The 46,594-nt window shown below is 51.6% G+C and carries 46 protein-coding genes, 3 pseudogenes and 1 riboswitch; of the genes and pseudogenes, 18 read left to right on the top strand and 31 right to left on the bottom strand.

Going from position 1 to position 46,594, the window contains the following annotated elements; all coding sequences use genetic code 11:
* Window positions 1-280 precede the first annotated feature (280 nt).
* The 5 genes from ahpC to B2R29_RS02460 form a co-directional block, all read right to left on the bottom strand.
* The gene (gene ahpC / locus B2R29_RS02480) at window positions 281-838 is read right to left on the bottom strand and encodes an alkyl hydroperoxide reductase subunit C (protein ID WP_068435382.1); all 558 of its coding nucleotides are present in this window, start codon (window positions 836-838) and stop codon (window positions 281-283) included.
* Between the two features lie 121 nt (window positions 839-959).
* Window positions 960-2,069 (bottom strand): mechanosensitive ion channel family protein, encoded by a 1,110-nt coding sequence (locus tag B2R29_RS02475; RefSeq protein WP_301179634.1) that lies wholly within the window; start codon window positions 2,067-2,069, stop codon window positions 960-962.
* Between the two features lie 30 nt (window positions 2,070-2,099).
* Complete coding sequence (gene rlmB / locus B2R29_RS02470; RefSeq protein ID WP_301179633.1) at window positions 2,100-2,834, bottom strand: 23S rRNA (guanosine(2251)-2'-O)-methyltransferase RlmB; 735 nt, start codon at window positions 2,832-2,834, stop codon at window positions 2,100-2,102.
* Complete coding sequence (gene rnr, locus B2R29_RS02465; protein WP_301179632.1) at window positions 2,835-5,390, bottom strand: ribonuclease R; 2,556 nt, start codon at window positions 5,388-5,390, stop codon at window positions 2,835-2,837.
* 93 nt (window positions 5,391-5,483) lie between these two features.
* The gene (locus tag B2R29_RS02460; protein ID WP_301179631.1) at window positions 5,484-5,855 is read right to left on the bottom strand and encodes a DUF971 domain-containing protein; all 372 of its coding nucleotides are present in this window, start codon (window positions 5,853-5,855) and stop codon (window positions 5,484-5,486) included.
* A 93-nt stretch (window positions 5,856-5,948) separates the two neighbouring features.
* On the opposite strand from B2R29_RS02460, the gene B2R29_RS02455 reads away from it, so the two are divergent.
* Window positions 5,949-7,595: a methyl-accepting chemotaxis protein gene (locus tag B2R29_RS02455; RefSeq protein ID WP_301179630.1), complete on the top strand. Its 1,647-nt coding sequence runs from the start codon at window positions 5,949-5,951 to the stop codon at window positions 7,593-7,595.
* Between the two features lie 78 nt (window positions 7,596-7,673).
* On the opposite strand, the gene hslU is transcribed toward B2R29_RS02455, so the two are convergent.
* The 10 genes from hslU to B2R29_RS02405 all read right to left on the bottom strand — a co-directional run bounded on the left by hslU (window position 7,674) and on the right by B2R29_RS02405 (window position 16,928).
* Complete coding sequence (gene hslU, locus B2R29_RS02450) at window positions 7,674-9,017, bottom strand: HslU--HslV peptidase ATPase subunit (protein WP_301179629.1); 1,344 nt, start codon at window positions 9,015-9,017, stop codon at window positions 7,674-7,676.
* The gene (hslV, locus tag B2R29_RS02445; protein ID WP_301179628.1) at window positions 9,014-9,574 is read right to left on the bottom strand and encodes an ATP-dependent protease subunit HslV; all 561 of its coding nucleotides are present in this window, start codon (window positions 9,572-9,574) and stop codon (window positions 9,014-9,016) included. The genes hslU and hslV overlap by 4 nt, the downstream gene beginning before the upstream one ends.
* Before the next feature lie 107 nt (window positions 9,575-9,681).
* Window positions 9,682-10,506 (bottom strand): cobalamin-binding protein, encoded by an 825-nt coding sequence (locus B2R29_RS02440; protein WP_301179627.1) that lies wholly within the window; start codon window positions 10,504-10,506, stop codon window positions 9,682-9,684.
* Complete coding sequence (gene cobO / locus B2R29_RS02435; RefSeq protein ID WP_301179626.1) at window positions 10,503-11,114, bottom strand: cob(I)yrinic acid a,c-diamide adenosyltransferase; 612 nt, start codon at window positions 11,112-11,114, stop codon at window positions 10,503-10,505. Before cobO ends, B2R29_RS02440 begins: the two co-directional genes overlap by 4 nt.
* Before the next feature lie 60 nt (window positions 11,115-11,174).
* Window positions 11,175-12,680, bottom strand: coding sequence for a cobyric acid synthase (locus tag B2R29_RS02430; protein ID WP_301179625.1), 1,506 nt, complete (start codon window positions 12,678-12,680; stop codon window positions 11,175-11,177).
* Window positions 12,673-13,209, bottom strand: a complete 537-nt coding sequence (gene cobU / locus B2R29_RS02425; protein WP_301179624.1) for a bifunctional adenosylcobinamide kinase/adenosylcobinamide-phosphate guanylyltransferase — start codon at window positions 13,207-13,209, stop codon at window positions 12,673-12,675. The genes B2R29_RS02430 and cobU overlap by 8 nt, the downstream gene beginning before the upstream one ends.
* Entirely contained in the window at window positions 13,206-13,976 is a 771-nt protein-coding gene (locus tag B2R29_RS02420; RefSeq protein WP_301179623.1) for an adenosylcobinamide-GDP ribazoletransferase, read from the bottom strand. The genes cobU and B2R29_RS02420 overlap by 4 nt, the downstream gene beginning before the upstream one ends.
* A complete protein-coding gene (cobT, locus tag B2R29_RS02415; RefSeq protein ID WP_301179622.1) occupies window positions 13,973-15,019 on the bottom strand; it encodes a nicotinate-nucleotide--dimethylbenzimidazole phosphoribosyltransferase in 1,047 nt (348 codons plus the stop codon). The genes B2R29_RS02420 and cobT overlap by 4 nt, the downstream gene beginning before the upstream one ends.
* On the bottom strand, window positions 15,019-16,047 hold the full coding sequence (locus B2R29_RS02410; RefSeq protein WP_301179621.1) for a FecCD family ABC transporter permease: 1,029 nt from the start codon (window positions 16,045-16,047) through the stop codon (window positions 15,019-15,021). Before B2R29_RS02410 ends, cobT begins: the two co-directional genes overlap by 1 nt.
* Window positions 16,044-16,928: an ABC transporter ATP-binding protein gene (locus B2R29_RS02405; RefSeq protein WP_301179620.1), complete on the bottom strand. Its 885-nt coding sequence runs from the start codon at window positions 16,926-16,928 to the stop codon at window positions 16,044-16,046. Before B2R29_RS02405 ends, B2R29_RS02410 begins: the two co-directional genes overlap by 4 nt.
* Window positions 16,929-17,057: 129 nt before the next feature.
* Window positions 17,058-17,210, bottom strand: a riboswitch (cobalamin riboswitch).
* A 100-nt stretch (window positions 17,211-17,310) separates the two neighbouring features.
* Here B2R29_RS02405 and B2R29_RS02400 point away from each other — a divergent pair.
* The 4 genes from B2R29_RS02400 (at window position 17,311) to B2R29_RS02385 (ending at window position 20,709) form a co-directional block, all read left to right on the top strand.
* On the top strand, window positions 17,311-17,793 hold the full coding sequence (locus B2R29_RS02400) for an FKBP-type peptidyl-prolyl cis-trans isomerase (protein WP_301179619.1): 483 nt from the start codon (window positions 17,311-17,313) through the stop codon (window positions 17,791-17,793).
* Between the two features lie 111 nt (window positions 17,794-17,904).
* Window positions 17,905-18,480, top strand: coding sequence for an LPP20 family lipoprotein (locus B2R29_RS02395; protein WP_301179618.1), 576 nt, complete (start codon window positions 17,905-17,907; stop codon window positions 18,478-18,480).
* 74 nt (window positions 18,481-18,554) lie between these two features.
* Window positions 18,555-20,051, top strand: coding sequence for a hypothetical protein (locus B2R29_RS02390; RefSeq protein WP_301179617.1), 1,497 nt, complete (start codon window positions 18,555-18,557; stop codon window positions 20,049-20,051).
* A gap of 10 nt (window positions 20,052-20,061) precedes the next feature.
* Window positions 20,062-20,709, top strand: coding sequence for an MBL fold metallo-hydrolase (locus B2R29_RS02385; RefSeq protein ID WP_301179616.1), 648 nt, complete (start codon window positions 20,062-20,064; stop codon window positions 20,707-20,709).
* A gap of 14 nt (window positions 20,710-20,723) precedes the next feature.
* On the opposite strand, the gene B2R29_RS02380 is transcribed toward B2R29_RS02385, so the two are convergent.
* From B2R29_RS02380 to rpmE, 4 genes are all read right to left on the bottom strand, one after another.
* Window positions 20,724-21,248 (bottom strand): hypothetical protein, encoded by a 525-nt coding sequence (locus tag B2R29_RS02380; protein ID WP_301179615.1) that lies wholly within the window; start codon window positions 21,246-21,248, stop codon window positions 20,724-20,726.
* Between the two features lie 95 nt (window positions 21,249-21,343).
* Window positions 21,344-22,201, bottom strand: coding sequence for a hypothetical protein (locus B2R29_RS02375; RefSeq protein WP_301179614.1), 858 nt, complete (start codon window positions 22,199-22,201; stop codon window positions 21,344-21,346).
* Window positions 22,198-23,265 (bottom strand): isopenicillin N synthase family dioxygenase, encoded by a 1,068-nt coding sequence (locus B2R29_RS02370; RefSeq protein ID WP_301179613.1) that lies wholly within the window; start codon window positions 23,263-23,265, stop codon window positions 22,198-22,200. The genes B2R29_RS02375 and B2R29_RS02370 overlap by 4 nt, the downstream gene beginning before the upstream one ends.
* A gap of 214 nt (window positions 23,266-23,479) precedes the next feature.
* Entirely contained in the window at window positions 23,480-23,695 is a 216-nt protein-coding gene (rpmE, locus tag B2R29_RS02365; protein ID WP_068435180.1) for a 50S ribosomal protein L31, read from the bottom strand.
* Window positions 23,696-23,876: 181 nt separating this feature from the next.
* On the opposite strand from rpmE, the gene B2R29_RS02360 reads away from it, so the two are divergent.
* Window positions 23,877-26,084, top strand: coding sequence for a primosomal protein N' (locus tag B2R29_RS02360; protein WP_301179612.1), 2,208 nt, complete (start codon window positions 23,877-23,879; stop codon window positions 26,082-26,084).
* 43 nt (window positions 26,085-26,127) lie between these two features.
* Window positions 26,128-26,292 (top strand): annotated as a pseudogene (locus B2R29_RS02355) (Txe/YoeB family addiction module toxin); the annotation flags it as partial.
* A 62-nt stretch (window positions 26,293-26,354) separates the two neighbouring features.
* Here B2R29_RS02355 and B2R29_RS02350 read toward each other — a convergent pair.
* Complete coding sequence (locus tag B2R29_RS02350; RefSeq protein WP_301179611.1) at window positions 26,355-26,696, bottom strand: winged helix-turn-helix transcriptional regulator; 342 nt, start codon at window positions 26,694-26,696, stop codon at window positions 26,355-26,357.
* Window positions 26,697-26,802: 106 nt separating this feature from the next.
* On the opposite strand from B2R29_RS02350, the gene B2R29_RS02345 reads away from it, so the two are divergent.
* From B2R29_RS02345 to B2R29_RS02325, 6 genes and pseudogenes are all read left to right on the top strand, one after another.
* Window positions 26,803-27,576 carry an SDR family NAD(P)-dependent oxidoreductase gene (locus B2R29_RS02345; protein ID WP_301179610.1) on the top strand — a complete coding sequence of 258 codons (774 nt, stop codon included), beginning with the start codon at window positions 26,803-26,805 and terminating at the stop codon, window positions 27,574-27,576.
* Between the two features lie 25 nt (window positions 27,577-27,601).
* Window positions 27,602-28,264 carry a cupin domain-containing protein gene (locus B2R29_RS02340; RefSeq protein ID WP_301179609.1) on the top strand — a complete coding sequence of 221 codons (663 nt, stop codon included), beginning with the start codon at window positions 27,602-27,604 and terminating at the stop codon, window positions 28,262-28,264.
* Between the two features lie 782 nt (window positions 28,265-29,046).
* Window positions 29,047-29,301, top strand: a pseudogene (locus B2R29_RS16915) (site-specific integrase); the annotation flags it as partial.
* A 144-nt stretch (window positions 29,302-29,445) separates the two neighbouring features.
* Window positions 29,446-29,580: pseudogene (locus B2R29_RS16910) on the top strand (tyrosine-type recombinase/integrase); the annotation flags it as partial.
* 83 nt (window positions 29,581-29,663) lie between these two features.
* Window positions 29,664-30,149: a phosphatidylglycerophosphatase A family protein gene (locus B2R29_RS02330; protein ID WP_287027206.1), complete on the top strand. Its 486-nt coding sequence runs from the start codon at window positions 29,664-29,666 to the stop codon at window positions 30,147-30,149.
* Window positions 30,150-30,283: 134 nt separating this feature from the next.
* Window positions 30,284-30,913: a hypothetical protein gene (locus tag B2R29_RS02325; protein WP_287027204.1), complete on the top strand. Its 630-nt coding sequence runs from the start codon at window positions 30,284-30,286 to the stop codon at window positions 30,911-30,913.
* Window positions 30,914-30,926: 13 nt separating this feature from the next.
* Here the strand turns inward: B2R29_RS02325 and B2R29_RS02320 are convergent, their stop codons facing one another.
* From B2R29_RS02320 to B2R29_RS02300, 5 genes are all read right to left on the bottom strand, one after another.
* Window positions 30,927-31,799, bottom strand: a complete 873-nt coding sequence (locus B2R29_RS02320; protein WP_301179607.1) for an ATP-grasp domain-containing protein — start codon at window positions 31,797-31,799, stop codon at window positions 30,927-30,929.
* A 2-nt stretch (window positions 31,800-31,801) separates the two neighbouring features.
* Window positions 31,802-32,404: a hypothetical protein gene (locus tag B2R29_RS02315; protein WP_301179606.1), complete on the bottom strand. Its 603-nt coding sequence runs from the start codon at window positions 32,402-32,404 to the stop codon at window positions 31,802-31,804.
* Window positions 32,405-32,479: 75 nt separating this feature from the next.
* Complete coding sequence (locus B2R29_RS02310) at window positions 32,480-33,157, bottom strand: zinc metallopeptidase (RefSeq protein WP_301179605.1); 678 nt, start codon at window positions 33,155-33,157, stop codon at window positions 32,480-32,482.
* Window positions 33,157-33,981 (bottom strand): mechanosensitive ion channel family protein, encoded by an 825-nt coding sequence (locus tag B2R29_RS02305; RefSeq protein WP_287027197.1) that lies wholly within the window; start codon window positions 33,979-33,981, stop codon window positions 33,157-33,159. The genes B2R29_RS02310 and B2R29_RS02305 overlap by 1 nt, the downstream gene beginning before the upstream one ends.
* Window positions 33,974-36,022: a hypothetical protein gene (locus B2R29_RS02300; protein ID WP_301179604.1), complete on the bottom strand. Its 2,049-nt coding sequence runs from the start codon at window positions 36,020-36,022 to the stop codon at window positions 33,974-33,976. Before B2R29_RS02300 ends, B2R29_RS02305 begins: the two co-directional genes overlap by 8 nt.
* A 177-nt stretch (window positions 36,023-36,199) precedes the next feature.
* Between B2R29_RS02300 and ribA the strand changes: the two genes are divergently transcribed.
* Window positions 36,200-36,814, top strand: a complete 615-nt coding sequence (gene ribA / locus B2R29_RS02295) for a GTP cyclohydrolase II (RefSeq protein ID WP_301179603.1) — start codon at window positions 36,200-36,202, stop codon at window positions 36,812-36,814.
* 17 nt (window positions 36,815-36,831) lie between these two features.
* Here ribA and B2R29_RS02290 read toward each other — a convergent pair whose 3' ends face one another.
* The 5 genes from B2R29_RS02290 to B2R29_RS02270 all read right to left on the bottom strand — a co-directional run bounded on the left by B2R29_RS02290 (window position 36,832) and on the right by B2R29_RS02270 (window position 42,423).
* Window positions 36,832-38,163, bottom strand: coding sequence for an HD domain-containing phosphohydrolase (locus B2R29_RS02290; RefSeq protein ID WP_301179602.1), 1,332 nt, complete (start codon window positions 38,161-38,163; stop codon window positions 36,832-36,834).
* Window positions 38,153-39,151 (bottom strand): sensor histidine kinase, encoded by a 999-nt coding sequence (locus B2R29_RS02285; protein ID WP_301179601.1) that lies wholly within the window; start codon window positions 39,149-39,151, stop codon window positions 38,153-38,155. The genes B2R29_RS02290 and B2R29_RS02285 overlap by 11 nt, the downstream gene beginning before the upstream one ends.
* A 119-nt stretch (window positions 39,152-39,270) precedes the next feature.
* Entirely contained in the window at window positions 39,271-41,142 is a 1,872-nt protein-coding gene (gene dxs / locus B2R29_RS02280) for a 1-deoxy-D-xylulose-5-phosphate synthase (protein WP_301179600.1), read from the bottom strand.
* Between the two features lie 163 nt (window positions 41,143-41,305).
* A complete protein-coding gene (gene ispA / locus B2R29_RS02275) occupies window positions 41,306-42,181 on the bottom strand; it encodes a (2E,6E)-farnesyl diphosphate synthase (RefSeq protein WP_301179599.1) in 876 nt (291 codons plus the stop codon).
* Window positions 42,178-42,423 (bottom strand): exodeoxyribonuclease VII small subunit, encoded by a 246-nt coding sequence (locus tag B2R29_RS02270; RefSeq protein WP_301179598.1) that lies wholly within the window; start codon window positions 42,421-42,423, stop codon window positions 42,178-42,180. Before B2R29_RS02270 ends, ispA begins: the two co-directional genes overlap by 4 nt.
* A gap of 143 nt (window positions 42,424-42,566) precedes the next feature.
* Here B2R29_RS02270 and pomA point away from each other — a divergent pair, with 143 nt between their 5' ends.
* The 4 genes from pomA to B2R29_RS02250 all read left to right on the top strand — a co-directional run bounded on the left by pomA (window position 42,567) and on the right by B2R29_RS02250 (window position 45,751).
* A complete protein-coding gene (gene pomA / locus B2R29_RS02265) occupies window positions 42,567-43,325 on the top strand; it encodes a flagellar motor protein PomA (RefSeq protein ID WP_301179597.1) in 759 nt (252 codons plus the stop codon).
* 6 nt (window positions 43,326-43,331) lie between these two features.
* Entirely contained in the window at window positions 43,332-44,309 is a 978-nt protein-coding gene (locus B2R29_RS02260; RefSeq protein ID WP_297533104.1) for a flagellar motor protein MotB, read from the top strand.
* Window positions 44,310-44,323: 14 nt separating this feature from the next.
* The gene (locus B2R29_RS02255; protein WP_301179596.1) at window positions 44,324-44,911 is read left to right on the top strand and encodes a PilZ domain-containing protein; all 588 of its coding nucleotides are present in this window, start codon (window positions 44,324-44,326) and stop codon (window positions 44,909-44,911) included.
* A gap of 96 nt (window positions 44,912-45,007) precedes the next feature.
* On the top strand, window positions 45,008-45,751 hold the full coding sequence (locus B2R29_RS02250; RefSeq protein ID WP_349677979.1) for a 16S rRNA (uracil(1498)-N(3))-methyltransferase: 744 nt from the start codon (window positions 45,008-45,010) through the stop codon (window positions 45,749-45,751).
* On the opposite strand, the gene B2R29_RS02245 is transcribed toward B2R29_RS02250, so the two are convergent.
* Window positions 45,714-46,394, bottom strand: coding sequence for a hypothetical protein (locus B2R29_RS02245; protein ID WP_301179595.1), 681 nt, complete (start codon window positions 46,392-46,394; stop codon window positions 45,714-45,716). The genes B2R29_RS02250 and B2R29_RS02245 overlap by 38 nt on opposite strands.
* Window positions 46,395-46,594 lie beyond the last annotated feature (200 nt).

Here is a 46,594-nt window from a genome sequence, read left to right as displayed (position 1 = left end):
AATGCCCACCCTACAATTCAGATCGTCATCACACGTAGGGTGCGCACTGCGCACCAAAATGTATTCGCCAGAAAAATAAAAACCCCAGCCGAAGCCGGGGTTTCAATCTTTTATCTGAGCGTTTGCGAGCCAGGCTGCGCGGCTAGCTCAGATCATCTGGCACAGCTGAGACGATGAGCTGCAAGGCATTTTTGAGCGAGTACCCAAGACATACCAGATTGGTAGGCGCAGGGACGAGCGAAAAAATAACACAGCAGATCGCGTCTCAGCGAAGTCAGATTTAGATCTTGCCAACCAGATCCAGAGAAGGAGCCAGCGTCTCGTCGCCTTCTTTCCACTTAGCCGGGCAAACCTGGCCTGGGTTGTTGCGAACGTACTGAGCGGCTTTCACTTTGCGCATCAGGTCGTCAGCGTCACGGCCGATACCTTCAGCAGTGATTTCCATTGCCTGGATCACACCGTCTGGATCGATCAGGAAAGTAGCACGGTCTGCCAGACCCTGGCCTGGACGCATTACACCGAAGTTATTGGTGATAGTGCCGTTCTGGTCGCCCAGCATGTAGTACTTGATCTTACCGATGGTTTCAGAAGCATCGTGCCATGCTTTGTGTACGAAGTGAGTATCGGTAGAAACAGAGAACACTTCTACGCCCAGCTTCTGCAGTTCTTCGTATTTGTCAGCCACGTCACCCAGTTCAGTTGGGCAAACGAAAGTGAAGTCAGCTGGGTAGAAGAAGAAGATAGCCCACTTACCTTTTACGTCAGCGTCAGTTACGTCAACGAATTCGCCATCTTTGAATGCAGTTGCGCTAAACGGCTTAATTTCTGTATCGATCATGGTGTTTCTCCATTAGGTTTATGTTTGAACGGGTTCCATACTAGAAGCATGGAGCTTATACGTTAAATTGATCTTTTCAAACCATCTGATAGCAATTGCCTATCAAGCTACCAACACAGGATTACCCTTGTGTGACACCCTGTGCGGCAGTCTCTCTGCCTGAGAGTTCCGCTGGCATACTTTCGAGGTGCAGTGTCCGGGTCGGGAAAGCACAGTCGGCGCCACTGTCATGGATAATATCCATCACTTTGAGCAGCACGTCTTGCTTCACGTCATGGTAGTGCACCCAGTCAGTAGTCTTAGTGAAGGTGTAAATAAAGAAATCAAGGCTCGACGCACCGAATGCATTGAAATTTACAATCATGGTCTGGCTCTGATCAATTTCAGGATGCTGGCGCAGCATGTCGCGTACTTTTTCCATAATGCCCCGTACGGCTTGTGCATCCTGATAGCGCACGCCGATGGTTTCATAAATCCGGCGGTTCAACATACGGGACGGATTTTCCACCGAAATACTGGTGAACACAGAGTTCGGTACGTACAAAGGGCGTTTATCAAAGGTGCGGATACGCGTCACACGAAAGCCTATGCTCTCGACTGTGCCTTCGATTGAACGGTCCGGTGAACGCACCCAGTCACCTACCTTGAATGGCTTATCCAGATAAATAATCAGAGAACCAAAGAAGTTCGCCAGAAGATCTTTCGCTGCCAGACCTACGATCAGACCACCCATACCACCAAACGCCAGTATCCCCGAGATAGATATACCAAGCAGCTGAAACACGGGCAGAATAATAAGAATCGTCACCGCCAGCTTGGCGAGCTTACCGACCAACTGAACCGTGGTCGGGTCCATGCCGCCTTCCAACTGTTTTTCTTCAACGCGATTAATCAGGCGCCACATGGCCCAGGCAGCAAGAATAATCATTGACAGCTGACGCACGACTGAGATGCTGCCCTGCACTTCTCTATCGTAGTAGGCTGCGGTAATGTCACCGGCCCAGGTCAGGCCAACCGCGACAATCATCCAGTTGACTGGTACGGCAATGGCGTTGATGACCACGTCGTCCCAATGGTTTTCCGTGCTGGCAACGAGACGCACCAGGCGCTTACGTATCATGCGCCAGAAAAGACCCGCGACCAGCGTCAGAGTCAGGGCAATACCGACATTCCAGAACCACTCGTAATCCTGACTTACGAGCTCATTCCACCAGCCCATGTATATTTCCATGATATTTTCTTCCTGAACTGACCGCCGGGATTATCGTCTCTGACGCACGGCCTCAAACAAACATACGCCGGTCGCTACCGACACGTTCAGTGAGCTGACTTCGCCCGCCATAGGGATATTCACAAGATGGTCGCAATGCTCACGCGTCAGACGACGCATCCCCGGCCCTTCGGCACCCATAACCAGTGCCAGCGGGCCTTTGCAGTCCTGCTGGTAAATCGTGGTGGTTGCTTCGCCCGCCGTACCGATAATCCAGATGCCACGCTCTTGCAGATCTTTCATGGTACGCGCCAGGTTCGTCACCTGAATATAGGGAATCGCCTCCGCAGCACCGCAAGCGACTTTGGCTGCCACTGCCGTCAAAGGGGCGGATTTATCTTTGGGGGCGATAACCAGATGAACGCCCGCCGCATCCGCGGTGCGCAGTACCGCGCCAAGGTTGTGCGGGTCGGTGACGCCATCCAGAATGAGCACGAAAGGATCACCGCTGATATTGTCGAGAATCTCGGGCAGGTGCTTTTCTGATTTGCCCTGAACAGGTTTTCTCAGGGCAACAATACCCTGATGGTTGCCGTCAGCCTTCTGATTAAGGAGTCCTTTGTCGGCCTCCATAACAGATAGCCCTTCGGCGTTCGCCAGGTCGAGAATTTTCTGCATTTTTGCATCAACCCGACCTTTCTGTACCCATACTTCTACTACCTGATCCGGTGATCGTTGCAGCAACGTTGTGACGGCATGGATACCGTAAACAGATTCAAGCTTCATTTATTTTTTCTTACGCGTGTTTTTCTTGGCCGTCGACTTTGCCGGTGCTGAACTATTTTTCTTGGCATTCAGTTTCTGGCGTTTACTCGGCTTTTTCTTCGAGGTTTTTTTACTGTCAGCTTTCGCCGCAGTACTGCCTGCACCTTTTGCCGAGCCCGGTTTTTTACGACCCGGATTCATCAGCTCTTCTTTGGTCATGCCCTTTTTCTCGCCCGCTTTTCCAGAGGCGCTACGCTTGCGTGGCAGACGCGCAGGTTTCGGCATATCTAAGGGTTGTGAGCGACCAGAGTTCTGTCCGGCATTAACAGGCGCAGTGGTTAATTCAAAGTCGACCTTACGATCATCCAGATCCACACCAACCACTTTCACCCAGATGTTGTCACCGAGGCGGAAGCTGCGACGGGTACGCTCGCCAATAAGACGATGTTTGACCGCATCAAACTGGTAAAAATCATTCTGCAGAGTGCTGACATGCACCAGACCTTCGACGTAGACGTTTTTAAGCTCGACGAATAAGCCGAACCCGGTCACGGCAGAGATTACACCTTCAAAATCTTCACCCACTTTGTCGCGGATGTACTCACACTTAAGGAAGTCAGTCACATCACGCGTGGCATCGTCTGCGCGTCGTTCGGCCATTGAGCAGTGCTCACCCATATTGACCATGGCCTGTAGGTCGTACGGATAAATCGTACGTTTAGCCATGTTCTTGGTGCCGTCAGCGCGCAGTACGTGCTTACATTCCTGCTCACTGCGAATAACACTGCGGATACCGCGATGAACCAGAAGGTCAGGGTAACGACGAATTGGTGACGTGAAGTGCGTGTACGCCTTGTACGCCAGTCCAAAGTGACCTTCGTTCTCAGGTTCGTACTTCGCCTGACTGAGTGAGCGCAGCAACACGGTCTGAATTAAGTGCGAATCCGGGCGTTTCTCAATCTGGCTGAGCAGCGTCTGGTAATCCTTGGGCGCAGGATCTTTGCCGTTCGGCATCGTCAGACCCATTTCCCCCAGGAACGCCCCCAGGTTTTCGAGCTTTTCTGCACTCGGCCCTTTGTGCACACGGTACAGCGCCGGAATCTCGTAACGCGTAAAGAAATCTGCCGCACAAACATTCGCCGCCAGCATGCACTCTTCAATTAACATATGCGCATGGTGACGCTCAGTCGGCACGATTTCCTGAATTTTACGCTCGGCATCAAACACAATGCGCGTTTCGACTGAATCAAAGTCCATGGCGCCACGAACTTCGCGTTGCTCACGTAAAATATGGAACAGACGATACAGCTCATCGACATGCGGTACGACGTCAGCATAGTGCTCGCGCCACTGGGCCTGCGTTTCTTTGTCACCATCCGGATTAATCATGTCCCAGACTTTGTTGTACGTCAGGCGCGCATGGGAGTGAATAATCCCTTCCATGAACTTATAGCCAGAAATACGTCCGGCCTTCGAGATCGTCATCTCACAAACCATGGTCAGGCGATCCACGTGTGGATTCAGTGAGCACAGCCCGTTAGACAGTTTCTCTGGCAGCATAGGCACAACGAACCCCGGGAAATACACCGACGTCGCACGTTGATACGCTTCATTATCGAGAGGAGATTTCACTTTCACATAATGCGAGACATCGGCAATCGCGACCCATAAGCGCCAGCCACCGGTATTTTTGTTGCGTTCACAGTAGACGGCATCGTCGAAGTCGCGGGCGTCTTCACCGTCAATAGTGACGAATGGCAGATGACGCAGATCGATGCGGTTTTTCTTGTCTGCTGCTTTGACCTGATCCGGAATTTTTTTGGTTTCAGCCTCGACATCTTCAGGCCATTCGTGCGGAATATTATGGCTGCGAATAGCGACGTCGATCTCCATACCCGGCGCAAGATGCTCACCCAGGACTTCGGTCACTTCACCCACAGGCAGGCCTTTCGGCGACGGCTGACGGGTAATCTGAGCGACCACAAACTGACCGTGCTCTGCACCATTTCGCCCTTCCGCAGGAATCAGCACTTCCATTGGAATACGCTTGTTGTCTGGTTGCAGAATACCGACACCGGATTCTTCAAAGTAGCGACCAACGATCAGCTGTGTATTGCGCTGCAGAACTTCAACGATCTTACCTTCCGGGCGTCCTCGACGATCCAGGCCAAGAATCTGTACAGCGACCTTGTCACCATGAAAGACCTTACGCATCTGTCGGTTCGACAGATACACATCATCACCATCATCACGTAGCACGAAACCAAACCCGTCACGGTGACCCATCACAGTACCCTGCACCAGATCGACCTTCTTCATCGGCATGAACTGATTACGGCGATTACTGATCAGCTGACCATCACGACACATAGCAATCAAGCGGCGGCGCACCGCTTCAACGCGGTCTTCGTCGGTTTCACCCAGGACCTCACACACTTCAGGGTGTGTTAGCGGGCTGGGCGCGCTTTCGAGCACCATTAGCAGTGCATCACGGCTTGCCACCGGGTTGTCGTATTTTTCAGCCTCAGCGGCAGCGTTCGGATCTTTGAAGGTTTTTGTCTTCTTGGTATCGCTCAAGCGATCACTCCTGGAAGGAAAAGTTTGAATCAGTATACAGCACGGGCTCAGGGTTCAAAGGCCCCACACAGGCACAAAGCGTTTCCGTCGAGCTTATAACGCCTTAAAATTAATCTGAGATGACTCCCGGCTCTTGCCGGCAGCTTCCAGTCGGTCCAGGTAATCCTGCCAGAGAGCATCCTGATTGACGGACAAATGATGCAGATACTTCCAGTCATACAGGCCTGAATCGTGCCCATCATCGAACGTCAGTTTGAGCGCATAGTTGCCTGCGGGCTCCATACTCAGCAACCCCACATCTTTCTTACCATACTGCAGCACCTCATTCCCGACACCATGCCCCCGCACTTCGGCGGACGGGGATAACACACGCAGCAGTTCAAAGCTCAGTTGGTATTCAACACCCGCGTACGTCAGTGCAACGCAGCGGCTGGATTTCTTTACTTTAATGGCTTCTGGGATCACAGAGACTCCGGATTAAAATTAAACCAGCAGGCCTGGTTTCAGCTTCTATACTCATTTCCACCCCTAAGTTTACTATCCCGGAGATGCTAAGCCATGACATTTCTGCGAAACCTATCCATTCGCGCCCGCTTGTGGCTCATAATGGCCGCGGCCCTGATATGTATCGTCCTGCTTGAAGCAAAGGCGCTAAGTAGTCAGTACGACGTTATGTTTGCTGCTGAATACACCGCCAAAGAAAACATAGCCAGATCGCTTGTTAACAGTGCTCACAGTCTCCTTGAACGCTATCAGCGCATGGTTCAGGAGGGTGTACTCAGTGAAGAGGAGGCTAAAAAAAGCGCTCTTGATGGACTGCGCTCTCTACGAGATGGCGATTCCTATTTCTGGGTTCACGACCGCTCACCGGTCATGCTACTCAACCCTGCGGTTAACTCACTCGAAGGCACAAACGTTGGAAACTTCGAAGACAAAGCAGGTAAAAAAGTCTTTCTAGAGGTGATGCAGATCGCAGATGCCTCTGCCGAAGGTGGAACTATCACGTATAGCTGGCCACGTCCGGGACAGAACGAGGCCAGCACAAAAGTCAGCTATGTCAGAAAATTTGATCACTGGGGATGGTACATAGGCTCAGGAACCTACCCGAACGATATTGCGAGTACCTTCTGGTCATCAGCGGCTTCTACCGCAGTCATGACTCTGATCTTTGTAGGACTTATGGCCATCATAATCCGCTTAATCAGCACCAGTATAGAAGCACCACTCACACAGCTGAGCCACACGATGAGTAATATCGCGAAAGAAGACGGTGACCTTACTCAGCGCATTCCTGTTAATGGCGAAGATGAAATTACCCGTCTTAGCCGTTCGTTTAATCAGTTTATCAGTCAGATTCACGACATTATCCGCGAAAGCGTCAATGCCTCCAATGAGGTCGCTTCTTTGGGCCGCGAACTCGCAGGTATGGGAGCTGCCACACGCAAGCTGACTGACGAACAGATGCAGGAAAGCGACCACGTTGCCACAGGGGCAACCGAAATGAGTCAGACCATTCAGGAGATTGCCGATAACGCTGACAAGGCTGCTGATGCGGTGAAAGTGGTCGAAGGTAATTCTAAAGCTGGCTTAACAACCATGCAGAATACCCAGGCTCACATTGCAGACCTTGCCGACCAGATTCAGTCATCACGCGCGTCTATTCAGAGTCTTCGGTCTGAAACGGAGAGTATCGGGACTGTACTTGAAGTGATTCGGGGTATTGCGGAACAAACCAATTTGTTGGCCCTGAATGCCGCTATTGAGGCCGCCCGGGCGGGGGAACAGGGGCGGGGGTTCGCCGTGGTTGCAGATGAAGTCCGCACTCTGGCATCACGCACCCAAGAATCTACCGAAGAAATTCACCGAACAATTTCTCGCTTACAGGAACAGGCAGAAGCAACCGTCCAGTCGATGGAGAATAGCGCCAACCACTCCGAAGAAACCAGCGAGATGTCTCAATCAGCCTGTGAGGCTATTGCACGCATCAGTGACGCAGTGGTGACACTTACAGAGATGAATTTGAGTGTGGCCAGTGCGGTAGAGCAACAAAGCGTTGCGGCCAACGAAATCAGTCAAAGCATAAACCGGATAGCAGAGTCTTCCAACGACATCAGTAATAACATGTCGCGCTCTGATGCCAGTGGCCAAAAACTCGCAAAGTGTAGTGAGCGTCTATCTCAGCAGGTTTCCCGCTTTCGTATCTGATCGACCTCGTATTTATAGCAACGAAAAGCCCCCGATGAACGGGGGCTTTTTTATGGCTGATCGATTAGTGCTGCACAATCAGAGAATAAACTTACTTAAATCCTGATCCTGAGCCAGAGCACCCAGCTTCTGGTCGACGTAGGCGCCATCAATGATCACTTGTTCGGTCAGGTCGGTCGCATCAAACGACACACTCTCAAGCAAGCGTTCCATCAGAGTATGCAAACGACGGGCGCCGATGTTTTCGGTGCTTTCATTCACCTGATAGGCGATCTCCGCCAGGCGCTTGATACCGTCTGCTGTAAAGTCGATATCCAACCCTTCCGTCTTCATCAGCGCTTTGTACTGCACTGTCAGAGACGCATTTGGCTCAGTCAGAATACGTTCAAAATCATGCGGAGTGAGAGCCGCAAGCTCAACACGAATCGGCAGACGACCCTGAAGCTCCGGAATAAGATCTGACGGACGCGCAAGATGGAACGCACCTGAAGCAACAAACAGAATATGGTCTGTTTTAACCATACCGTGCTTAGTGCTGACAGTGCAGCCTTCGATTAATGGCAGTAAGTCGCGCTGTACACCCTCGCGGGAGACATCACCACCAGAACCACTGTCCTGACGCTTAGCGACTTTATCAATTTCATCGATAAATACGATGCCATTCTGTTCGACTAACTCCAGCGCGCGCACTTTCAGTTCTTCCATGTTCAGCAGATTGCCGGCTTCTTCATCACAGATCTGCTTGAACGCATCGGCAATTTTCATCTTACGCTTGGCTTTTTTATCACCGCCCAGATTGGCAAACATGTTCTGCAGCTGGCTGGTCATTTCTTCCATGCCCGGTGGCGTCATAATTTCTACGCCAGCGGTATTTACCTGTGCGACATCAATTTCAATTTCTTTATCATCAAGGTCACCGTTGCGCAGCTTGCGACGGAACACCTGGCGCGCGGAGCTGTCTTCCTGTTTCGGCTCTTCGGTGGTATCCCAGCTGGTCGTTGATCGGGCTGGAGGCAGCAATACGTCAAGAATGCGCTCTTCAGCGAGTTCCTCGGCGCGCGTACGAACCTTCTTCATCTCCTGCTCACGCAGCAGCTTTATACCCGTTTCAACCAGATCTCGAATAATGGATTCAACGTCCTTACCGACATAACCTACTTCGGTGAACTTAGTGGCTTCTACTTTAATAAAAGGCGCGTTCGCAAGCTTAGCCAGACGGCGGGCAATCTCAGTTTTACCCACACCGGTCGGGCCAATCATCAGAATATTCTTTGGCGTGACCTCATCACGCAGCTCTGGCTCAAGCTGCATACGGCGCCAGCGATTGCGAAGCGCGATAGCCACAGAGCGCTTAGCATCATTCTGACCAATAATGTGTTGATCCAGTGCGTGGACGATTTCGCGTGGTGTCATCTGGCTCATGCATTTGCTCCTGAATTGTCGCCGGTAACGTCACTCTCTTTCAGCGACTCTATGGTCAGGTTGGTATTGGTGAAGACACAGATTTCACCTGCGATATTCAAGCTTTTTTCGACGATATCGCGAGCGCCCAGCTCTGTGTTTTCCAACAAGGCACGAGCCGAAGCCAGTGCATAATTGCCACCGGAGCCCACACCAATCAGGTCTTCTTCCGGCTGCAGGACATCACCGTTACCGGTGATGATCAGCGACGCAGTGTGATCCGCCACGGCCAGAATCGCTTCCAGCTTGCGCAGTGCACGGTCTGAGCGCCATTCTTTTGCCAGCTCAACGGCCGCACGGGTCAACTGACCACCATGCTGCTGCAACTGAGCTTCAAACTTCTCGAAAAGAGTGAAGGCATCGGCCGTGCCACCAGCAAAACCCGCGAGAACTTTACCGTCGTATAAGCGGCGGACTTTGCGGGCATTGCCTTTCATTACGGTGTTGCCCAGTGAAACCTGACCGTCGCCTCCAATGACGACTTCGTCGCCTCGGCGCACGGATACAATCGTTGTCATGACTCTGTACCTTGTGTCTCAGATGTAAATGATGTGTCGCTTTCGATACAGATGGGGGCAGTTACCGGCATTTCAAGCGGAAGATACGCCGGTAACAGTCAGACAGGTTAACGCGCCTGGTCGATAGCGTCACAAAGTAATGCCAGGCCGTCCGTTGCTCTGGGGCCTGAACGCAGCAGAGCCGAGCTGTTCACTGGAATGAGATGACCGCTTTTAACGGCCGCAACCGATGGCCACTCGCTCCACAGGGCTTCTTTTGAGTTCACCACATTCGTATGGCTCGACATAATGATGACCTCAGGGTCGCGAGCAATCACACTCTCAAAAGCCACAACAGGGTAGTGTGCCGGTGCTTTTCCAAACACGTTATCACCGCCGCAATCTTTAATGAGAGCATCAACCCAGCTACCCTTGCCAACAGTACGCAGGGGATCATAAGACAACTGGTAGAAGACGCGCACCGGGTTTGCGTCTGCATACTTGCCCTTTAAGGCCTGATAGCGCTCTCTGAAACGTTGAGCCGCGGCTTTCCCCGCCTCCGGAACGCCTGCCGCGGCCCCCAGTTCCTCCATGCTGCCAGCGACCGAGTCCATGGTTTTAGGGTCAACGTATATCAGGTTCAAACCGAGCGCTTCGAGCTTTTGCAGATCGGCTTCTTTATTTCCACTTTTCCATGCCACGACTAAGTCAGGGCGCAAAGCGACCAGCGCCTCAATGTTAATACCGGCGTAGCTGCCGATACGCGGGATAGCTTTTGCAGCCTCAGGAAAATCAGCCCATTCAACCGTCCCCACGACACGTGTACCCACACCCATTTCAAACAACATCTCAGTCGACGACGGGGATAAAGCAACAATACGCTCAACCGGCTGTGATGCTGCAGCACAGAGCGAACTTAATATCAGAGCAAAAACACAAAGGCTGCGGATCACCAGTCCACACCTTTACGTGCTTTTATGCCCGCCCGGTAGGCATGCTTCTCATCTTTTATTTCACTGACAGTATCTGCCAGATCACGCAATTCTTTAATGGCGCCACGCCCAGTAACAACAACGCTCTGGTTTTCAGGGCGGTTACGAATGGCATTCAATACTTCGTCTTTATCTAGATAATCGTAGCCGAGCATATATGTCAGCTCATCAAGCAGAACAACATGATACTGAGGGTCAGCCAGATACTCCTTTGCGTGTGCCCAGACCTCTTCTGCCGCAGCAATATCCGCTGTGCGGTCCTGGGTTTCCCAGGTAAAGCCTGTGCCCATTACGGCGAAAGGTACGCCATTCTGCTCAAGCAGATTGCGCTCACCGCAATCCCACTGACCTTTGATAAACTGAACAACGGCGGCTTTGTACCCGTGCCCCACCGCTCGCGCGACTGTTCCAAAGCCTGAGGTCGACTTCCCTTTACCGTTGCCGGTGATCACAATGACAATGCCTCGCTCTTCCGTCGCCTTAGCAATACTGGCATCGACTTTCTCTTTTTGTTTCTGAGCCTTCTTTTTGTGTCGTTCCTGCTTTAGCTCTTCTTCGGTTTTCGACATGACTTAACCTCGTATACGTTCTGAATTTCTATGCTTTAAAATGTTGCCTGACTAAAAACGCTATTGGATAATATTAAGTAGCGCTTCCATGTCGATATGTTGTTCGTAGATATCAGCAATGCGCTCGATCTCGCGTTCGCGCAATACTTGCCAATCCTCAGCGGTTACTGGTGAGCCACTGACCCATTCCAGAATAAATGCACACGCCTCTGGGTGATCGAATACTCCATGAAGATATGTTCCCATCACCTGGCCGTCATCAGATACGGCACCGTCAGTGTAAGCACAATCATTCTGATCACTCACATGGCAAAAAGGCGACTGTAGGCCCACACCCTCGCTGATCCCGCAATGAATCTCATAACCTTTAATTTTATTTCCGGAGTTGACCAGTACACCGTCTACATTTTTCAGCTGCTTTTCTGCGGTAAGCCGAGTACTGATATCAAGCAAACCAAGGCCTTCAGACTCGGCAATCGAGCCTTCGACCTGCTCCGGATCAGAAATTTTCTGACCCAACATCTGAAAACCACCACAAATACCAAGCACCTTGCCACCGTAACGCAGATGCTTGAAAACCTGACGGTCGAACCCTTGCTCCCGAAGATAAGCCAGATCAGCCTGAACACTCTTACTGCCCGGAAGAATAATGAGATCAGCTCCCGAAAAATCACCTCCCGTCGTCACATATTCAAGTACGACGCCCGAATGCTGCAGCAAGGGTTCAAAGTCCGTATGGTTACTGATTCTGGGCAGGACAGGGACTTTGATCACAATACGTTGCTGGTCTGAGTGACTCAGGTTTTCTTCATGAAGTGTGCGATTGATTCCGTCTTCCGCATCAAGACGCAGATCCATAATATAAGGAAGCACGCCCAGTACGGGTTTCTGGCTGTAGTCCTCAAGCCAGTCGAGACCATCCTGGAGTAACTCGATCCGACCGCGAAATTTATTGATCAGAAAGCCTTTGATTCTTTCCTGCTCAGAGGCAGAAAGAATATTTACTGTGCCAGTAAGGTGCGCAAATACACCGCCGCGATCAATGTCCGAAATCAGGATAACCGGGCAATCTACCGCTTCGGCAAATCCCATATTGGCGATATCGTTTTTGCGTAGATTCACTTCAGCAGGGCTGCCTGCACCCTCAACGATCACCACATCGTACTGCTCTTTGAGACGCTGAAACGCCGCTAATACATGGTCAAACGCTAACTCTTTGATATTGCCAAAACGTCGTGCGTCGAGCTCGCTGACGGCCTTTCCATTAATAATGACCTGAGAACGCATATCAGAGTTCGGTTTCAGAAGAACCGGATTGAAATCCGTGGATAACTCTAAACCACATGCCTCCGCCTGCAGGGCCTGGGCTCGCCCAATCTCACCACCGTCAGCAGTAACCGCGCTGTTCAATGCCATGTTCTGAGGCTTGAACGGTGCAACCGAAATGCCTTTACGCTTGAGTATTCTGCAAAGTGCAGTCACACAGAGACTTTTACCAGCATCAGACGTCGTGCCCTGAATCATCAGGCAGCCTTTTACCGGTAACGAAGTATTAGTATCAGCCATGAAGCAGCACTCCGTTGCGTTTCACGGCAAGCGGACAGCCAGCAACAACCAGGGTAACGTCATCCGCGATGGCAGCTACGGCCTGATTCAGCCAGCCCGCTTCATCAGCAAAGCGACGACTTAATTCTCCGACCGGCACAATCCCGCTACCCACTTCATTGGTGACAATAAAAATATGTCGTTGACACACCTCAGACGTATTTCTTAACGCTGCCAGAAATTTAGACTTTTCCTGCTCATAATCAGGCCAACGCGACTCGCTGCAAAGCCAGTTGGTAAGATATAACGTCAGGCAATCAATCAGGAGCGTTGACGATGAATCATTCACAACCGAGGACAATTCAAAAGGCTGCTCTACCAACGCCCAATGCGCCGGTCGATCCTTCTTATGACGCTGAATGCGCGTCGCCATTTCGTCATCACATGCAGTCGCAGTTGCTACGTATGTGACCTGAGCCCGCATACTTGCGAGTTGTTCGGCGTAACTGCTTTTACCCGATCGTGCACCGCCCGTTATAAGGTGAATCATAGCGCCACTCCGCTTAACGCCAACAAGGACAGATAAATAGATAACTCTCCGACTTGCTGAACAGCACCCAACGCATCGCCAGTAAAACCACCAAGCTGACGCTGTAAAAAAACATACGCGGCGAACCCTAAAACAATAAGCACAACAAGAAGAGTCAGGACAGCCAGAGCATCTGCTACGACCAACAACGCAAGACCGCCTGTTAGCACTGCAATAGCTGTGTCACTTCTGGAGCCCGTTTCTGCCAATGGCTTGGCTTTCGACGTATCTGCGTCTGAGACATAGGTCATCACAGTGATAAATACCGTCGGTATTACGCGACTTAACGGATGTGCGATCAGTAATGCAAAAACAGGATTAATCAGCTGGGATAAAACAACAAACTTGAGCGTTAAAGAGACCCAGAGAGCCGCAGCGCCATAGGTACCGATGCGAGAGTCTTTCATGATGCTGAGCTTTTGCTCGCGGGTCCAGCCGCCCCCCATACCGTCGCTGCTATCTGCAAGGCCGTCTTCATGAAAGCAGCCGGTAAGCAGCAGGCTCACTGCGATGGATAATACGACGGCAACATCCTGAGGAAATACCTGCATAAACAGCCAGAGAGCGGCAGCACAAAGCACACCGGTCAACCAGCCTACCGCGGGGAAATAACGGCTGGCTCGATTGAGGCTCGCCTGACTGAATTCGACCGACGCGGGTACCGGTATCCGTGTGAAAAACGCCACAGCAATCCAAAACAGGTTCAATTGCTCACGTATCTGACTCATACCGCAGTAATACCTGCGTCATCGAAGCTGGCCATGTAGTTATAGAAAGACTGCGCCGACTGCAACAAAGGATACGCCAATGCAGCGCCAGTTCCTTCTCCCAGTCGCAGGCCGAGGTCAAGCAAGGGTTCAGCGTCCAACGCCTCTAAAATCAGAGAATGGGCCTGTTCTTCTGAATGATGACAAAAGACCATATAATCCCGAGCCTCTGGGGCTATTCTGACCGCAGCCAGAGCCGCTACAGAAGCGATAAAGCCATCCACCATAATGACGCACTGCTGCTCTGCCGCAGCTAACATTGCCCCTGTCATCTGGACGATTTCAAAGCCGCCAAGCGAGGCAAGAATATTGATCGTATCATCAGGCGACTGAGTCGCTTGATGACGTTCGAACGCCGCTGCAATCAAAGACTTTTTACGCTCAAATGCATCATCATCGATGCCAGTTCCACGACCACAAGTCTCCTCGACTGAGCGCCCGAGAATAACTGCCAGCACAGCAGATGCCGCTGAGGTATTACCAATTCCCATCTCGCCGAAGGCAAATACATTGCTGCTTTCCGCAACACGCTGACGCACGACGTCAGCTCCAAGGGTCAACCCTGACTCCGCGGTTTCGCGCGACATCGCTGGGGCTTTAGCGATATTGTCAGTGCCAGCGCCCAAACGCTGATTAATAACCCGCCCACTTTCTATTGCATTAAGAATACCGGCATCCACCACGTACAAAGACATACTGGCAACCTGACAGAAGCAATTCACTGCCGCCCCGCCATCAATAAAATTCTTAACCATCTGCTGAGTGACCGCTGCAGGCGCAATACTAACGCCTTCTTCGGCAATGCCATGATCAGCCGCAAATACGATCATGACAGGTTTATGTAGTCGAATTTTTTCAACGCCGGTGATCGCTGCCAACTGAGCCGCCAATGATTCCAACCGCCCCAGACTTCCTGGGGGTTTGGTTTTCATATCAATGCGTTGCTGGATGACAGCATCCCGAGAGTGGGACACCGGAGAAACCGAAAACATAACACCTGCCATCAACGACTCTGTCGTTGTTTAAGAATAATAAAAAAGAAAAGGCTGCCCAGCGCGGATGTAACAATACCAACGGGCAAAACCTGATCCTGAAGTAAAGAATGGGCCAATACGTCGACCCAGATCATAAAGGTCGCACCGATCAACAGAGACATAAGCAATACCCGGTGCAGCTGACCACCAACGAGCAAACGAACAATATGAGGAATCATAAGCCCGACGAAACCTATGCCACCGACCTCAGCAACCAGAATCGCAGTGATTGCGGAGCACACAAGCAACATACCTAAACGTAATTTATGCACGGGCACACCGAGTGTGGCGGCACTCTCCTCGCCTAGCTGCATTACCACCAGCCAGCGCGAGAATATAAAAAACAGACCACTGCCAAGCGTAACCGCCAGAAATGGCAGCATAAGGTCAGCCCAGTTACTGCCCGAAAAACTCCCCATCAGCCAGAACAACAAGGTCGCTGCGGTTTCGGGCGTCGAGTAATAAATAACGAGACTGGTAAATGCGCTGAGCATAAAAGAAACCGCCACCCCGGAAAGAAGTAGTTTTTCAACCTGAATTGCGGATTTCCCCGCAAGCGTCAGCATCAGAAATACAGATAACGCCCCACCGGCCAAGGCCCCGGTCGTCACGTTTAGCACGACACTCAGCCCCGTTGCGGCAAGCATTCCTGAGAAAGCCGACATCGCTAACACGGCACCTAATGCCGCACCCGATGAAATACCAAAAAGGTAAGGATCAGCGAGCGGGTTGCGTGTCACGGACTGAAGGATGGCGCCAGTGACCGACAGGCCCGCACCGGCCAGTAGTGCCATTAAAATACGCGGTAAACGAATGTCGGTAAGAATTTGTTGTTCAATCAGAGACAGCTGACATTGGTCGGCCCAGGGACAGATGAACATTCCATGCAAAACATTCAGGAACGATAAATCAAACGAACCTTGTGCCGCTGCCCCCATCACAGACAGGCAAAGAACAGAGAACGCCAGTACGACCGCGAATGCGTACGGTATTTTCATTTTCTGAACTCCCTGGAAGGTTGGGCAGCCACGGGCACGCGGGAGGGCATATCGTAAGCGATACGAATACGGCGCTCCTGAGTATGCGTATTCCGGACGATGGCAACGTCCGCAGAGACCCGAAATACATCCTGAATCAGTTCGCGATTAAGTACTTGATCGGGTTTACCATTAGCGACCAACTGACCTTTATTCAGCACCAATAATTGGTCGCAGTATGCACCAGCCATATTCAGGTCGTGAATGGTAAGAAGAACGGTTACGCCCAATGAGCGGACCAGACTGAGTGTCTCAATCTGATGCTGAATATCCAGATGGTTGGTGGGTTCATCCAGGAGAAGTATCTGAGGTTGTTGCACCAGCGCACGGGCAATCAATACTCGCTGCTTTTCGCCGCCCGACAGGGAGCCAAAGTCACGATCAATAAAACGCATCACATCGAGATCTGCGGCAATACGCTCAATCAGCTGGGTGTCGTCTCTGCTGGTAAAGGATAACAATGGCTTGCGAGGCGTCAGGCCGGTGGCAAGTACTTCGCGCACGGAGACCTCAAAAGGCAGCGCAGATTCCTGCAGCACGACGGCAATTTTGCAGGCCCGCTCACGCCTGTTCATCTTATGCACGGGATGCCCGGCAATCATCACCTGACCCGACAGCGAGGCCGGTTGATCGTAGCGGTGGCAGTAAATTGCTCTCAGTAACGACGACTTGCCCGCACCATTAGGCCCAACAATACCGGTTAGGCTGCCGCATTCTACAGTGAACGAAATATCCCGCAGAATAGCGTTAACCCCCAAGGTCAGAGACAAGCGCTCAACATTAATATGCGCCAGATCTGCATCGCCAGGGCCGTGACTGTTGTTTTGAGGCTGATTTACCATCGACATCCGTACATAAGTTCAATATCGGCACGTTAAGGGCAGAATACGGATGATGGACGCACTTCGGGGACGCAGTAGAAACCTGCCCGAACAGAGAGTTCATCATCGAGTAACCCGCTCGATCATAGAAATAGGGTTGCACGTCCGGGAGGCAATCTGGCTGACAGTCGACTGGTTAAAAGCCACTGTTTACAGTTGCGGGCACAGCCCCGGATTTCCACCGGGTTCCCCTCCTGAGACTGACAATCTGAAGACTATCAATCCGGACAGGCGGGGATTATCGCACAGAGGCGTCAGCGTTGCAGTAAACACACGGATACCGGATACTTCACGCCCTATAGATTGTCCCTGATCACACTATTTACGAATTACGGAAACGCCCATGATTGTCGCCAAAGATACGGTTGTTCAGCTTCACTACACTCTTAAAGATGCCGATGGCAAACAGATTGAGTCTACAGCGGGTCACGATCCGATTGTTTACCTGCAAGGGCACAACAACATGATTCCGGGGTTCGAGAAGGCTGTTGAGGGCAAACAGGCCGGAGATAAACTCGAAATCACCGTCACACCTGAGAACGGCTATGGCCATCGCGTAGAGGGCTCGGTTCAGCGTGTGCCGGTAAAGCACCTGCAAGGCTCAAAGAAGTGGAGCAAAGGTATGGTCGCCTCGGTGCATACCGATCAGGGCGAACGTCAGGTCACTATCGTCAAGGTCGGACGCTTTATGGCCGACGTAGACACGAACCACCCGTTTGCCGGAAAAACCTTACATTTCGACGTCGAAATTCTGGACGTTCGTGCAGCGACTGCAGAAGAACTTGATCACGGCCACGCCCACGGTGTTGGCGGCCACCAGCACTGAGCCTGACGCAGATCAGACCTGCCGGGAATAGCCGCCTGAGTGCGGTGGTATTTTAATATTGCTTCGGCTATTCTCGAATGAATCGTTTAAAACACCTGTAGGAGATTAAGGATGAACATCCGTCACCTGTTTACTGCCGCTGCCGCCACTCTGCTGGTTGCGTGTTCTTCTAACGAACCGGCACCTCAAGTTGCTGAATGTGTATTCGCCGATGGCAGCATGCAACCTGCTCCTGCATGGGTGTGCGGTGCACCTGTTGATGGCGTCGACCTGACCGCCGTTGGTTATGCCGACAAGTCTGCGGCTGGCGCAAACTTCATGAAGCAGATGGCAGCCACTGCTGCTCGTGTTGAACTTGCTCAGACGATGCAGGTTGAAGTTCAGAACATGATCAAGCAGTACGCCGAAACCACGGGCACCGCGGACGACGAAACGGTTGATCAGGTTAACTCTGTGACAACAAAACAGATTACCAAGCAGACACTGACTGGCAGCAAGATCTTCCGTCAGATGCCCACGCCGAGCGGCGGCATGGTGGTTCTCGTTGGTCTCGACGCCGACACCGTGAACCAGCTGGCAGAAGAGGCCCTGAAAACCTCGATGAATAACGAGAAAGCGCTGTGGCAGAAATTCCAGTCACAGAAGTCTTTCGACGAAATGCGCGAAGAAATGCTGAACATGAACTGAGTCAGCTCATCGCATGATATCCAGACCGGTACCGGGGCAACTCTGTACCGGTTTTTTGTTTTGAGGGAGCTCCAATGAAACATATTTTCCGCCTCACGCTAATAACCACTGGCCTGGCAGCGTGCACAGCCGCACTATCCGTCATCGCAAACCCGGGGATGAGCGATTACGAGCGCTGGCGCGCGGCAACTCAGCAAGAGTTTCAAAGCTACCTCGACGAGAATGATAAAGCCTTTATCGGGTTTCTGAAGCAGCGCTGGGAGCCAGTCGACACAGAATCAGGCGAAGAAGAAGATAAAGCCCCAAAACCGACAGAGATCCCCGAAGCACCACCAGCAGACACGCCGACCGATGCACCCGATACGACGGCTAAAGAACCTACACCCGTCGTGACCGTTCCAGTGCCAACGCCAACACGATTGCCAGAAAATACAACGCCTGAGACTGCCCCCAGAAAAGTCAGGCCTGCACCTCAGATCACAGGCCCGGCTGCCAATCTTGACTTTTATGGCCACGCTTTACGTCTACCCTACAACAAGGCCATGCCGCGCGCCTTTTCATCAAAGCCGTCATCCGACGCCATTGCCACCGCATGGGAGGCTCTGGCTCGCAGCGACTTCAAACCTGCGCTAGAGCAACTTAAGGCGACGAAAACCTCTCTGTTGCTCAGTGACTGGGCGACTGCCCGGCTCGTATCAGATTACGCTCAGGCCGTTACTCGCAACGCAGACAGCCGCATTATGTTGAGCTGGTTCATGCTCGTAAAACTCGGCTACGATGCCCGCCTCGCCTACAACGACCGCCTGTACCTGCTTATGCCCGCTGACGACGATGTCTATGGCGTTACTTACTTCACACTCGGCGGTGAGCGCTACTATGCCTTGCCACTCAATGGCGATGTCAGAATTGCAGGTAAGGTGTATACCTACGGCAAACAGCACGAAACTGCATCTCGTCCGGTCGCCTTCAAAATGCCAGAACGCTTTAACGGCGAGGGTGCTATCCGCAAAAGAACGCTCAGTTATCAGGAGGGTGACAAGGTCGTCGATATCGTTGTCACATATCCGGTTGAACAGATTAATTATCTGAACTCAATGCCTCAGCTTAATCTGCCACGCTACCCTATTCTGGATCTGCCCGCAGCGACACGAGCAGAGCTCACTATGCAGCTAAAGCCATTACTCCAGGGGCACTCTGAAGAAGTCGCGGTTAACCGCCTGCTTAACTTTGTCCAGAACGCGTTCGAGTATCAGACCGACGAACAGCAATTCAACGCCGAAAACTACCTGTTCCCGCTCGAAACCCTGCATTATTCTGCCTCAGACTGCGAAGACAGAGCCGCACTTTTCTCTCTGCTGGTGCATGACCTTCTCCGCCTGCCCGTTGTCTTACTGGATTACCCAGGACACGTTGCCGCTGCCGTCGAATTTACCGGGCGGGTGAACGGTGACTCAATCGTTTACAATGGCCGCCAGTACACAGTCACTGATCCGACCTATATTAACGCGCGTGCAGGCATGACTATGCCGCAGTTCGCGGGTCAGTCACCCGACGTTGTTGAAGTATTTTAAGGAGGCCGTCATGGCATTAAAGATCGCCATTGTTCCTGTCACTGCCTTTGAGCAGAACTGCACTGTTCTCATGTGTGACAACACCAACGAGGCCGCGGTCGTCGATCCGGGCGGTGAGACGAACAAGATCAAAGCGCAGCTTGAGCGCATGGGCGCTAAACCCACTAAAATTCTGTTAACTCACGCGCATATCGATCATGCCGGGGGCACAGCGGGCCTTGCCCGTGATCTGAATGTTCCTGTCATTGGTCCACACAAAGAAGATGACTTCTGGATTCAGTCTCTGCCGCAGCAATCCATGATGTTCGGTTTTCCACAGGCTGAAGCCTTCACCCCCGATCAATGGCTGAACGATGGCGACACCGTCACGGTGGGAGACATTACCCTGGAAGTCATCCATACCCCCGGACATACACCGGGCCACGTGGTGTTTTTCGATAAAGAGGGTAAAAAAGCACTGGTCGGCGACGTTATCTTTAATGGTTCGATTGGCCGTACGGATTTTCCGAAAGGGAATTTTGATGAACTGGTATCGTCGATCCGCGAGAAGCTGTTTCCGCTGGGCGACGATATTGAATTTATTTGTGGGCACGGCCCGAATTCAACCTTCGGCCACGAACGTCAGCACAATCCTTTTGTCTCTGACCATCGCGGCTAAGTACTTATCTTTATTCAGGGCGACGTTGCTGCAGGTTTCTTCCTGAGCTCCGAAGTCTGAATAGCCGCCAGTTTCTGAACTCGCTGGCGGCTTTCTTCCAATGCGATATCCATTTGTTCGTCATACATCTCCAACCAGGTACGCGAGCCCGGCATCATTTTCGCGAGATCACGCATCCCCTGTTTTAACGCACTGAGATGCGTCTGATAGCTCTGCTCCTGATCGAGAAGAATTTCTTTAAAGCCAGACGCCTGACTGGTGTCCATAATCATACGGTATTGCACCAGTGATTTTTCAAACGCCGCCATCTGAATGCGCAACGCTTCATTTTCTTTTTTCACCAGTTCCAGTTCTGCGGCTTTCGCGTAGGCAACGTCTTCTTTCAATAAAGAAACAATACCCAGGGTTGATAACGCTGACAGTCCAACGACAGAGAGCACGACAAGTACAATCACAACCTTACGATTAAAAGACACCGTTCGTTCAAGCAGAGAAATGCGCTGCCCTTCACTGAGATCAAACTCTTTTTCGTCTTCCATTGGAGGCTCCAGAACCCAACTGCTTTACCTGACTTTTAAGCATAGCAGGCACTGGAGGAATTGCTCGCCATGGGCTATGTGAACTCACTCCCCGCTCACATCACTCGTCTCAGATACCGGCCCAGCGTCGCCCGAAATTGTTGAAACCAGCGCTCTGCACTCTCAGGCTGAGATGTGTTTGGGGCGAACTGAAAGTCATGAACAAGAGTATCAATACGAAACAGCCAGGCTTTCTGACCAGCCAGCAGCGTCAGGTAATCCGGTTGCCGGGCATCAAAAATGAACTCGCCGTCGTCGGCCTCGAACAGCCGACTGAACATGGCCTGCCCTACCCTGTGAATATCGCGGGAGTGCCGGACAATGAAATCATCCTGCACACACTCACCGACATCGGTAATAACGTCATTTTCAGAAGTTTTGAGAACGCCACCGATGTGGTCACCGGCAATAATGAGTGCTCCCTGCACAGAGCGTTTACTACCTGTGTTCAAGTCTTCTTCAGAAACAAACTCCAGACCTGCCAACAGGCCTGGTACGCTATTCATCAAGCGCCTGTCTTCGACATACGCACCGCTTGGAGCAAACTCCATCATGCAGTTACCGACACGCCTCAGTTCTGCAGGTTCTGGCCAGCGGTTTTCACTCAGCGAAGATACACCGCCCTGCCAATCGAGCAGCTTATTTCGCCAGATACTGTGGGCGTACCAGCCTTCGTAATCCGCCTTATTCTCGGGCTCGGCCTTTTGTTCGTACTCAAGCGGTAAACGCAGATCGATCGTCAAAGCGCCCGACTGAATCCAGAAGACACGAGTATCAGTATCGGTTAACCCGTTTGCAAAGCTGATGCTGCGCCGTCGGAAGGCTCCACACATCCATTCAGGTACAGAGCCCGATGGCCAGACAGTGCCTTGTGTGTTCGCAACACGGGATAAGCTATCCAACCACTGCGTCATAACGCCTGCTCCTCCCGGCCAAAGCCGATATCAAGGTGTGTCTCTGGGCGCTCTATTTTTCCTGAATTGAGCCGTTTCTGAAGGTACGCGAATGTATCAATGGTCTGGGCGTACAAATGATCACCGCACTTTACTGGCGCATAGTGTTTATCGGTACTTTCGATGGCGCCTATTGCGGGTTCGATGACTGTATCGTAATCACAGGTGCAGAACAGCGGAAACGAATAGCGCTCCTCCCTCACCTTGCGCACCCTGTGCGTCGTCGCTCTGAAACGACCGTTACTCAGTAGCTCCATCATGTCGCCGATGTTGACGACGAAGCATCCTGGAATCACCGGCGCATCAATCCAGCGCCCTTCACCATTCAACACTTCAAGACCGTCGGCGGTGGGTAGCAGCAAGGTGAAACACTCGTAATCCGTATGCGCCCCAATACCCTGAGCGTCTTCCGCCTCGGGATCATAAGGATAATGAATTAAACGTAATTGGTTAGGAGGGCGAATCAGCTTGCCATCAAAGAAGGTCTCCTCCAGCCCAAGTGCAAGAGCAAAACCCCTGAACAGAACCTTTGCAAGCTCGGTTCCGTGGTTGTAGTAACGACTTACTTTCGCTTTAAAATCGTCATTATCAGGCCACAACGTAGGGCCAAGCATGGGCCGCTGGTAACTGAGGTCACTCAGGTCGTAGTTAATGTCGTACGCCTCTTTTTGATCGCGAGGCCTGTCTGAACCAGAGTTCTGGTCCGGGCTATAAAAGACTTCTTCGCCCTCCGGGACATAGCCACTGTGATTCTGTGACAAGCCAATGTAGTTCTGCATTTTCTGCTCATAAGGCTGAGCAAAGTACTGCTTAGCAGCTGCGATCAGATCATCAGTGGCATCGTCAGGAATCTGATGTCCGGATATATAGAAAAAGCCAACGTCTCTCGCCGCATTGCGGATATCCGCCACAACAGCGTGTCGCTCAGCAGACACTGTGGAATACAAACCCGAAATATCGATCACAGGAATGGATGAAAACTGGCGAAGGGGTGTTTGATTCTTGAGGGTAGTGCGTCGTTGCATGTCAGTCTCCCATAGGTTTCAGGGTGACTGGCCGTCCAGTGGTGTTCAGCGACGTGCTGGCCGGGCCGTCCCGACTGTGTGTCAGAATATCAAATCAGAATGCTCCGATACCAGAGCGCAATGTGGTCAGTAAGCACTTTCAGATAGATGATCAGCGCACAAACGACGGGCACAAAAAAGCCCGCAAAAAGCGGGCTTCTTCAGAACGCGTCGATTACTTCTTACCGCCGAAGCCACCGAAACGCTTCTGGAACTTGTCGATACGACCGCCAGTATCCAGAACTTTCTGCTTACCAGTGTAGAACGGGTGGCATGCAGAACATACGTCCAGGTACATAGTGCCTGGCTTGGTCGAGCGAGTCTTAACTACGTTACCGCAAGAGCAGGTTGCTTCCAGGGTAGCGTACTCAGGATGAATACCGTCTTTCATAAATCACCTCACAGTCTTCGCGCCGCCACATCCCGGGGACCACTCTTTTCGCCTGATCTCTCAGGCCGGGCCCAATATCGGTATGCACCGCGCTACTGGCTTGTTATAGATACAATATACCCTTGCAAGGGCAATAAGGACGCGCATAATACCAGAGCATTCCGTATCAGCAAGCTTTTTCATGTCCTTTTATGTTGTCGACGTCGCTCTGCCCGTCCCCCTGTTACGCACCTTTGACTACCTGCCGGTAGAGGGTGACGCCCGAGAAAACTACCAGCCCGGACAGCGGGTTCGTGCAGACTTTGGCAAACAATTGCTCACTGGCATTGTTTTAGGCACCCGTGACACCAGTGAAGTTCCCGCAAACAAGCTCAAACCCCTGTTAGCACGGCTCGATGATGCACCATTACTCGCGCCGCGCGACCTGAGTCTTGCCCGCTGGATGTCTGATTACTATCACCACAGCCTCGGGGACGTGCTGGAACACTGGATACCTACCATGCTGCGGCGCGGCGCTAAGCTAAGCGAAGCCAACGAAAGCGGCTGGCAACGTATCCCTCCGCCCGATACCGAGCCCGCCCTCAAAGGCAGTAAGCAGCAGGCGTTGTGGCAACAGTTTCAACGGCAGGAATACATTACTCATCGGTTTCTGACAGCTCAGGGCTTCTCGCTTGCCCAGTGCCGTAAGCTGACCGAACTCGGCTTAATTGAAGAGCAGACGCGATTACCTGTCCCGGCACTACCAGAATCGGTTCGACCAGCACTGACGTTAAACGAAGAGCAAGCATCAGCCGTAAATAAAGTCAGTGCCGTACTTGGGCAATTTAAAGCCTGCCTGCTTGAGGGCGTGACAGGATCTGGTAAAACCGAAGTCTACCTCCAGCTGATCGAACAAGTGATTCAACAGGGAAAACAAGCACTGCTGCTGGTGCCCGAAATCGGCTTAACACCACAAACGGTGCGGCGCTTTCAGGAACGCTTTGATGTTCCGGTTGCCCTGCTGCATTCCGGGCTCAATGACCGCGAACGACTTCAGGGCTGGCGACAGGCGCGTGAAGGCCAGGCACGCATTCTGATTGGCACACGCTCAGCAGTATTCACGCCATTACCAGACTTGGGTTTGATTATCCTGGACGAAGAGCACGATGGTTCTTTCAAGCAACAGGATGGTCTGCGCTACTCGGCGCGTGACTTTGCACTGGTTCGCGCCCATCAGGCACAAGTGCCTGTTCTGCTTGGCTCGGCGACGCCATCGCTGGAGACACTTCATAACGCATTAACGGGTAAGTACCTTCATTTGAAACTGACCCGCCGCGCTGGCAATGCGAGACCGCCGGGTATGAAGCTGCACAGTATTCTGCATCAACCACTGGTTCACGGTTTCGCCGAACCGGTACTCAGCGCGATGCAACAACACCTGAACCGGGGCAAGCAGGTATTAGTATTTTTAAACCGCCGGGGATTTGCACCACTACTCGCCTGCAAACAATGCGGCTGGAACGCAGAATGCCGACGTTGCGATGCGCGCATGACACTGCACCAATATCCTCCGCACCTGCATTGCCACCACTGTGATTATCAGCAGCCGGTGCCGAAAGTGTGCCCTGACTGCCATTCGCCAGACATAGAACCGATCGGTCAGGGCACAGAGCGCATTGAAGATCACCTGTCTGCATTATTTCCACAGACGCCGGTCAAGCGTGTCGACCGTGATACCGTGCGCACCAAACAGGCATTTGATGATTTGTTCGAAGAAATTCATACCGGTGACCCATGCATTCTGGTTGGCACGCAAATGCTGGCCAAAGGGCATCATTTTCCGGATGTGACGCTTGTGGTCATTCTCGACAGCGATGCTGGATTGTTCAGTGCGGATTTCCGGGGCATGGAGCACTCAGCACAATTAATTAAGCAGGTTGCAGGGCGGGCCGGGCGCGCAGAAAGCCCCGGCGATGTCTGGATTCAGACCCTGTATGCCGACCATCCGCAACTCAACCTGTTAATAGATGACGGTTATCACGCGTTAGCACTGTCGATATTACGCGAGCGCTTAGATCAACAACTACCGCCTTACTCCCACATGGCCATGCTGCGTAGCGAATGTGAAGACAGAGGAACCGCGCAGCGATTTCTTGAGCAGGCCCGCCACATACTCCAACACTGGTTAAAACAATACGGCCAGAAAGATGCTCCGGTAACATTGCTTGGGCCTGTGCCTGCGATTATGGAGCGACGAAATGGCCGCTATCGTTTTCAGCTGCAAGTGTTCTGCAGCGAACGTAAAGCCCTGCACCAGACACTGGATGCTGCACTAAAACAGCTTCAGACCTTGAAGGGATTCAATAAAGTGCGGTGGCATGTGGATGTTGACCCGTTGGATACACTTTGATCAGTACTGGTAATAGCTCCTGTTGCTCTGCACGTTCGTTGACATCAAAGAAATCCAACGAGAACCGTTCGAAGGAATTGGAAAGCCTGAACCTTTGAAACATGCCCTTTCTGGGTATTGGTCTCGACGCATTAACGACGAGCATCGAATAGTTTATAAAATTCATCAAGAATCCATTCTTATTGCACAACTACGTTATCACTACTGAGCCAAGTGCATAACGCCCGCGTAATAGGCGCGAGCTCGCGAGCGTCCTAATTGACGCGCTTGTTATATTTTATTTTCAATTTCACGTTGTAGTTTTTCAAGCTCATCAAGCACTTTCATAAATTTGGCTCCGAAATCAGTGACTTCGTACTCCACCCTCGGTGGCACCTCATTGTAAGAAATCCGCTCCAAGATCCCAAACTCCGTATTTTTACGTAGGCACTGGTTCAGAACTTTAGTGGTTAAACCTTCAATGCTGCGCACCATTTCACCAGGCCGATTGATTCCATCAGCCAAGAGCTGATAAACCGTAAGAGACCATTTACAGCCATAAATAGTCTCCACTATCTTTGCACTTTCAGTAGGTGCAGTTTTTCTCAAATATTTTTTTTCTCTATCTTTCATAAAGATGTACCAAAAAGTACCTACCTTACCAATTTGTACTTACTTTTTAACGCCACAGTGATTCGATAAATTCTCTCCGTACCTTAACATATATCGGAGAAAATCTATGACAACTTCAAACATCGCATTAATCATCGGTGGTTCGAGCGGAATGGGGCTGGCAACAGCAAAACAACTCGTCGCTCAAGGGACCAGTGTTATTATCTTAGGCAACAACGCTGAAAAGCTGGAGTCGGCCAAGTCTCAGTTAACCGCAATAGCGAGCAATGATATTAATATTGAGACATTACAAGCCAATCTCTATGAGCAACAAGATGTTGACAGAGTGATTCAAGCGATAAACTCGGACGAAAGGCATATCCAATACCTTGTTAATTCGGCAGGCTACTTCAACCCTAAGCCATACTTGGAACACGAATTAGAGGATTATGATGCTTATGCTGTACTGAATCGGGCTACCTTTTTTATAAGCCAAGCCGTATCCCAAAATATGAGTAACAATGGAGGTGGTTCCATTGTTCATATTGGTTCAATGTGGGCAAAGCAAGCGATCAAAGCAACCCCTTCTTCTGCTTATTCCATGGCAAAAGCAGGATTACACGCGTTAACGCAGCATATGGCAATGGAACTAGCCGACCATAGTATTAGGGTAAATGCAGTGTCACCTGCGGTAGTGAAAACGCCAATTTACGAAACTTTTATCGATCCAGCAGAAATGGACGATGCCCTTGCAGGTTTTGACAGCTTCCATCCCATTGGTCGTATTGGTACACCAGATGACGTTGCCAACGCTATCATGTTTCTTTTGAACGAGAGTGCAAGCTGGATAACAGGCGCGATTTGGGACGTTGACGGCGGCGTTATTGCTGGCAGAAATTAGGCAACAATCTTTATTAGAGGTCAATATGACTACCTTAATCAATGCTGATTTCAAGCAACGTGTAGTAATTCAACCCGCCGACTATAAGTGGGTTGATTCTCCTATGCCTGGCGTTGAGCGCATGATGCTTGATCGCGTTGGAGATGAGGTTGCACGAGCGACCTCTATCGTTCGTTATGCACCACACACCGCGTTTTCGTCACACTCTCATAGTGGTGGAGAAGAATTCTTAGTGCTTGATGGTGTGTTTTCGGACGAGCATCAGAACTGCGCAAAGGGGAGCTATGTGCGCAATCCAATTGGTACGTCTCACACACCAAATATAGGTAAAGAGGGTGCAACTATATTGGTAAAGCTACATCAATTTGATCAGGACGACACAGAGCAAAAAATGATAGACACTCAAAACCACCCGTGGCACCAAGGGCTTGTAGATGGGCTAACGGTGATGCCGTTACATGAGTTTAAAGGTGAGAAGGTCGCCTTAGTTAAATGGTCACCTCACACTCAATTTCAATCGCACAACCATTGGGGAGGGGAGGAAATCTTTGTATTGGAAGGCACGTTTTACGATGAGCATGGCCAATATCCCAAAGGCACTTGGCTTCGTAACCCCCACATGAGCCAGCATACGCCCTTTACGAAAGAAGATGGCGCATTGATTTATGTGAAGGTGGGGCATTTGTAAATATAACGCCGCCAGAACGCGGCAATTTTGGAGTGGATTTTTTGTGGCAGCGTAGCGCCCGCCACGAAAAAGCGACGGAAAAATTGCTCGCTGTTACTGGCCTTGTTATGCGCTACTTCCAATTGCCGTCTTCATCGAAACTGTCAGCGTCTACTGCTATCAAGATCTTTGAAGGCTTAGATATTAGGTATGAGATGTTACCCGTTCTCCTACCCGATTTCACAACAACAAGCACTTCAGAACCTTGCTGACTCTCATAAATCGGTGTTTCGATTATTGCACCACTTTCTAACTCAACAAATGTTGATTCGCCACGGTGTGAGCTTATTACTCCGCGCTCAACGCTCACTACTTTTGGAGCGTCGGTTATGTACAGATATATCCAGTAAGTCAACGCAATTAAGCACGCTGCTGAAATAATGTAAATCAAGATCTTACTCAACATGGATACAGCCTACGAGTACGCATAACAGGTTATTAGTGTGCATGCGCGTTTATCCTGGAACACTCTTTCGAGGTTTCCCCAGTAACTTATTGACACCATTGAGAAATCTTCCATAACTCAAATCTCCCTTTCAGAAAAACGCGCACGCCTGTTATTTCGATATACGTGCGCACATAAACTTGTAAACCAAGTTTGTAAGTATCTGATTCGTCTACTGTTTAAGGTACTATCGCCCGGCAAACCGCGCAAGCACGAATGTAAAGCGTGCCATACTTTCTGGAAAATCGCAAAATATACTGTATATTTAAACAGTATCTCTTTACATTTGGAGGCCAGGATGGCTAAGAGTAGATTTCTGACTGAGGTGCGCGAGTATATGCGCCTTCATGGCTACAGTATTCGTACTGAACATACGTATATCTATTGGATCAGGTTCTATATCCGCTTCCATCGGTTGCAGCATCCTTCGACCCTTGGGCCCGACCATGTGGTGATGTTTCTGAGTTTTCTGGCGAATAAGCGTGATGTTGCGATTAACACTCAGAAGGTCGCCTTGAATGCCCTTGCCTTCCTTTACAACAAATATCTGAACCAACCTTTGGGGGATATCGGCTTTTCATTTGCCAGCCGTCCGCGGCACTTGCCCACTGTGTTATCAACGAGTGAGGTAGGGCAACTGCTCGACGTTTGTAATAAGCGGGATCGTCTTATTTTTTCACTGTTATTTGGATCAGGGCTACGCAGTGGTCGTGATATTCGAACGGTTCAGGAGTTGCTCGGTCACAGCGATGTAGCAACGACCCAGATTTATACGCATGTGATCGGTCAGCATTTTGCTGGGACGTCGAGTCCATTAGACTTATTGGGTTAAGTTGTTCGGGGATAAGATCCCCTCCTACATTGCGTGTTTGTCGGTATACTCTCTAGTACGTTTTGATCTGTGCTGAGTATGTTATGACACCTCCTGATATGAAAAACCCGATTCACCTGTTGGCGTTTGGCCTGGGCTCTGGTCTGGCGAAGAAGGCTCCAGGCACTTGGGGTACGTTGGCTGCGCTGCCGGTATGGTGGTTTTTATTACAGGGTGTCCCGACCTTGCCTTATATCGGTGTTTTGCTCGCAGGCTTTGCTTTTGGTGTGGTGATCTGCGAGATAACGTCTCGCGATATGGGCGTGCATGACTTTGGCGGTATCGTTTGGGACGAGTGGATCGGGGTGTGGATTACGTTGTTGTGGCTGCCAGTGTCGGGCAATTTAGGCACTGATTTGCTGTGGCTGGCTTATGCGTTTGCGCTGTTCCGCTTCTTTGACATCATCAAGCCGTGGCCTATCAAATGGCTGGACGCCAAGGTTCATGGCGGCTTCGGTATTATGATTGATGATGTGATCGCCGGTATCTTCGGCCTTGTGGTCGTGCAATTAACAGCCGCTTTGGTCTGATTCCTGGCTATTTTCAGGCCATTCTATAAAACGCTGATCACCCAAACGGGTGATTGTTCTTCAGGTGTCATGATCCTGATGCCATTTAGTGGTATGTTCTTTGACGACATATTCTGGGGTATGAGGAACTTCCCATGACACAATCAGTATTTCCTGTTGCTTCGGTAGTCACCGGCGACACTCAAGACTCTCTTAAACAGGCCGACCCGGTGGCTTATTCCGTGTGGCGTCTTGCAGACGGCAGCCGCGCAATTGAGACGCTGGCCAGTGATGCTGGCATTTCTGTTAAGGAATGCTGGGCAGCCCTTGATCGCCTGGCAGATCAGAATGCGCTTTCTGAGCGAGTGACTCCGCCGTCATCAACTCCACATCCAGCGCTGCTGAATCGTCGTGAGGCCATGAGTAAGGTCATGATGGGGGCGCTCGGTGCTACCGCTCTCATGAATGCGCCACAGGTATTTGCGAATCGAGATATTTCGCTGGAAACTAACCCTGCAGCCGACTCGGATGCCGCAGAGCTGAAGCGCCCGATGGAACAACGCCGCAAGCAAGCGTCTGAGCAGCAGCGAAAAGTCGTCGAAAAGCGCAAGGCCTCTGAGCAGGATCAGAAAGCCGGCCAACAGAAGGTCGTTGAGCAACGCAAGAAGCAGGCGACCAAGCAAGCCGCGGAGAAGCGCAGTAAAGCGACTCAGCAACGTGAGGCGGCGATGGAGAAAAAAGCGAAGCGGGCCCAGCAGGAATCTAAGCGCAAAGCGGTGCAGTAAGAATCTGTCGCGCTTAACCGGCCAGCTGCTCCTTGAGCCGCTGGCCTTTTTGTTTGAGGTAACTTACTAAGCGGTCCGCAACGTCCAGGTTGATTGCGTGCTTCGGATGAGCAAAGTAACAAGGGAAGTTAACTTCTAGAACGTATTCCCTGCCCGAGCTATGCACCAGCACATCAACCCCACCAAATTCCAGCCCCAGGACTTCACAGGCATCGATGGCGAGCTGGTTCGCTGACTCAGGAGCAGGTGTCGTAAAACACTCTTTTTTGTCTTCGTCGACGCATGTTCTGAAATCGCCCTCTTGCGGGATGTTCTGATAAGCAGCAGCGACCTCACCACCGACCACCAGCATCCGCCAGTGCCCTGCTGGTTCGATACTTGCCATCAGATGAACGTACTGACCGTGCGCGCTCTCAAGTGCATCGGCGACTGAATAGAAGGTTGGCCAGTTATCCACACGAACAACACCAACGCCCAGTGATTTTCCGGGTACTTTGAAAATAACAGGAAGACCGCCCAACGCCTCAACTCTGCGCTTCAGTTCTTCCCTGTCTGTTGTCATCGCATGGAAGGTACGAGGCGTTTCTATACCATTGCGAGCAAGGAAAAGTGTCTGGTTATCCCAGATAAGAAATGCGCCCAACGCTTCGCGGTAACAGGTTGCTACGCCCGGATGCACGAGCTGTTGCTCGATTACACAAGACTCATGCGTAATAGCAACCCGATACAGAAGATCACCGTAATTCAATACGGGTGGCGCAACGTGATCAAACAGCGCTGGCTCGATAACAACCGGCTCCAGCGCATGTGCGTGAGCCGCTGCAATCAGCTGCTCCGTCAGGTCTTCTTCTGGCTCATCAGAGATGATAACGAGGCGCTGTGTCATGATCAGTTATCAGCAGATGGGCGCTGAGATTTTAACAATGAAATGACTTTCTTCATATCAAACTGGATGGTCTGTTGAAGCAACGAGCCACGCAGAGTTTTTAGTTTGGTGGCTAGTTCTTCGGTCATCTCGGTGTAAAAAGGCATGCGTACTGACATCTGTACAGTAAATACTCCTTCACCTGCTTCATCTTTCTGAATACGGTACACGCTCAGTTCCATATACTGGCGATTCGGTGGCCATGAGAGAAAGTCCAGAAGTACGACCTTTCCTTTCTCATCCCCCACCAGCTGATACTTTGCACCGGGATTCAGAGCCTGTAGTCCCTCTACAAGGCGAACAGCCACTTTCTGTGGGTCATCTCCAATGTCTTCAATTCGGTAGTTCGCATAGATAACCGTATTGGTCCATGCTTTAAACTCTTCATTCGGCCTGATGTACTGCAATGACGTGACGCCTTCTTCACCTTCAACACGCGCGATTCGTGAATAGACCTCACCATTCACAACAGGAACAACGTCCGCGGGCTTGAGCTCTTCCGCAAAGGCACCAACACCCATGAAAAGTGAAAACGAAAGCACTAATATATTTCGAAGAAACTGCATAAAACCACCATAGATAAAAGACACCTGTAAGACTAACGCCCGAACCTTAAAGCTTCAACGTCCATGAGCGCCTGTTTAACGCCTGAGCAACCGCGCAAGCACACCCAGATTCAGTAGGCTGGCAAGGGATGCCGCAACGTAGGTCATCGCTGCGGCGGTCAGGATGTGGCGCGCTGAGCCCATATCACTCTGACTGAAATACTGGCCCTCTTCGAGCATGGGCAGTGCTTTACCGAAACTGGCATCCCATTCGACCGGCAAGGTCACCAGGTTAACGAGAACGCCAATAAGCATGGAGCCAACCGCTGCAATCAGTGTCCAGCGGGAAAGCGCCGGGTTAATCCAGATCAGCAAGGGCGTCGCCGCCAGAAACACGGGGGCGGCCTTACTGACGATCCAGCTCAAGCGGGCGAGGCCACCACGTAAGGTAAACAAACTCTCATTATTGTGGTGCTGAATCGCGTGCCCTACCTCATGAGCTGCCACGACAACGCCGGTCAGTGAACGTCCCTCAAATTTATCTTTCGTCAGCCGTACCGCTTTATCTTGTGGATCATAGTGATCACCATGCTCAGTCACCTCTACTTTGACGTCGTCGATATTCAGTTTCTGCAATAGATGCCTGGCCATGTCTGCGCCATTTCCCGGGAAATCACTACGCTCATGATTATGCTTTTTGAGCACAGACTTCACCCAGAAACCGGGCAGATACATGATAGCCAGAACAATAACAATGAGAACAAGGTACAACATCACGCCCTCTCTGATGAGACTTTTGGACGTGCAATTTTATGCTCATTCAGCAGCTGTGTGCCACGCAGCACAATGTCACTCTGAAACGCTTTTTCATACCTGACATCCAGTACATACGCTTTAACTCGCAAACGGATGGCCAGCATATGCGCAACCTCCAGTTCTTCGACAACGAATGAGACCGGTTTTTTAAGGTAGGCGTAACGGCTGGTCACTACGACTTCTTCAAGAAGTTTCCGTGCCCATGGGATATCAGCATCCAGCGCAAGATGAAAATCGGTCACCACCATCATGTCGAGTTCGCCTGCATTACCTGACGACACGACGTCGGTAATAAAGCGGGAGTTAGGAATCGTTACCAGGTTATCGTCCAGCGTGACCAGACGAACAGTACGCAACCCGATGGAGACAATTTCACCGTAGGTGTCGCCAAAGCTGACACGGTCGCCAACCCGGAACGGGCGATCAAAGAGCAATAAAATACCCGCAACCAGCGACGCCGCGATATCTTTCAGCGCAAAACCCAGCGCAACAGCGACAGAGCCTGCTGCAGCGAATATCAATTCTTTCGGCGGCTGCAAAACTCCGATCAGTAAACCGACCGTACCAAATATGTAGAGTGCGAAACTCAGTAGCGTCGAAATCTGAAGAATAAAAAATCGCCGCGCCGGAATTTTTTCCATCAGGCGATTACTGACATTATTCAGTGTTTTGGCTAATGCCCAAAGTGCAACGCCACCCGAAAATAACAGGAAGATAGCGTAGAAATTAAAAATACCTGCAACACTCAGCAGGCCATCAACAAGACCACTGGTATCATTCATGCAACATGTTCATCCTGTTAAGAATACTGACAACGGTGTGGTACCAGAGCGCTGTAATTCTATAACGCCCATCCTCTCCTTTTTCGACGATTTCATCCTCCAACGTTGCTTTAAGTGAAAAGCGTACGACGTTTTCGGAGAGGTTGGTAACCCGCATAATTTCAGCGGTATTCAGTGTGCCGTGTATCACAATGGCCGCCAGAATAAACGACTGGTTTGAGCCAGACTTTTCGATTCTGCTCCCGGAGGGAATTCGCGGCACTCTCACTGTCACTTCATTCCTGCGGGTTGTAACAGACTCTTGCCAGAGACGCAGAGCGGTCACCGGAACACCCCGACTCGCATCCCACAGCAAACTGAAGTATCTCTGTTCGGCATTGCGCAATGAATTATTTGCTGGCGCCCGTGTATCCATCAAAACATCATCATAACGAAGGCGGTAACCGCTCTGCTGGTTGCGCGATAAAATCAAAGACCGGATTTCGGCCTGAGTCCAGCGCTTCACCCGAACGACATTACGCATCTGATAATCGCGACCAAACACATTACAGAGATATGCCCAGCTCTGATTATTCATCACTATCATCCAGAAAAGATTACCTGCGCGGGCATTGGTGAGGCTGAGCAGTGCCTGCCACGCATCTAACGCACCGACATCAGCAAGGAACAGGTGTTCGGCGTTATTCAGAACCAATAGGGTCGGTTCGAGTGTTTCATTGGCATTCGCCAGCGCAGCCGGGCCATCCGTCAGATCAACACCAATCTGCTCGCCAACCAAGCTAAACAGGGTATTGGCATCTAGTGTCCGTGCAGGAATATCTAGCATTGCAATGCGAACGCTCTGATCCGCGGCGCCAACTTCTTTGCAGAAGCGTTTTACCGCCGACTTTTTACCAATGCCGGGTTCACCCGTCATCAGGAGTACGTTGTCGTCTCCGCGATCTGCATTCCAGGCACTGTAGTACCGCTGAAAAACATCGCTGAGCCCGGTGTTGATAATCGGATAATCGCCCTCACCGTAACTCTCAAACCAGCGCAGATAATTCTCATCGGTGCATTCTGCGACGTCAGACTCTTCGGCATCTTCTTGTAATTGATTACGCATGCGGAACCAGCGCGCACTAAGACGTTGATACCAGGCAAACTCGCCCAGCAGCTGCTCCATAAATGCGCGGAAAAATAACACCAGATTCAGCGGAATCAGCAAAGGCAATAAGAACACCGTAATGCGTCCGGCCGCCAGCGGCTCGATAATCGGATCAAAACGTTCTGGCGTGAGACGCTTCAGGTTGGTAACCAGTGGCTCGCGATAGAAGTGCAGCAGGTAACTCAGCATTAACCAGCTGAACAGCCAGACCAAAGCTCCAATTAAGTGACTCACTGCCGTGCTTTGCAGCAGGTACTCCGACAAGGTGATGACCACCCATGGCAGTAACAGAAGCGAGGTCACAGAATGAGAGCGTCGCTCTAAAAGCTCGGTTGTCTCGCCATTCAGATAGGTACCCGCCCCCTGGCATGCGCTGAGCAGAAACCACTCTAAAGACAGATTCACCAGCACATAAACAACGTACACAACATAGAGAAGTGGCAGAGCCCCGCCCGGTCCGGCCTCCGCTGAGGGGAATACAGGCACTAGCAACGCCACCCAGAGAAAGAGCAACCAGGGCACCAGAGGAGTAATACTGGTAACAAAGCGGGTCAGCGCACGCAGACCTTTATGTTTGATGTCCCCTGACACCAACTGATTGTGCAGCCCACGAAGGTAGCCCGTCAGCCACGCTGCCAACCAGCGCGACAGTGATCGCAGTGGCCACAGCAGCAATAGAGGCAGCCCTGTGCGCGCAATGATGCTGAGTTCTTCGCCGCTCGGCATGCCTTGAATAAGTAGCGCCCAGGCCCCGAGAACCCCCGCCACCACTGACTGAAGTTCGCCCCATTCCCGCTCTAACAGTGAAACAACTGCGGTACGGTCAACCGCAGCCCAGGCGGCCACAGGCGCCGCAAGTAACAAGGAAAATAATGTAGTTATATAGAATCTCATACTCATCCTGAATAACAGGCAGGTAAAGAAAACGCCACCCGACGCCTATTAGCGGCTACATCGACCGTGGCGTCAACCTGGGTTACGCAAAGAAACACCCTGTTCCGCTCAGAGATTAGGCAATAAGAGCACCTGCTGATAGAATACGCGCCCTGTTTTACTCAGAGGGTAAGCCCCTTGAACATCAATTTCGTCGCCTCATGTAAGCTGCCAACACCTTTCGGTGTGTTTACCATGCATGGTTTTGAGGAAGCAGAAACAGGGAAAGAACACATCGCACTGACCATGGGTACGCTGGATGACGGCGAGCCGGTGCTCTTGCGTGCCCATTCTGAATGTCTGACGGGCGATGCGCTTTTCAGCATGCGTTGTGACTGCGGTTACCAACTGGAAGAAGCTCTGCGTTCGGTATCGGAAGCCGGCCGTGGCGTTGTCCTTTACCTGCGACAGGAAGGTCGTGGCATCGGTCTTCTCAATAAGGTGAAAGCCTATAATCTTCAAGATCAGGGCGCAGACACGGTAGAGGCCAACGAGCAACTGGGTTTCGGCGCTGACATGCGAAACTACGGCATGTGCCAACCGATGCTGAAACATCTTGGTGTCACATCTATCCGTCTGATGACCAACAATCCGCGTAAAGTGAAAGCTCTGGGTGATGCCGGAGTTACCATCGAAGAGCGGGTCGCCATCGAAGTGGGCCGCAACCCCCACAACAATGGCTATCTCAACACGAAAGCCAGTAAGCTGGGGCACTACCTCTCGACGCATCAGGACGACGAGCCAGAAGCATAATCGTTCGCCGTCTCAGGCTACTCTTCATCCTGTGGCGGCTTTCTTACGTGCACGAAGATTTCGTGCCCTTCAAACTGACGCATCAATGCCTGTAGTTTGGCGACATGACGCTCCGTTAGTTGAGTCCCGGTTGAGAGCAGCACGGCACCTCCGGGGCTGACCAGATTGCCCGCGAGGATCATTCCTTCTTTCACATCCGCGATATTCAGACGTTCCATGCTGGAGATCGCACCGCCGTCGTAGGTTTCCAGAGTTTCAGCAAAGATATCCACCAACTCCCGGTCATAGCGTTGCCCGGCCAGCTTCAGAAGATACACTCGGGCGTCTTTCTCGCTGAGAGGCTCGCCCAGGAAGTTGCTCTCGCGCTGCAACTCTGCGTAATCGCACACTATGCGCAGTATCCGTGAGGGCTTAGGGATTGCATCTCCGGCAAGGCGATCAGGAAAGCCCTTACCGTTATAAAGCTCCATGTGCGAGCGGATGATATTGGCAGCATTCTGCAGTGGCTCAAGCAGCATCAAAGATGTCTGACCGTTAATGGTGAAACGCGCGTATTCCTGTTTTTCGGCATTACTCATCTGCGGAATGGCTTTATTCAGAACGGAATCTGACAGCGACATTTTTCCGAGATTTTTCAGAAGTGCAGCGTAATAGGTATCGTTAATCTGAGCTTCATCAAGCCCCGAATTTTTAGCGAACGAACGAACCAGCTCAGCAAAACGTTCAGTAGAGCCTTTTTCCATACCAAGGCGATCTTCCATACTGCCGACAAGAATATGCACCATGGCATCAAACTCGTGCCTCAGGGTTTTATACGCATCCTGGAGCTTTGCTTCGGCTTCGCCCACCGCATCCGAGGAGGCTTCATATTTCGCCTGCAACTCACGGTTAAGTCTCGCCAGCTCATCATTCTGCTCAACGATGTGTGCGCTCAGGCGCTGATTAGCCGACTTCAGCTCTTTGGATTCAAGTGCCTCAGCAACCATATCCCTGAGCTGGTCGTTGTCCCAGGGTTTCGAGATATAACGATAGATGTTGCCTTCATTCACGGCCTTGATAGCTGAATCAAGATCAGAATACCCGGTCAACAAGACGCGAATCATCGCCGGGTATTGCTCAAAGCAGGACTTCAGCAGCTCTGCACCGGACATACCAGGCATGCGCATGTCCGAAATAATCATATCGAATGAATCAGTTTCGAGAATGCTGAGTGCTTCTTCACCGCCATTTGCCAACACAACGTCGTAGTGGCGGTAGAACAGTCGTTTCAGGGCCTGCAAGACACCCTGCTCATCATCGACCAGCAGTAACCGGCCACTCTTCTCCCGGCCTGTGGTTTCAATTGACATGGTCTTTCTCTCCATTGCGAACGGGTAGCGCCAGAGTGAAACGGGTGCCTTCACCCACACGACTATCTACTGAAATAGTCCCCTGATGCTCTTCTATTAATTTGTAGCACAAGGCCAGACCTATGCCCGTGCCTTTACCTTCTGCACGAGTCGTAAAAAATGGCTCGAAAATACGGGCCTGTACTTCCGGGGACATTCCGCACCCGGTATCTGAGATTTCAGTATAGAAGATATCTCCGCGGTGATACTGACGGATACTGACGACACCGGGCCCCACATCAATTGCGTGCAATGCATTGATCATCATATTCATGATCACCTGGGCGAAGCGCGAAGGGTGACAAAGCATCAACGGAGCGGAGACCAGCTCCAACTCAAGATTTACATTCGCCGGAAGTCTGCTTCGGATGACATTGAAGACGGCCTGCAGATCCGTATTGATATCAGCAACCTGCATGCTGGCGTCACTGCGACGACTGAGGGTCTGCATATCAGCGACGATACGCTCAATGTGGGCGATACCTTCGAGACAGTCTTTCAGACGCTCCGGAGCGCCTTTACAGACTTCGGCGACATCAAGGTTGTGATAAGCAGCCAGTGCTTTCTGATAAAACGGGTTGCGGATTTCGAGGTGATCAGAGGCGCTATCAAGAACACTGATGAAGGCGTTGTAGGCCTCGATATCTTCATTCAGGCCGTGCAAATTGCTGTGGATGTAGGCGAGTGGATTGTTGATTTCATGACCAATGCCAGCGGCAGCTTCACCTAACGTGGCGAGGCGCTCAGCTGAGTGAGCCTGCATTTCGATCTGCGCCTCAGCTCGTCTCCGGCACCAGGCAGACACACGCCAGATAACTAACGCAGAAAAGAGCACCAGCCCTGCACTTGCTGCCGGAGACAAGGGGCCGAACAATGCAGAACATGCGTAACCACATAAAGTCACGATTATCAGTGCAGAGATAGCGGTAAACTGGCGTCGCAGCGGCATGAACCCCTCCGGAACTGAACCTTCATTCAGTTAAGCAGCTTCGCTGTGAAGCGCCCGCCGTAAGGGGCAAATAACGAGTGACTAATCAGACACTTAGAGCGTGTTTACGATCACTGTAATCAGTCTTGAGGGAGGTGGCGTCGGATCGCTGCGAGAATAGAGGACTCATCAATACCCGCAACAATATGCTGCTGGGTCGGTGAATCGTGCTCAATGTAGGTATCCGGAATACCGAGAACTTCAACCGTCGACTTAAGCCCCTGCTGAGCCAGCGACTCGAGCACAGCAGAGCCTGCTCCCCCCATGCGGGCGTTCTCTTCAACCGTCACTAACAGGTCGTGCGTTTCTGCCAGCTCTGCTACCAAGGCATCATCCATCGGTTTCACAAAGCGCATATCAGCGACCGTTGCATCAGCGACATCAGCGACTTTCAACGCCGCAGATAGAGGCGCGCCAAACGCCAGGATAGCGACCTTCTTGCTTTGCGATTCGCGACGAATAACGCCTTTCCCCAGAGGCAACACATCAAGTGGCGCATCGATGGCAGCCCCTGTGCCAGAACCTCGCGGATAGCGAACAGCGGCCGGGCCTTCGTGCAGATAACCGGTATTCAGCATCTGGCGACATTCGTTCTCATCCGATGGCGTCATGATGACCATCTTAGGAATGCACCGAAGGTAACTGAGGTCATACGCGCCGTGGTGCGTTGGGCCATCTTCGCCCACCAGCCCCGCGCGGTCGATGGCGAACAGTACATCGAGGTCCTGAAGCGCGACGTCATGAATCAGCTGATCATATGCGCGCTGCAGGAAGGTCGAGTAAATAGCGACGACAGGCTTTACCTGTTCACAGGCCATACCCGCTGCCAGCGTCACAGCGTGCTGCTCAGCAATAGCGACATCGAAGTAGCGGTCAGGAAATTCCTGCGAAAAACGAATCAGGTCTGAACCTTCACGCATCGCCGGCGTAATACCAACCAGGCGCTCATCCTGAGCTGCAACGTCACATAACCAACGGCCAAATACATTGGAATAGCTTGGCTTCGAAGCTTTTGCTGGCCCGCCTTTCTGGGCCTTCAGCGCATGGTAGCGAATCGGCTCTTCTTCCGCAGGAGTAAAACCTTTGCCCTTCTGGGTCACGATGTGCAGAAAGCGTGGACCTTTGAGTTTCTTGAGACTCGCGAGTGTCGCCACCAGTTCGTTCAGGTCATGACCATCGACCGGGCCATAATAATTGAAGCCAAGTTCTTCAAACAGAGTGCCTGGTGCCACCATGCCTTTCATGTGTTCTTCTGTGCGCTTGGCGAACTCCCAGGCGGCCGGAATATTCTCAAGAACACGCTTACTGCCTTCACGCATAGCAGAGTAGGTCTGGCTCGACCAGATACGGGTGAAGTACTTGTTCAGAGCACCAACGTTATTCGAGATCGACATATCATTGTCGTTAAGAATAACCAGCATATCGGCTTTTTCGTGACCGGCATGATTGAGAGCCTCGAACGCCATACCAGCACTCATGGCGCCGTCACCAATCACGGCAACGCTTTTGTTCGGTAGGCCACGATGACGGAAACCAAGCGCCATCCCCAAAGCCGCACTGATCGAGGTACTGGAGTGACCAACGCCAAAGGTGTCGTACTCACTTTCGGTACGCAGAGGAAACGCAGCCGGGCCTTCGGCAGAACGGATCTTGGGCAACTGCTCGCGCCGGCCTGTCAGAATTTTGTGCGGATAGGCCTGATGACCCACATCCCAGACAATGCGATCGTCTGGGGTATCAAAAACGTGATGCAGAGCTACCGTCAGTTCAACAACGCCCAGACCGGCACCAAAATGGCCGCCCGACTGTCCAACGCTATAAATGAGATATTCACGCAGCTCACGACACAGAGGCTGTAACTGAGCAGGGCTCAGCTCGCGCAGGTCCGCTGGGGATTCAATCTGATCCAGCAGTGGCGTCTCTGGTCTGTGTTTGGGAATCTCTGTAAACATCTGAAGGAACTGCTTCCGGTAGAAAAAGTGCACCGGCAGCGCCGGAAAACTAAAGGGGTGCATTCTACCGGCTGAGAGACAAGATGAGTAGTTAAAACTCCCCTGCCCGCCAATCCCCTGCCCGCGAATACGGACAGGTGAGCTCTGTAGTGTCACTGCGGTGTCAGTGATCGCGCTCGATTATGTAGCGCGCCAGCGACTCGAGTGTCGAGGTATCACCGGGCAAACTGGCGAGTGCCTGAATCGCTTCATCCACAAGGGCTTCCGCACGCGTGCGGGCGCCTTCAAGCCCAAGTAATGATGGATACGTTGGTTTATTCAACGCCTCATCTGCACCCTGCTGCTTTCCCAATACCGCGGTATCGCCTTCGACATCAAGAATGTCATCCTGTACCTGAAAGGCCAGGCCAACGGCTATCGCGTATGTATCAAGGGCTTCGGTAATGGAAGCATCTGTGTGCTTATCAGCGCAGATGGCCCCCATCTGCACGGCCGCTCTGATCAGGGCTCCGGTTTTATGCAGGTGCATATGTTCGAGCTGTTCAACGGCCATCGATTTACCAACGTTATTAATATCAATCGCCTGACCGCCCACCATGCCTGCGCTGCCAGCAGCACGACCGAGCACCTGAACCAACTGCAGGCGCTGCCTTTCTGATAGTTCTCTCGCCGACGCTAACACTTCATAGGCACCATTGAGCAGTGCGTCTCCGGCAAGGATTGCAGTCGCTTCATCGAAGGCTATATGACAGGTTGGCTTACCGCGGCGCAGATCATCATCATCCATCGCTGGGAGGTCATCATGGACGAGGCTGTAGCTATGGATCATTTCAAGCGCGACGGCGGCACAGTCTGCAAGTGACTGCTCGGTATTGAGCGCATCCATGGTCGCGTAGACGAGATACGGCCTCAGACGCTTGCCACCATTCATCAGGCCATAATGCATAGCATCAGCCAGACGCTGATCAGCGATGCCCAGATCCGCGAGTCTGGCTTCAGCCAACTCAGCGACGCGGGCTTGCAAAGGCTGCAGGTTCATTCGCCGGCGTCTCCGCCCTGGAATGGCTGGGCGTCACTCTGACCATTGCGCTCCATAAGAAGCTGCACTCGCTGCTCGGCTGCCGTTAATGCTTGCTGGCACTGGCGAGTGAGGCCAATACCTTTTTCGAATGCTTCCAGGCTGTCTTCAAGGGTCAGCTCACCGCTTTCCATACGGGTGACCAGAGCTTCGAGTTCAGACAAGGCCGACTCAAAACCAAAGGATGAGGATTTCTCAGACATAGTTACTCCTGTCGTAAGGCTCGAACACTAAACCCAAGGCATGAGCGGGTCAACACAGGCTTTTTTTGTCAGATCACAGGAAGAACTGCAGGAAGCGTCTAAACTCTGTTACAGAAGCTACCTCAGTATGGAAAGGAGTGAGTGTGGATCTCGCGTCATTAGTAGGCCTTGTCGGCGCGTTCGGTATCGTAATTTTCGCCATGATTCTCGGTGGCGATATCACCATGTTTGTTAACGTGCCGTCGCTGCTGATTGTTATTGTCGGAAGTCTCTTTGCTGTAATGATGAAATTCGAGCTGGGCCAGTTTCTGGCTGCCGGAAAAGTCGCGGGCAAAGCATTTGCGTTCAAATTGATCAAACCTGAAGACCTGATTGGTGAAATTGTCGAGCTCGCCGGGCTTGCCCGTAAGGGGGGGCTGTTGTCTCTGGAAGGCAAAGAGGTCAGCGATGAGTTTCTGAGTAAAGGGATTCAGCTACTCGTGGATGGTCACGACCCCGACGTTGTGAAAACCCTTCTCAGTAAAGAAATGAAACTCGCCAGTGAGCGCCACGATACCGGCATTACGATTTTCAAATCACTTGGCGATGTAGCACCCGCCATGGGGATGATCGGCACCCTGATTGGTCTGGTCGCCATGCTGGCAAACATGGATGACCCGAAAGCCATCGGCCCGGCAATGGCGGTTGCCCTCCTGACTACACTCTACGGCGCCATGGTTGCAACCATGTTGTCGCTGCCCATGGCAGATAAGCTGAATCTGAGAAAAAACGAAGAAGATCGGCTTAAGTCGATGATCATTGACGCCTTACTGGCAATTCAGAACGGTCAGAACCCGCGAGTTATTGAATCCATGCTGCAAGCCTACATTCAGGAAGGCAAACGCGTAGCGGCGAGCGAGTAGTAAGTCATGGCTGAAGAAGAAGACGAATGTCCACCCTGTCCCGATGGGATACCCGGCTGGGTAATGACCTTTGCCGACCTGATGTCGCTGTTGATGTGCTTTTTCGTGCTCCTGCTGTCATTTTCAGAAATGGACGCACGCAAGTTCAAACGTCTGGCCGGTGAACTTCGAGATGCCTTTGGTGTGCAGACGGTGGTTAATGCCAGTGATCCGCCAAAGGGGACCAGTGTGATCGCCCGGCATTTCAGCCCGTCGATTCCTGAGCCGACACCGATTAATGAAGTCCGGCAAAAAACCAGCGACATTACCAAAAGCTCGCTCGAAGTGCTGTGCCAGGATGAGGTGACGCAGCAGGAAGAACGTCAGGGCGACCGCGGCATGCAAACGCGCGAAGTCGTCGTGCCACGTGAGGATATCGAAAATAAGAAAAGCGAAGAGATGGCCGTCGAAATGGCTGCTCAGCTTGAAAACGAAATCGCACAGGGCCAGGTCGAGATTGAGACCGTAGGTAAGAAAATTATTATCCGCATTCAACAAAGAGGCGCTTTCCGTTCGGGTTCGGATTATATCGAGGATCGTTTTTTACCTGTGATCGACAAAATCCGGGAAGTGCTCGTTGATATTCCCGGCAAAATATCCGTCGAGGGGCACACCGATGATATTCCACTCGCAGGCGGCCCATTCCGCTCAAACTGGGGATTATCGACTGCCCGTGCCGTTGCCTTCGCGCAGGAACTGTTTATTGCTCCTGAGATGAACTCGGACCGGTTTCAGGTGGTGGGCCATGCTGACAAAAAACCGCTAGTGCCCAATATTGATGATGCTTCCCGCGCGCGCAATCGACGGGTAGAGATCGTCATTTTACGCACACATGAATTTGATGATGACGATCAACCGGAAATCACTCCGACGCAACAGGAGATTGATGACGCGGCAACCGCCCGCCCGGAAGATTTTGAATTAAATCCCAACGAAATATTCTGATCGGGAGAGAAACGATGGAAATAGGAACAGTGGAAGAGAGACGCCGTTATTTCCGCCTGGATGATGAAGTCATCCTGGATTTTGAAGCCATCTCACAAGAAGAAGTGCAACGCTGGAAAGCCCGCCATCAGGATCACATCAATGAGCTGGCAGAACTCGAACGCGACATCGCTGGTGTGCTGCATCAGGTACAGGCACAGAACCCCACGGTTGCCCGCTTGTTTGAACTGCTGAACCAGAAGGTCAACTTGCTGAACTCCCCTGTTGGGCCAGACGCAAAACCCGAACTATCACAAACCGAAGTGCGCACGCGGGTGAATCTGAGCGCCTGCGGCATGGCATTCCATTCCACAGAACCACTCAGTGAGAGTGACAATCTGCGACTGCAGATGCAGCTTAAGCCGTCCAATATTCCAGTGACTCTAATGGGGACAATTGTTGGTGTGGAGCATACGGCAGACCCTGATGCTCCCTATCTTGTGCGAGTCGATTTTGAAGGTCTCAGAGAGGCAGAACAGGAAATTCTGATTCACCACCTGTTCCAGCTACAATCACGCCGCTTGCGCTCAGAGCGCGAAGCTCAGAACGATGCGGCTTGCTGAACTTCATTTCAAAAGGCCTCATTTACTGCAGTAAAAGAGGCCTCCCCTCTGCTATCATGCGCCTTACTTCATTCACTAATACTCTGTTGAGAGCGCATGATGTCTGGCCCTCGAATTTATACTCCCGAGCCACTCACTGAAAATACGACCGTCGCACTGGATGACCAGGCAGTAACGCACCTCGTCCGTGTTTTACGTATGAAAGAGGGCGACGATCTGCGTCTCTTCAATGGTGATGGTTCTGAGTATCAGGCACAGCTCATCATCGAGAGCAAGAAATCCGCATCGGCATCAGTGACGCATGTCATCCGACAGGATGCTCCGCTGAAACTGGAGATACATCTGGGTCAGGTCATCTCAAAAGGTGACCGGATGGATTTTACTATTCAGAAGGCAACGGAATTAGGCGTGACTGACATTACGCCGTTGACGAGTGAACGTTGTGATGTGCGCCTGAAAGGCGATCGCATGGAGAAAAAGCTCGAGCACTGGCAGAAAGTTGCCATCTCCGCCTGCGAACAGAGTGGAAGAAATACCGTTCCGGTAATCCATCCACCAAAGTCGCTGAGTGACTGGAGCACTGACACAGATGCCGACAGAAAGTTGCTGCTTCACCCTCACAACCAGAAGCCCCTCGAATCTGAGGTGTCCTCCGGCCAGTCTCCACAAAGCATTGCGCTTCTGGTTGGCCCCGAAGGCGGTTTCTCTGACATTGAGGTGACTCAATGTCAGGAGTCAGGGTTTGATGGTTTACTACTCGGGCCTCGCATACTTCGTACCGAGACCGCAGCGCTGACAGCTCTCAGCGTTCTCCAGTATGTGTGGGGTGACTTTCGCTGATGAGGCGGATACTTTTCCAGTCCCAATAGGATGACAGAAAGTAAATCCCGATAAACAGGGTCGCCCACCATTCAATGATGCGCTTACCGTGGCTCATTTCTATCCCAACAGTCACTCCGGCGAAAGCAATAAACATAAACCAGAGAATGCCCATGACTGCAGTCTTCACTGCAAAACTCGGTACCTGTAGCCCTTTTTTCCTCGCTTTAAAGGTAAGAACGTACGCGGTCGTAAGTGCAATCAACATCCCCTGAAAAAACAGATTGGCACCGCGCACGTGTATCCCCCAACGGGTATCTGATTTCTCGGGCAGCAACACGGCCGTACCTGCCAACAGACCAACCGCAGCCAACACACCAAAAAACTGCATTGAGCCCAGCGCAACACGCCCGGAATACGGGCTCAGCCAAACACGATAAACCTGCCACCAGATAACGAAAAATGCACATGCGGCAATCATTCCCCCACGAAAGATAAAGCCTGCGTCACCTTTCATTCCGGTATGAGTTATATCCGTACAGCCATCGAAAAACGGGTTACATAGTTCTGCGGTACCCGCCGAGGTTCCAACAAAATAAGTCACCGCAATCGTACCCATTGAGAGTACGAAGGATGCTAAGGCAATAAACTGACCGAACGACACGAAACCTCCCGAATAGGCTGATCTGCAGCCCAGTAAAATGTGGCGACATAGTATCAATCAATCCCATCAGGTAGAACGTTTATCACTAGAGATTCACAGGTAACCACCGAGGCTGCGGGTAGTTGTTGGTAAAAGCAGGTGGCGAGGGCCGTGCACAGCATGGATGCTGTGCCCGAGCCTACAGGGACGTATTTACGGCG

This window comes from Thalassolituus sp. UBA3500 (genome assembly GCF_002377545.1).
Lineage (GTDB): Bacteria > Pseudomonadota > Gammaproteobacteria > Pseudomonadales > Oceanobacteraceae > Thalassolituus.
This window is presented reverse-complemented; position numbering and strand designations above follow the sequence as displayed.

What these genes read in the sequence shown, in the direction of transcription:
- B2R29_RS02385 (WP_301179616.1), top strand. Translation starts at nt 20,062, where the DNA reads ATGGCATTAAAGATCGCCATTGTTCCTGTCACTGCCTTTGAGCAGAAC.
- B2R29_RS02285 (WP_301179601.1), bottom strand. Translation starts at nt 39,151, where the DNA reads ATGCCGCTGCGACGCCAGTTTACCGCTATCTCTGCACTGATAATCGTG.
- B2R29_RS02370 (WP_301179613.1), bottom strand. Translation starts at nt 23,265, where the DNA reads ATGCAACGACGCACTACCCTCAAGAATCAAACACCCCTTCGCCAGTTT.
- B2R29_RS02290 (WP_301179602.1), bottom strand. Translation starts at nt 38,163, where the DNA reads ATGTCAATTGAAACCACAGGCCGGGAGAAGAGTGGCCGGTTACTGCTG.
- cobT (WP_301179622.1), bottom strand. Translation starts at nt 15,019, where the DNA reads ATGGCAGGTGTTATGTTTTCGGTTTCTCCGGTGTCCCACTCTCGGGAT.
- B2R29_RS02300 (WP_301179604.1), bottom strand. Translation starts at nt 36,022, where the DNA reads ATGAGATTCTATATAACTACATTATTTTCCTTGTTACTTGCGGCGCCT.
- B2R29_RS02345 (WP_301179610.1), top strand. Translation starts at nt 26,803, where the DNA reads ATGACAACTTCAAACATCGCATTAATCATCGGTGGTTCGAGCGGAATG.
- B2R29_RS02410 (WP_301179621.1), bottom strand. Translation starts at nt 16,047, where the DNA reads ATGAAAATACCGTACGCATTCGCGGTCGTACTGGCGTTCTCTGTTCTT.
- hslV (WP_301179628.1), bottom strand. Translation starts at nt 9,574, where the DNA reads ATGACAACGATTGTATCCGTGCGCCGAGGCGACGAAGTCGTCATTGGA.
- B2R29_RS02305 (WP_287027197.1), bottom strand. Translation starts at nt 33,981, where the DNA reads ATGAATGATACCAGTGGTCTTGTTGATGGCCTGCTGAGTGTTGCAGGT.
- dxs (WP_301179600.1), bottom strand. Translation starts at nt 41,142, where the DNA reads ATGTTTACAGAGATTCCCAAACACAGACCAGAGACGCCACTGCTGGAT.
- B2R29_RS02400 (WP_301179619.1), top strand. Translation starts at nt 17,311, where the DNA reads ATGATTGTCGCCAAAGATACGGTTGTTCAGCTTCACTACACTCTTAAA.
- B2R29_RS02330 (WP_287027206.1), top strand. Translation starts at nt 29,664, where the DNA reads ATGACACCTCCTGATATGAAAAACCCGATTCACCTGTTGGCGTTTGGC.
- B2R29_RS02315 (WP_301179606.1), bottom strand. Translation starts at nt 32,404, where the DNA reads ATGCAGTTTCTTCGAAATATATTAGTGCTTTCGTTTTCACTTTTCATG.
- B2R29_RS02380 (WP_301179615.1), bottom strand. Translation starts at nt 21,248, where the DNA reads ATGGAAGACGAAAAAGAGTTTGATCTCAGTGAAGGGCAGCGCATTTCT.
- ispA (WP_301179599.1), bottom strand. Translation starts at nt 42,181, where the DNA reads ATGAACCTGCAGCCTTTGCAAGCCCGCGTCGCTGAGTTGGCTGAAGCC.
- B2R29_RS02320 (WP_301179607.1), bottom strand. Translation starts at nt 31,799, where the DNA reads ATGACACAGCGCCTCGTTATCATCTCTGATGAGCCAGAAGAAGACCTG.
- B2R29_RS02395 (WP_301179618.1), top strand. Translation starts at nt 17,905, where the DNA reads ATGAACATCCGTCACCTGTTTACTGCCGCTGCCGCCACTCTGCTGGTT.
- B2R29_RS02455 (WP_301179630.1), top strand. Translation starts at nt 5,949, where the DNA reads ATGACATTTCTGCGAAACCTATCCATTCGCGCCCGCTTGTGGCTCATA.
- B2R29_RS02325 (WP_287027204.1), top strand. Translation starts at nt 30,284, where the DNA reads ATGACACAATCAGTATTTCCTGTTGCTTCGGTAGTCACCGGCGACACT.
- hslU (WP_301179629.1), bottom strand. Translation starts at nt 9,017, where the DNA reads ATGAGCCAGATGACACCACGCGAAATCGTCCACGCACTGGATCAACAC.
- rlmB (WP_301179633.1), bottom strand. Translation starts at nt 2,834, where the DNA reads ATGAAGCTTGAATCTGTTTACGGTATCCATGCCGTCACAACGTTGCTG.
- cobO (WP_301179626.1), bottom strand. Translation starts at nt 11,114, where the DNA reads ATGTCGAAAACCGAAGAAGAGCTAAAGCAGGAACGACACAAAAAGAAG.
- B2R29_RS02340 (WP_301179609.1), top strand. Translation starts at nt 27,602, where the DNA reads ATGACTACCTTAATCAATGCTGATTTCAAGCAACGTGTAGTAATTCAA.
- B2R29_RS02360 (WP_301179612.1), top strand. Translation starts at nt 23,877, where the DNA reads ATGTCCTTTTATGTTGTCGACGTCGCTCTGCCCGTCCCCCTGTTACGC.
- B2R29_RS02405 (WP_301179620.1), bottom strand. Translation starts at nt 16,928, where the DNA reads ATGGTAAATCAGCCTCAAAACAACAGTCACGGCCCTGGCGATGCAGAT.
- B2R29_RS02475 (WP_301179634.1), bottom strand. Translation starts at nt 2,069, where the DNA reads ATGGAAATATACATGGGCTGGTGGAATGAGCTCGTAAGTCAGGATTAC.
- rpmE (WP_068435180.1), bottom strand. Translation starts at nt 23,695, where the DNA reads ATGAAAGACGGTATTCATCCTGAGTACGCTACCCTGGAAGCAACCTGC.
- B2R29_RS02420 (WP_301179623.1), bottom strand. Translation starts at nt 13,976, where the DNA reads ATGAGTCAGATACGTGAGCAATTGAACCTGTTTTGGATTGCTGTGGCG.
- B2R29_RS02255 (WP_301179596.1), top strand. Translation starts at nt 44,324, where the DNA reads ATGGAAATAGGAACAGTGGAAGAGAGACGCCGTTATTTCCGCCTGGAT.
- ahpC (WP_068435382.1), bottom strand. Translation starts at nt 838, where the DNA reads ATGATCGATACAGAAATTAAGCCGTTTAGCGCAACTGCATTCAAAGAT.
- cobU (WP_301179624.1), bottom strand. Translation starts at nt 13,209, where the DNA reads ATGATTCACCTTATAACGGGCGGTGCACGATCGGGTAAAAGCAGTTAC.
- B2R29_RS02250 (WP_349677979.1), top strand. Translation starts at nt 45,008, where the DNA reads ATGATGTCTGGCCCTCGAATTTATACTCCCGAGCCACTCACTGAAAAT.
- B2R29_RS02270 (WP_301179598.1), bottom strand. Translation starts at nt 42,423, where the DNA reads ATGTCTGAGAAATCCTCATCCTTTGGTTTTGAGTCGGCCTTGTCTGAA.
- B2R29_RS02260 (WP_297533104.1), top strand. Translation starts at nt 43,332, where the DNA reads ATGGCTGAAGAAGAAGACGAATGTCCACCCTGTCCCGATGGGATACCC.
- B2R29_RS02310 (WP_301179605.1), bottom strand. Translation starts at nt 33,157, where the DNA reads ATGTTGTACCTTGTTCTCATTGTTATTGTTCTGGCTATCATGTATCTG.
- B2R29_RS02390 (WP_301179617.1), top strand. Translation starts at nt 18,555, where the DNA reads ATGAAACATATTTTCCGCCTCACGCTAATAACCACTGGCCTGGCAGCG.
- B2R29_RS02375 (WP_301179614.1), bottom strand. Translation starts at nt 22,201, where the DNA reads ATGACGCAGTGGTTGGATAGCTTATCCCGTGTTGCGAACACACAAGGC.
- B2R29_RS02350 (WP_301179611.1), bottom strand. Translation starts at nt 26,696, where the DNA reads ATGAAAGATAGAGAAAAAAAATATTTGAGAAAAACTGCACCTACTGAA.
- B2R29_RS02430 (WP_301179625.1), bottom strand. Translation starts at nt 12,680, where the DNA reads ATGGCTGATACTAATACTTCGTTACCGGTAAAAGGCTGCCTGATGATT.